Below are 56506 nucleotides of genomic sequence, written 5' to 3'. Positions count from 1 at the left end.
CCGGACGATCGGCAACAGCGAGGACGCCGCCGACGCGCTGCAGGACGCGCTGCTCTCGGCGTACCGCTCGGCGGGGACCTACCGCGGTGACGCGGCGGTCACGACGTGGCTCCACCGCATCGTCGTCAATTCCTGCCTCGATCGAATACGACGACGGCAGTCCCGGCCGACGGTGCCGCTGCCGGAGGACGACGGCCGGGCACCGGCCGCGCCGAACGATCCGATCGCGGCCCGGGAGACCGCGCTGGACGTCCAGGCGGCGCTGGCCGAGCTCCCGGTGGAGCAGCGGGTCGCGTTGATCCTGGTGGACGTCCAGGGGCATCCGGTGGCCGACGTGGCGGAGATGCTCGACGTGGCCGTCGGCACGGTGAAGAGCCGCTGTGCGCGTGGACGGGCCCGGTTGGCCGTGATGCTCGGCCATCTCCGGAACCCCGATGCCCGGAATGACGTCGAATCGACGGAAGGAGGTGCCCGGTGACACCGTCTGAACTGGATCTGCTGGCGGACTACGCCGAAGGCCTCCTCGAGGGCACCCCCGACGGCGAGCTCGTCGCGGCCCGGATCGCCACCGATCAGGAGTGGTCCGACGCCTACCGTCAGCTCACCATGGTGGCGCCCGGAATCACCGCCGAGCTGGCCGCGCTCCCCGAGATCCCGATGCCCACGGCCGTCGCCGCTTCGCTCGACCAGGCGCTGGCGTCGGCGCCGGCTCCCACGGACGAGGAACGGCCGGCTCCGGCCACCGATCTGACCCGGCGGCGGGAAGAGAAGGAACGCGCGTCGCGGCGCTGGCGGGTCGCCGGGGGATGGGTGGCGGCCGCGGCGGTGGTCGGAGTGCTCGGCCTCGGTGTCGGCCAGCTGACCACCTCGTCCGGTGACGACTCGGCGGAGACCTCGGCGGCGTCGAAGAACGACTCCGCGCCCGACGTGCTGAGCGCACCGGCCGCCCCGCCGCCCACCCGGGTCTCCGGCATCTCCTACTCCACCCGCGAGCTCGCGCAGCAGGCGCGATCCCTGGTGCTGCAGCCGGAGGCCGCCGCACCCCGGCCGAGCGCCTCGGCCGGTCCGAGCCGGGCGCCGGCGGCGAGCGCGGCGATTCCAGCCGCATTGCAGCGCCTCACGAGCCCCACCGAGCTCCGTAACTGCCTCGCCGCCCTCGGCATCACCATCGAGCCGCTCCTCGTCGACTACGCGACGCTGGACGGCGCCCCGGTGGTCGTCGTACTCACCGAGGACGCCGACCCGAGCCGGGTCGCGGTGGTGGCCGCCGGCCCGGAATGCGGGGTCGACGGAAACGCCGACGAGCGCGCCCGGAGCTCCTACCCCCGCTGAAGGTGACGTCGGGCACGCTGACCCGAGCGGGAATGACGGCACCTACCATGGCGTTTGCGTGACTGTCAGCGGAGATAGCCCTGGAGGAAGACGTGGGTAGCGAAGAGATCCGGAACGTGATCATCATCGGGTCCGGTCCGGCGGGCTACACCGCAGCCGTCTACACGGCCCGGGCTTCGCTCAAGCCGCTCGTGTTCGAGGGCGTCCAGTCCGGTGGCGCGCTGATGACCACCACCGAGGTGGAGAACTTCCCCGGGTTCCCCGGCGGCATCGACGGCCCGGACCTGATGGACAACATGCGCAAGCAGGCCGAGGCCTTCGGCGCGGAGCTGGTCACCGACGACGTCACCGAGGTCGACCTCTCCGGTCCGGTGAAGATCGTCAAGGTCGGCGACCGCGAGTACAAGGCGCACGCGGTGATCCTCGCGACCGGTTCGGCCTGGCGTCGGCTCGGTGTTCCGGGCGAGAACGACCTGCTCGGCCACGGCGTCTCGTCCTGTGCGACGTGTGACGGCTTCTTCTTCCGCAACAAGAAGATCGCGGTTATCGGCGGTGGCGACTCCGCGATGGAGGAGGCCACCTTCCTGACCCGCTTCGGCGACACCGTGACGATCGTGCACCGGCGCGACGAGTTCCGCGCCAGCCAGATCATGGTGGACCGGGCGAAGGCCAACGAGAAGATCGACTTCCGGCTCAACAACGTCCCCACCGAGATCCTCGGCCAGGACGGCAAGGTCGTCGGCGTCCGCCTGAAGGACACGGTCACCGGCGAGGAGTCGGTGCTCGACGCCGAAGGTGTCTTCATCGCGATCGGCCACGACCCGCGCAGCGCGCTGTTCACGGGCCAGGTCGAGATGGACGCCGAGGGCTACGTGAAGGTGGAGGCTCCCAGCAGCCGCACCAACGTGCCCGGCGTGTTCGCCTGTGGCGACCTCGTCGACCACACCTACCGCCAGGCCATCACCGCGGCCGGCACGGGCTGTGTGGCGGCTCTCGACGCCGAGCACTACGTCGCCGCTCTCACCGACTGATCAGTTCCGCCCCGAGTAAGGAGACATCATGGGCGCCAACACCAAGGCCGTCACCGACGCCAGCTGGACCAGCGACGTCCTGCAGAGCGACAAGCCGGTCGTCGTCGACTTCTGGGCGGAGTGGTGCGGGCCGTGCCGCAAGGTCGCGCCGGTGCTCGACGAGATCGCCGGTGAGCTCGGCGACAAGATCCAGATCGTCAAGCTGAACATCGACGAGAACCCGAACACGGCGCGCGACTACGGCGTGATGTCGATCCCGACGATCACCGTTTTCAAGGGCGGCGAGCCGGTCAACTCGATCCTCGGTGCTCAGCCGAAGGGTCAGATCCTCAAGATGATCGAAAGCGCTCTGTAAGTAAATGCGCTGGGTGGAGCCCCGGGCCATTGGCTCGGGGCTCCATTGATGTTTAGCGAATTCGCGCACCGGGCCTTGTCTATGAGACCGTTCGCTTCTCGTCGGGCCGAGCTTCGATCAAGGGGCACAAACCCGACACGCGACGCGCCCGAGCACGCTACGGTGCGCTGTCGTGGCCGCGACGCGTTACGGTCGATGATCGCGGCCCCAATGCCGGTCCGGAGGTCCTCCGGCCGGTTCCCCTTCGGTTCCCCCGACCGAGGGCTGCGGATGGAAGGAGCGAGCTGACCCCATGCAGTTCATCAAGCGTGGCACTGTCGGACCTGCAGCTGCCGAGGTCAAGTCGACGCTGGTGACCCTGGGGTTGATCGCTGATACCGCCGCTTCCGAGCCCGCCGAGGACGTCCTCTTCGACGCCGTCTGCGAGCTCGCGCTCCGTGAGTTCCAGCAGTCGCGCGGCCTCGTGGTCGACGGCATCGTCGGCCCGGAGACCTGGCGCTCGCTCGTCGCGGCGCGCTGGCGTCTCGGTGACCGCGTGTTGAACCGCTCGGTCAGCGAGCCGATGCTCGGCGACGACGTCCGCGAGCTGCAGGAGCGGCTGCTCGAGATGGGGTACGACAACGGCCGCGCGGACGGCGTCTTCGGGCAGCGCACCGAGACCGCGCTCCGGGCGTTCCAGCGCGAGGTCGGGCTGGCCGCCGACGGCACGGTCGGCCCGCTCACCATGCGTGCACTGCGTCAGCTCGGCCGCAAGGTCGTCGGCGGGCGCCCGCAGCTGCTGCGTGAGTCCGCGATGCTCTACCACGCCGGGCCGGCGCTCTCCGGCAAGCGCGTGGTCATCGACCCGGGCCACGGCGGTGCCGACGTCGGCGTCGTCGCCCGGGACGGCATGCTCACCTGGACCGAGTCGCACCTCGTGTACGACCTCGCCAGCCGCCTGGAGGGCCGGTTCTCCGCGATCGGCGTGCGCGCCGACCTCACCCGCGGCCGCGACCACGAGCGCACCCCGTCCGAGCGCGCCGCGCTGGCCAACACGGTCGACGCCGATCTGCTGATCAGCCTGCACATCGACAGCAACCCGAACCCGCTGGCCAACGGCGTGGCCACCTACCACTTCGGTACCGGTTCCGGCGTCAGCTCGACGGTGGGGGAGCGGCTGGCCGGGCTGGTGCAGCGCGAGATCGTCGCCCGCACCGGGATGCTGGACTGCCACACCCACGCGAAGACGTGGGAGATGCTGCGCTTGACGCGGATGCCCGCCGTGCAGGTCGAGCTGGGTTACCTGAGCTCGCCGATGGACCGTCCGCGACTGATCGACCCCTCGTTCCGTGACACGGTCGCGGACGCGATCCTGATCGCCGTGCAGCGCGTCTTCCTGCCCACCGAGGCCGACGTGAAGACCGGGTCGCTCGACCTTTCGGCGCTGCACGCCATGCAGTTCAGCTAGCACGGATTGGCTGTTTCAGCTAGAACGGTGGGCCGGCCCCAAGGCCAGCGACGGGCTCATCGAGCCCAGTAGCTTCTCCAGCGCGTACTCGACGTCGGACTTCCAGGAGAGGGCCGTCCGCAGATCCAGGCGCAGCCGCGGCCAGCGGGGGTGCGGGCGGACGGTCTTGAAGCCCACGGCGAGCAGGTAGTCGGCGGGCACCATGCACTGCGGCTGGTCCCACCGGGCGTCGGCGAAGGCCTCGATCGCCTTCACACCGCGTTTGGTGAGGTCTTTGGCCACGCCCTGCACGAGCATGCGTCCCAGGCCGCCTCCGACGAACTCAGGCATGATGTAGGCGGTCATGAGCAGCGCGGCGTCGGGGCTCACCGGGCTGGTGGGGAACGCGACCGACCGCGGCACGTACGCGGGCGGTGCGAACAGCACGTAACCGGCGGCCACCCCGTCGACGTAGACGAGCTTGCCGCACGAGCCCCACTCGAGCAGCGTCGACGAGATCCACGCTTCCTTCTCGAGGCCAGGGTCGCCGCATTCGATCGCGCGGTCCTGGCTGACCGGGTCGAGCTCCCAGAACACGCAGGACCGGCAGCGGGTCGGGAGGTCCTCCAGCGTGTCGAGCGTGAGGCTGACCAGCCGACGAGACATCAGCGGATCGACCTCCACGGATCACGGGTTGCGTACCGACGCAAAGCGGTGCTGGTGATTTCCACCCGAATGACCATGGTAAGGGCGCATCTCGCGTCGCGAAAGGGTCCGACGCGCCGGTCGGTATCGTGGTTGGTGCCATTGGGGCATTAATTGGCTTGGTGATTGAGCCCGTTTCCGCCGGACAATGCAGTGCGACGGCCCATCGCGGAAGGCGAGTACATGAGCGGCACGACACTCGACGACTACACCGATCGCTACGCGCAGCGGATGCGCGGCATGACCGTCTCCGAGGTCCGGGCACTGTTCGCAATGGCGAGCCGGCCGGAGATCGTGTCGCTGGCGGGTGGGTCACCGTTCGTGTCCGCGCTCCCGCTCGACGAGATCGCCGAGATGACCGCGGCGCTCATCCGCGACCGCGGCGCCGAGGCCCTCCAGTACGGCACCGGGCAGGGCGATCTGCGCCTGCGTGAGCTGGTGTGCGAGGTCATGGCCGTGGAGGGCGTGATCGGTTCGGCCGAGGACGTCGTCATCACGGTCGGTTCCCAGCAGGGCCTCGACCTGCTCGCGCACCTGTTCCTCGACCCGGGCGACGTCGTCCTCGCGGAGGGTCCGTCCTACGTCGGTGCGCTCGGCACGTTCGCCGCGGCCGAGGCCGAGGTCATCCACGTCCCGATGGACCACGAGGGCCTGATCCCGTCCGAGCTGGACGCCACGCTGCAGCGGCTGGCGGCTTCCGGCCGCCGGGTGAAGTTCCTCTACACGGTGCCGAACTTCCAGAACCCCACCGGTGTGACGCTCACCGAGCCGCGCCGGGACGCGATCGTCGAGCTCGCCGAGCGCTACGACCTGCTGATCCTCGAAGACAACCCGTACGGCCTGCTGGGCTTCGAGGACGGGCCGGGCCAGGCGCTGCGGGCCCGCTCGTCCGACCGGGTGATCTACCTGGGCTCGTGCTCGAAGATGTTCGGCGCCGGCCTGCGTACCGGCTGGGTGCTGGCGCCGCCGGCGGTCCGTGAGAAGCTCGTCCTGGTCAACGAGTCGCAGGTGCTCAGCCCGGCGATGCTCACCCAGATGATCGCGTCCGAGTACCTCGGCAAGTACCCCTGGCGTGAGCAGCTGAAGGTGTTCCGCGAGATCTACCGCGAGCGGCGCGACGTGATGCTCGACGCGCTCACCACCCACATGCCGGCCGGCGTGACGTGGACGCATCCCCGCGGTGGGTTCTTCGTCTGGGCCACCGTCGGCGACGAGCTCGACACCAAGGCCATGCAGCCCCGCGCGCTCACCCACAAGGTCGCCTACGTGCCGGGCATCGGCTTCTACGCCGACGGCGCTGGGCGTCAGAACATGCGTCTCTGCTTCTCCTCCGCCGCGCCTGACCGGATCCGGGAAGGGATCCGACGTCTGGCCACGGTGATCGAGGAGGAGACCGAGCTGCGCCAGGTCTTCAATACCCCCACCGCTCGGCGACGCGGCCCGCACGGTGGCCCGCTGTCCCGTACCTCGTTCGCACCCGGACCGGAGCTGGCATGAGTAGGCACGTCCTCGTCCTGGCCGGTGGCCTCTCGTACGAGCGCGAAGTGTCGTTGCGCTCGGGCCGCCGAGTGGCGGACGCACTGCGCCGCAGCGGCGTCGACGCCACCATCCGTGACGTCGACGCCGGTCTGCTGACCGCGCTGGAGACCGAGCGGCCGGACGCGGTGTTCATCGCGCTGCACGGGGCCAGCGGGGAGGACGGTTCCCTGCGTGGCGTGCTGGACCTGCTCGGCATCCCGTACGTGGGCGCCGGGGCCGACGCGTCGCGGGTGGCGTGGGACAAGGCCGCCGCCAAGGCTCAGCTGCGTGCGGTCGGGCTGCCCACCCCCGACTGGATCGCGCTACCGCACGAGACGTTCCGCGAGCTGGGCGCGCAGGCGCTGCTCGACCGGATCGTCGCGCGGCTGGAGATGCCGCTGATGGTCAAGCCGGCCGAAGGCGGGTCCGGTCTCGGGGCGCAGGCCGTGCGCACGGTCGAGGAGCTGCCCAGCGCGATGGTGGGCTGCTTCGGGTACTGCGACACCGCGCTCATCGAACGGTTCGCCAGCGGGGCCGACATCGCGGTGAGCGTCATCGAGACGCCGGACGGGCCGACCGCGCTGCCGGCCGTGGAGATCGTCCCGGCCGACGGCGTGTACGACTACACCGCGCGGTACACCGCCGGCACGACGACGTGGCACGCCCCGGCCCGGCTCGACCCGGAGATCGCGGAGCGGGTCGCCGAAACCGCGGTCGCGGCGCACGACGCGCTGGAACTGCGTGACCTCTCGCGGGTTGATTTGCTCGTCGACGAGGCGGGTGGCATCCAGGTGCTGGAGGTCAACGTGTCACCCGGTCTGACCGAGACCAGCCTGCTCCCGATCGCCGTCCAGGCTGCGGGGCTCGACTTCGGTGCGGTGTTGCTCGACTTGGTGGAGCAGTCCATCAAGCGAGGGATCTGACCTTCGAAAGGCGCTCCCACCAAGTCAGTGGGAGCGCCTTTTCGCCGCGGTCTCAAGGTCCCAGGAAGGGTTCCCTCGACGATTGTGGACCCGCGTATATTCATCGTCGGCAACTGACGCGGCAGCCAAGCCGCGCACACCGCCCGGATTCGCACGCCGAGCCCTGTCCACGGATCCGCGGTGTCCCGACGAGTAGCCAATCAAATGGACAGGAGCGGGGGACCCACACGCACGTGGGGTCGCCGGAGAACAGATCCGGCGCGATCCCTTGGGGTGAAGACGCGCTAAGCGCGACCGGGCACTACACCTTCCCGCCCGAACCCGACAGCTAACTCCGCAGGCGTGCACGGAAGGACTCTCCTTGCATACGGTGCATTCCCTGCGCTTCTGCCTACCCAAAAACAGCCGATTTCTTCGGCTGGGGCACGGTGTGAATCGTAATGGCCGCATCTGCATCGCCGCGCCAATCTAATGGCACCGGGCGACGCGACCCTCAGCCCCCGATGGGACATCGCGTTTTCCTACGCGGCCGCTCAACGGCCCTTCGTCGAAGCCGCAGCCGATCATTTAGATCGACTGCGAATCCGCTACTTCCTCGACACCCACCAACAGACCGCTCTCTGGGGACGACCTCTCCCAGAGGAGCTGAACGCAATCTACGGTGAGCGCACCGCGACCGTGGTCGCGCTGTTCTCCGCCGACTACGCCAAGAGCGTCTGGGCCCGCACGGAGATGCGGGCTGCACTTGATCGCGCGATTCACGTCAAGCGGGAGTTCTTCCTTCCCGCCCGGTTCGACGACACCCCAATCGAAGGTCTGCCCTCCGGTCTCGTGACGCTCGATCTCCGGGGTAAGACGCCGCTCCTGTTCGCCGAGGAGATAGCCAATAAGCTCGTACTCCTCGGAGTCATTCCACCTGCGCCACGCGCGCGGCCCGGTGTGACAGGTTCAGCAGGATTCGTTCCGACGTCCGTGCCCGATCTTCGTCGGCTCGGCGAGGGGGTTGCTCGCAAGTTGATCGGCTGGGTCGGGCAGTGGGAGCGACCACAGCAAATCGGCGATCTACCGCGCTCCGACGAGTAGTCGGGTGCCAGCACCTCGAACCGAGTTCGTGGAATCGCGAACTCGGTTCGAGGAGGCGATCAGAGATCTAGCCAAAAGTGGACTTCGTCGCGGTTGTCGTTGGGGCCCACTCGGATGGCGCCGGGGATGCGGCCGACCTCGCGGTAGCCGCACCGTTTGTAGAACCGCTCGGCGCCGGTGCCGCTGCGCGTCATCAGGGTGAGCGCCTCCAGCCCGAGTTCGTCCCGGGCGTGGTCGGCGGCCGACGCCATCAACTTGGTGCCGAGTCCGTCGCCCTGGAAGGCCGGATCGACCTGCACCCGGTACACCGTCCGCCAGTGCCGGCGCAGGAGGCTCTCACTTTCGGCGAGCAGCAACCACGCCACGACCCGCTCGCCGGTTAGCGCCCCTGAGAGGCCCACAGACGCCCGATTGTCGGAATCGGTGCCCGGGGTATCGACCAAGTCGATTTCGGCGGTGTACGGCGCTTTTGCGGGGTCATTTTTTCGGAGTGATCCGCCGATTTTTTCATGATCGGTCGGCACCACCAGACAGACCAGAACGTCGGTGCCTTGACGCACCCGATCGAAGGAACGGTCGGCGGTGGGCCGGATGGTGGCGGCGGACACCGGGGGAACGAACCCCACCGAGCCGCCTTCGTTGGTGACCCGCACCCACATGTCGACGAGGTGCTCACGAAGGTCGTCGGTCAGCGGCGGGTTCACCACGACACGAGGTTCTTGCACGATCTCTCCAGGCTTGAATCGAACTCGGCGCTTCGGCTCAACGACCGACGCGTCGTCGGTCGCCGCGCACCGAGCGCACAGCGGATCGACTGAAGCCTGCGAGATGCGAACTCATGCTTCCATCCTGCCGGAGCGGCTGCGGGGACGCCTACCCGGTTTTGTGTGGCGTACGTCCTTCGACGGGCAGCGGCCCCACGGGATCCGTGGGGCCGCTGTCGATCGGGAAGGTCAGTGCGTCACTCGGGTTCGCCCGGCGACTTCACACCCATCGCGTCGGCGATGCGCTCCAGATCGTCGATCGTCGCGAACTCGATCGTGATCCGACCCTTGCGCTTACCCAGATCCACCTTCACCCGGGTGTCGAACCGGTCGGACAGCCGGCCCGCGAGGTCCTCGAGCCCGGGCGACCGCATCCGCGTGCGCCGCCCCGGAGCGTCCCGCTGCGGCGGCTCCGGGTCGCCCCCGAGCGCGACGATCTCCTCGGTCGCCCGCACCGAGAGCCCCTCGGCGACGATCCGGGTGGCGAGCCGCTCCTGGGAGTCGTGATTGTCGAGGGACAGCAACGCCCGCGCGTGCCCCGCGCTGAGCACCCCGGCGGCCACCCGCCGCTGTACCGCCGCCGGGAGGTTCAGGAGCCGGATGGTGTTGGAGATCTGCGGCCGGCTGCGCCCGATGCGCTTGCTGAGCTCCTCCTGCGTCACCCCGAACTCGGCCAGCAACTGCTGATACGCCGCTGCCTCTTCGAGGGGGTTGAGGTCGGAGCGGTGGATGTTCTCCAGCAGCGCGTCACGCAGGAGGTGCTCGTCGCTGGTGTACCGGATGATCGCCGGGATGGTCTCCCGACCGATCGCCTTCGACGCCCGCCAGCGACGCTCACCCATGATGAGCTCGTAGCTGCCGGGCCCCTTCTCCCTGACCACCACGGGCTGGAGAACGCCGACCTCGGTGATGGAGGTCTTCAGCTCATCCATCGCCTCTTCGTCGAACTCGCCCTTACGCGGCTGCTTCGGGTTGGGTGCGATCGCGTCGACCGGCACCTCACGGAACTGGGCCCCGGGCACCGGAGCGAGGCCGGACTGATCGGCCGGCTCGGCGCTCACCGCGGTGGCCCCGGTGGCGAACGGCATCCGCTGAGTCGTGACGGGCGCGCCGTCCTCCTCCTCGCCCGGCAGCGGCCCGGCCGGGATCAGCGCACCGAGGCCACGCCCCAGTCCGCGTCGGTTCTTCACAGGTTTCCTCCCCTAGCGCCGCGCTCCGCGATCTCCCGAGCAGCCTGAAGATAACTCGTCGAACCGCGCGAACCAGGATCGTAGGTGATCACCGATTGCCCGAACCCAGGCGCCTCCGAGACGCGGACGCTCCGGGGGATGACCGCCTCCAGCACCGTCTCGCCGAAGTGCCCCCGAACCTCGGACGCGACCTGGTCGGCCAGCTTCGTGCGGCCGTCGTACATCGTCAGCAGGATCGTGGTGATTTGGACGTCGCTGTTCAGGTGCGCCTTGACCAGTTCGACGTTCCGGAGCAGCTGCCCGAGCCCCTCCAGCGCGTAGTACTCGCACTGGATCGGGATCAGCACCTCGCGGGCGGCGACGAGCGCGTTGACCGTCAGCAGGCCGAGCGACGGGGGGCAGTCGATGAAGATGTAGTCGATGTCGGCCGGGAAGGCGTCGATGGCGCGGCGGAGCCGGTTCTCGCGGGCGACCACCGAGACGAGCTCGATCTCGGCGCCGGCGAGGTCGATCGTGGCGGGGACGCAGTAGAGGTTCGGCACACCCTCGACCGCGACGGTTGCCTCCGCGAGCGGGATCCCGTCCACGAGGACGTCGTAGGTGCTCGGCACCCCGGCGCGGTGGTCGACGTTCAGACCCGTGGACGCGTTGCCCTGCGGGTCGAGGTCGATCACCATGACGCGGTTGCCGTGGAGGGCGAGCGCCACGGCCAGGTTCACCGTCGTGGTCGTCTTGCCCACGCCGCCCTTCTGGTTCGCGACGCACATGACGCGGCGAGCCCGGGGGCGGGGGAGCGTGTTGTGACCGGGGTTGAGGACCTGGACCGCGCGCCGCGCTTCGACCGCGATCGGCAGATCGTCGTCCTCTGTTTCACGTGAAACATCGCCCGGGAGGACTCGAGCGTCCATCGCAAGGGGATCTGTTTCACGTGAAACGTCGTAGGGATCGGGCGTTGTTTCACGTGGAACGGCGGTGGCGTCGTCCAGCACAGCGCGGATTCGCCGCTGGCTCTCATCCGCTCCACTGGTGAGGCTATGAGGGGCGGACTGAGCGGGGTCGCTCACGTCGATCTCCTGGACCTGTTCAGAACCGGACTCGGGGGAAGCTGGCGCCGAGGGCCCAGCGGTGTCCGGCGACGCTGCACTCGCCGCGCCACGCTCGAAGGAAGAGGCTTCGGTGAGGCTTGCGCCGGCACCCTCCGACGGTACCGCCCCGGCGTGATCAACCTCGGCCCGACCGACAACTCTTTGGATCAGATCGCGCAAAGAGCGGCCCGATCCAGAGTTTGGTTCGGCGCTCCGACGCTCAGCAGGGCTCACCCCAAGCAAATCGTCGATGGAGGGGGCGGCCACGATCTCGAGATGTCCGTCCTCGACGGTGAGCCCTTCGACCAAGCGCTCTCGTTTGCGGGCCGTACCCGAGGGCGCTTCTGAGTGGTGTCCGGGACTGTCGCTCGGGTGGCCGACGGGGGGGCTGGCAAGCGTAGCGCTCTCACCCGTGGCGCTCTCGCCCGTGGCGCTCTCACCCGCAGCGCTCTCACCCGCGGAGTGGTCGCCCGTGGAGATGGAGTCAGCGGCGCGGCCATCTGCGGCACCGTCGTTCGCGAGGTGGCCCTCCCCGGGCCCAGCGTCCGTGAAGTGGCCGTCCGCAGAGCTGATGCCCGGGAAGGGACCGTCGACAGAGCTGCCCGTCCTGGATGCGCCGTCCGTGAGGTCAACCACCACCGAGCTGCTATTAGCAGGGCCACCCTCCGGGAAGCGTTCGTGGGCAGGGCCACCATTCGCAGCGCGGTTGTCCGCAGCGTCACGGGGGGCAGCGCCGCCGGCCGCAGCGGGGTTATCTGGGAAGCCGCCGCCCCTTGAGCCGACCTCCGCGGGACCGCCTGTCGCGGGGCCGCCTGTCGCGGGGCCGCCTTCCGCGAAGCGGCCGTCTGTAGGTTCGCCATCCGCGGAGCCGCCTTCCACGGAGGCGTTCGCGGAGCCGCCGTCCGCGGAGCTGTGGTCTACAGAGCCGCTACCCGTGGAATCGCCACTCTGCGCGGAGCCGCCGTTTGAAGAGCCGTGTTCGGCGAAGGGGTTGCCCACAGAGCCGTCATCGTTGCCGACCCTAGCGACGTCGCTGCCACCACCAGCGACACCGTCATTGCCGCCATCGACGGGGGAGATACCGGCGCCGTGGCCATGGCCCGCAGAACCCAACTCGCCAGACATCGCATCATCGCTGCCCTCGCCGCCCTCGCGAGCCTGCGTGCCACCCTCCACCAAAGGCGTCCGGCTCAAGCCGCCACCGAGCGATTCGCCCGAGCCGCCGACCTGAGAAGCACCGGCATCATCGGACGCACCACGACCGGACCCATCGCCCAGGAACCCACCAGGCTCGGAAGTGGGAGCCGGAACATCCGACGCCCCAGCTTCCGATACCTCGGAATTCGCCGCCCCGGAGTTCACCGCCTCGAAGGCTGACACCCCGGAAGCTGGCGCCCCGACAGGTGGAGGCGTGAAAGCAGCAGCCCCAGAAGCGGGCACCCCGGAACCCGACGCCCCAGAAGCGAGCACGCTGGAACCGGGCACCCCAGAAGCGGGCACGCTGGATCCCGGCGCCCCAGAAGCCGACACGTTCGATCCGGGCGCCCCAGAAGCGGGCAGACTGGAACCGGGCGCACTGGAACTGAGCGCACCGAGTGCAGGCGCATCTAGGTCAGGCTCGCTGCGGTCCGGCGCACCAGCAGTCGCGCCGACATCTCGCCAGTTGCTGGCCCGACCAAGGTCTCGACGAGCGTCGGAATCACTGACGGCGTCGGCGACTCCTGCAATGCGGGGATCCTGGGCCTCGCTGGGGGCACCGACGTTCCCGGGTGCGCCCTCAACATCAGCGCCACTCTCGGCGCCGGGTGCACCCACCCGACCGGCAAGTACGGGTGCCTTAGAGGAACCAGCACCACTCCTCGCGAACGCACCGTCTCTCGCGGAAGCATCACCTCCCGCAGCGCCCCCACCTCCCATAGGCGCGCTAGCTTCAGCACCTCCGGCGGAGACTTCTCCTCCCGCTAGAGCACCACTTCCCGCTGCGCCACCATCGTGCGCGGAGACACCACCATCCGCGGAGACACCACCATCCGCGGCGGCACCACCATGCGCGGCGGCACCACCATGCGCGGCCTCGGGAGGAACACCAGCAGCCCTGTCGACACCCGAGGACCCGAGCGCGCCCGGCGCATCGGCTAGCCCAGCAGCTCCCGCCGCACTGGCACTTCCGAGAACACCGACACCCTCTGGCGACCCAGCCCTCTTCGTCCCGCCGGCCGCGTCCACCGCACCAGCGACCCGACCAGGCCCGGCAGAATCGGCGGCCCCAGCAGACCCGGCCAATCCAAGAGAAGGGATGGCCTCACCCGGCCGAGCGGCGCCCGCGCCAACTACGTCAAGCCCGCCCACCTCAGGCTCAACGATCGCGCCACCCGAAGATGCCTCGCCATCGTCCGCAACAACCCCACCCACACCCGGGCCGAAAACCCCCGAAGCCGGCTCACCCCCCGACCCCTCACGGACCACCTGCAAAAGTGGCCCGCCGGCTCTACCGCCGCGTCTCCCGGCCCCCCACGCCTCATCACCCTCCAGCGCCGACAACCCGGGCCCCACCCCTGGCCCCAGTTCCGGCCACCCCAGATCACCGCGTCTCGGAAACCTGATCACCGCGGATTCGTCGGCCGGTTTGGGTTCCGGCCACCCCACTGCGGTGGGCTTCCGAGATGCGCTGTCGGTCATGGGCCGTGTCGTCCTCTCCGTCCACGGCGGCTCGCCGCGGCCGAATCCGGCCGCCGCCGACGGGACGGATCACTGCCGTTCCCGGCACCTCGGGTACCGGAACGCCGGGGGCCGGTGGCCACTGAGCCACCACGGAGAATCTCGACCACGGTCGTCGGGGGGTCGACGACGCCGCCTCCGCACTCGACGATACGAGGGGAGACGCCTCCGACCCCCGCTACCGCTGCGGCGTGTTCAGTGATCTCCTCCGCCGCGGACGAACCTTTCAGCGCGAGCATGCGCCCGTCGGGCTCGCAGAGCGGCAGGCACCATCCGGCCAGCCGGTCCAGCGGGGCCACCGCCCGGGCGGTCACGATCGACGCGGACACTTGGCCGACGACCTCTTCGGCGCGGCCCCGGCGCACGGTCACCGACGACAGCCCGAGCGACGACACCGTTTCCTCGAGGAACGCGACCCGGCGGGCGAGCGGCTCGAGAAGCGTGATCCGCAGGTCCGGCCGGACGATGCCGAGCACGACGCCGGGCAGCCCCGCGCCGCTCCCGACGTCGACCACCGAAGCGTCAGCCGGGAACAGGTCGGCGACCACCGCGCAGTTGAGCAGGTGCCGCTCCCAGAGGCGCGGCGCCTCACGCGGGCCGATCAGACCACGCTCGACACCCGCGGTCGAGAGCAGCTCGGCGTAACGAACAGCGAGCGGCAGACGGTCGCCGAACACCGTGGCCGCAACAGCAGCGAGCCCCGCCGGCGGACCGGCGGGGCTCGCAGTGGTGGAGTCGCTCATGCGCTCTGCAGATGGACGACCACGCGACGCTCCGGCTCTTCGCCCTCGGACTCGCTCCGCACGTCGTCGATCGCGCTGATCGCGTCGTGCACGACCTTGCGCTCGAACGGGTTCATCGGGTTGAGCTTCACCGGCTCGCCCAGCGACCGCGCCTGCTCCACGGCGTTCTTCGCGATCGCGACCAGCTCCTGACGGCGCTTGGCGCGGTAGCCGCCCACGTCGAGCATCAGCCGGCTGCGCACGCCGGTCTGCTGGACGACGGCCAGCCGGGTCAGCTCCTGGAGCGCGTCCAGGGTGGTGCCACGCGGGCCGATGAGCGCGTCGAGCTCCTCGCCGATCACCGCGACGATCGCGCGGTCGCCCTCGACGTCCATGTCGATGTCGCCGTCGAAGTCGAGAATGTCGAGCAGGCGCTCGATGTAGTCGCCGGCGATGTCGCCCTCACGAACCAGCAGATCGGTGTCTTCGTCCACAGTGTCCGTGGCCGCCGGCGCCGTGGTGGGACCGGTCTCCGTCATCGTTACTCCCTGGCTTGCCGCGCCGCCGCGACGCGGCGCGAATGATCCGTAGGCACCGGCTTAGCGCCGGCCGCCCTTACGCTTCCGGTTCCGGTTGTCCTGCGGACGTCGGCCGCTACCGCGCGGTGGCGTGGGCCGGCGCGCCGGTGGTGGTTTCTCCGAACCGTCGGAACCGTCGCTGTTGGTGTCGGGCACTTCCGCCTTGGCCTTGTCCGCGGCCGCGCGGTCGGCCCTGGCCTTGGCGGTGTCGAACTTCACCGAGCTGCCGGTGGACGACTGCCGGGTGGCGGTGGAGCGGCCGCCCTTCTTCGGGTTGACCGGCTTGATCCCCGGCTTGGGCGCCATCGCGGCCGCCTTCTCCGGGTCGACCTTCGGGTCACCGGGCTTGGGGATCGGCATCTTGCTGAGCACCCAGAACTGCTGGCCCATCGAGAAGAAGTTCTGCGTGACCCAGTAGATGACCACACCGATCGGGAAGATCGCGCCGGAGACGAGCAGCGAAGCGGGGATGCCGTAGAGCATCAGCTTCTGCACCATCGCCTGCGTGGGGTCGGCGGCGACACCGTTGCGCGCGATCATCTGGCGCTGGGTGATGTAGGTCGTCGCGACCATCGTGATGATGAGGATGCCGGCGACCAGCGTGACCGCGAGGCGGCTGGCGTCGAGCTGCTGGAGCTGCTCGGTGGTCGAGCGCAGCGCGGCGGCGATCGGCGCGCCGAAGATGCTCGCGTCGGACGCGCTGTTGAACTGCTCGGGCGTCCAGCCGTACTCGGTCGTCATCGCCTTGAAGGCCGACTCGGAGTTCGGGTTGATCAGCCGCAGCACGTGGAACAGACCGATGAAGACCGGGATCTGCAGGAAGATCGGGAGGCAGCCCATCAGCGGGTTGGCCTTCTCCCGCCGGTAGAGCTCCATCATTTCCTGCTGGAGCTTCTGCTGGTCGTTCTTGTACTTCTCGCGCAGTTCCTTCATCTGCGGCTGCAGCGTCTGCATGGCCCGCTGCGACTTGATCTGCTTGACGAACACCGGGAACAGCACGACCCGGACGGTCAGCACGAGGAAGACGATCGACAGCACCCATGCGGGGCCGGACGGCATGTTGAGCAGGCCGCCCCACAGGTCGTGCCAGCGCAGCAGGATCCACGAGATACCCGTGTAGATCCAGTTCAAGTTCACCGAGAAGCTCCAGACGGACGGCGGTTGCGAGCACGACGGAGGCGGACGGCCCACCGAGGCCGCGCCGTGGGGACGGGGTCGTACCCACCGGGGTGGAACGGGTGGCAGCGCATGATGCGCCAGCCGGCCAACAGGATCCCCGCTACCGGACCGTGAGTCCGCAGCGCCTCCAGCGCGTAGGCGCTGCAGCTGGGGTGGAAACGACAGCGAGGCGGCAGCGCCGGACTGATCCACCGGCGGTAGGCCTCGATCGGCGCGATCAGCACCGCGAGCAGCAACCGGGAGATACGACCCGCCGGGGCGCTCGACACACCGGCATCCGGGGCCGTCTCGGCGGAGACGTCCCGGTGGGGGTGTGGAGCAACACTCATCGTCGAGCCTTCAGAATGCGTCGGAGCGCGCTGTCGAGGTCGCGGCCCAGCGTCTCGGACGACTGGTCGGCCGCGGCCGGGAGTGCCCGGACCACCACTGAGCTGCCCGCGGGTAGCTCAGTGAGTCGGTCGCGGACGAGGTGGCGCAGCTGTCGTGCGACCCGATGGCGCACGACCGCGTTGCCTACTGCCTTGGAGACAACGAAACCGGCCCGGACGGAGTTCTCCGCCGAGCCGGTGTCGTCAGAAATCAAACCGGCGTCGCCAGGGCCCAGTGTCGCGTGGACCACGAGCGTGCTGCGTCCCGCGCGACTGCCCGAGCGCAGCACTTTGGTGAAGTCCTCGCGCCGCCGCAGCCGCGCGTGCGCCGGCAGCACGCCGCGCCCCCGCCGGATCAGGCGGAGAGGCGCGCGCGCCCCTTGAGGCGCCGTGCGGCGATGATGGCCCGCCCCGCACGCGTGCGCATGCGCAGCCGGAAGCCGTGGGTCTTCGCGCGGCGGCGGTTGTTCGGCTGGTAGGTGCGCTTGCTCACGTCGCGGTCTCCGTTACGTACTAACAGTGGTCCGTCCCAGCGGGACAGACTTAGCCATAGATGCTTCCAGCGTACGTGAGCCATCACAGGGCCAGCAAATGCGGGAGCCCCCGCATCCAAACCGTCACGCTCGGTAGCGGACACGCGCCGAGGGTCGAACACCGATATCAACCTGGCACACCAAGCATGCCTGCAGGCCACGGCCCCGGAGGGCCCGAACGGCCCCCTCAGCCTGTGGACAACGCCTTGTTGGGCGCTCAAGGACGCTGTTAGCCTGCCCGTTTGCCGGTCCTGGTTGATCTCGTCGGATTTCTCGTCAGACCAGTCGGGGGCGTTCGGCCGGGTACGTCCGTTCGGCGGGCGCCCGCCCGACACGCCGTCCGCGCCGGGGCACGAAATGTCCGGTTCAGATCAAGGCCCGAGCACTATACACAGGGTGTGGAAACCGGTGTGGACAGTGCATCGGCTGCCCGAGAGCGACGCTATCTACCAGGGGGAATGGTGACCGACGAGAGCGTTGATCTCGAAGGCATCTGGTCTGCGGCCACGGAAAGCCTGGCTGACCAGGACCTCAGTCCCTCACAGCGGGCCTGGCTGCGGCTCACGCGGCCGTTGGCGCTGGTGGAGGACACCGCTTTGCTGGCCGCACCGAACCAGTTCGCGAAGGAAGCCTTCGAGAGTCGGCTACGCGGTGTGATCACCGACGCCATCTCGAGGCAGCTCGGACGAACCGTGAACGTGGCCGTGACGGTGCGGGTCCCGGTCGATGAGCAGACCAGGGAACTCCACGTTCTCGACCTCCCACCGGTCGACAACTACCGTCCCGACGGCTACCAGCCCGGCCGGTACGAGCCCGACCGCGGCGGGGAGTACGGCGGCGGCCGCGGGGAACTCGAGTTCCCGACGCAGCCCGGCGGTGGCTACCGCTCGGAGTCCTTCCGTCAGTACGACGAGAGCCCTCCGCCCTCGGTTCCGGTCTCGCCGGCGCCGACCACCTACGGCAGCGCGACCGAGCGCTACCGGCCGCGTCCCGACGAGCACGACCGCGTCGACGCCCGCTGGCCCGACCCGTACCTGCCCGACCAGTACGCCCGCGGTGACGAGCACGGCCGGGTCGAGGAGGTCGCGCCGCCTGAGGCGCCGCCCGCCGGCCCGATCGACTCCACCGAACCGCTGGCGGCTCCCGAGCGGGGCCGCGGGCGGCACGCCGCCGGCTCGTCGGAGGCCGAGGTCCCGCACCCGGCGCCACCGCCGGTCGGCACCGGAACCACCGGGAGCGCGAGCGTGGTGGGCACCGCGGGCATCCCCGGCTACGCGCCGCCGGCGTTCCCGGAGCAGCCCTCGTACCGCGCGCCGGGTCCGTACGGCGGTGCGCGCCCCGGCGGCTTCGAGCCCTACGACGGTGGCAACTACTCGCAGAACTTCGACAACCGTGGGCGGCACCACACACCGCCGTTCGGCACGGAGGCGCCGAGCGGCGGCGAGTCGTCGACGAATCGCGGGATCCGGCGTGGCGAGGCTCCCCGGCCCACCGAACCGGCCCGGTTGAACCCGAAGTACACGTTCGACACGTTCGTCATCGGCTCGTCGAACCGCTTCGCGCACGCCGCGGCGGTCGCGGTCGCCGAGGCGCCGGCCAAGGCGTACAACCCGCTGTTCGTCTACGGCGGCTCGGGGCTGGGCAAGACCCACCTGCTGCACGCGATCGGGCACTACGCCCAGTCGCTCGGCAACGCCCGCGCGGTGCGGTACGTCTCCACCGAGGAATTCACCAACGACTTCATCAACTCGCTGCGCGACGACAAGACCCAGGCGTTCCAGCGCCGCTACCGCGACGTCGACATCCTGCTCGTCGACGACATCCAGTTCTTGGAGAGCCGGGAGCGGACGCAGGAGGAGTTCTTCCACACGTTCAACACCCTCCACAACGCCAACAAGCAGATCGTCATCAGTTCCGACCGCTCACCCAAGGAGCTGTCGACGCTCGAGGAACGGCTGCGTACCCGGTTCACCTGGGGTCTGCTCACCGACATCCAGCCGCCCGACCTCGAGACCCGGATCGCGATCCTCCGGAAGAAGGCGGCGATGGAGCGCCTCGCCGCTCCGCCCGAGGTGCTGGAGTTCATCGCCAGCAAGATCCAGTCGAACATCCGTGAGCTCGAGGGCGCGCTGATCCGCGTCACCGCGTTCGCGAGCCTCAACCGGCAGCCGGTCGACCTCGGGCTCGCCGAGATCGTCCTGAAGGATCTGATCCCCGAGGGCGGCGGTCCGGAGATCACGGCGGCCACGATCATGGCGGCCACCGCGGAGTACTTCAGCGTCTCCATGGACGACCTGTGCGGCTCGTCGCGGTCCCGGGTGCTGGTGAACGCCCGCCAGGTCGCGATGTACCTCTGTCGGGAGCTCACCGACCTCTCGCTGCCCCGCATCGGCCAGGCCTTCGGCGGGCGCGACCACACCACGGTGATGCACGCCGACCGCAAGATCCGCCAGATGATGGCCGAGCGCCGCTCGCTCTACAACCAGATCGCGGAGCTCACCAACCGCATCAAGCAGCGCGCCCAGCAGCAGTAGATCCCGACCCGAAAAAGCCCGCTCCGGCCGACGCCGGGGCGGGCTTCGTCATTTTGTTGTCCACACGTTCTATGCACCCCTTGGTCCACATGGTGTGGACACAGTCATCAACAGGTGGGTACGAGTGAACCCGCTGGCTGAGACGCTCATCCCACCGCCCATCCACCGCACTACCCCCAGGACTGTCCACCGTTTCACCAGCACTCATACACAGCCTGGGGATAACTCTGTGGAAAGGGCTTTGGATTGTGGGAAACCTGTGCGGATAGGTGTGGGTCAGCTGTGGGTAACGGGGGACAACTTTTCCTCCTCCACAACTGCCTTCGCTTCATCCCCAAAGTTCCCACCGGTCTTCCACACGTTCTTTAACGTGGCACGCTGGGCAAACGTCGGTTTTCCACGGTCTCCACAACCCCTACTACTACGACTAGACAGTTATCTAGAGAGATCTCAAGTGCTCTTCGGTGCTGGGGACTGTGGGGAAAACGGTTCTGAGCCGAGTTGGCGGAGCGCCGAACGAACGCGCCGAAGAAGAGGCGGTTCACAACGCCCGGCGCACCGTTTCGTCGCACCCACGGGGTACGGTCGGCTCCCCAGCACGGCGACGGACGGCATCACATCCACGGTGCTGCCACCATCGACGTCGGAGGCACAAAGGCCCGCAGTGATGGAGGCAAGGAATGAAGTTCCGGGTCGAGCGCGAGGCGCTTGCCGACGCTGTCGCGTGGACGGCGAAGAGCCTGCCGGCACGCCCGCCGGTGCCGGTGCTGGCAGGAGTCCTGCTGGACACCGACAACGACCGTCTCACTGTCTCTGGCTTCGACTACGAGGTCTCCAGCCAGATGGGCGTCGACGTGCAGACCGACACCCCCGGCCGGGTCCTGGTCTCCGGGCGCCTGCTGGCCGAGATCACCCGGGCACTGCCCAACCACCCGGTCGAGCTGGACGCGGACGAGGCGCGCGCTGAGATCGTCTGCGGCACTGCCCGCTTCACCCTCCCGACGATGCCGGTCGAGGACTACCCGACGCTTCCCGAGATGCCGACCGTCGCCGGCGCCGTCGAAGCGAACGAGTTCGCCAGCGCGGTGGCGCAGGTCGTCGTCGCCGCAGGGAAGGACGACACGCTCCCGGTGCTCACCGGTGTGCGTCTCGAGCTCGAAGGCGACCGCCTGACCCTGCTCGCCACCGACCGCTACCGCCTGGCCGTGCGCGAGCTCACCTGGCGCCCCGGCGCGCCCGACGTGAGCCAGCACGCGCTCGTACCGGCCCGCACGCTGTCCGACACGGCACGCGCGATGTCGTCGGGCACCGAGGTGACGCTGGCGCTGAGCCAGGGCGCCACCGGTGAGGGCCTGATCGGTTTCTCCGGCGCCGGGCGGCGCACCACCACGCGTCTGCTCGACGGCCAGTTCCCGCCGGTCCGCTCGCTCTTCCCCGACAGCCACGCCATCCAGGCCAAGGTGCCCACCGCGACGATGATCGAGGTCGTCAAGCGTGTCTCGCTGGTCGCCGAGCGCAACACCCCGGTGCGCCTGGCGTTCACGAGCGGCACGCTGACGGTCGAAGCCGGCGGCACCGAGGACGCCCGCGCCTCGGAGTCCACCGACGCGGTCTTCGACGGCGACGACATCGAGATCGCGTTCAACCCGCAGTTCCTGCTCGACGGCCTGAACGCGCTCGGCACCGAGGTCGCCGTGCTGTCCTGCACGACGCCGCTCAAGCCGGCCGTGCTCACCGGTGAGGAGGCCGACGCCGAGTCCAAGCCCGTCAACGAGAGTGCGTACCGGTACCTGCTGATGCCGGTCCGCGTTTCGCAGTAGCCGAGCTTTCGCGGGCGGTTCCCCGGCTCGTCGCCAGATAGCCGGGGACCGGTTGACATCCCCGTGCCGGGCTCGGGGAAGAATCGATCATGAAGCGTCTGGTGTGTGGAGACGGTCGTGCCGGGGCACGACCGTCAGGCTGGACGCCATGCGGCACTCAAATCGGCCGCGCCGGGTCGTTTCGTGGGGAAGACCGGGCCGGTATCGCCACGCGAGGAGCAGGGGAGCAGCAGGATGGAGATCGGCCTCATCGGGCTCGGCAAGATGGGCGGCAACATGCGTGAGCGTCTGCGCCGCGCCGGCCACACCGTCATCGGGTACGACCGCAACCACGAGATCGCCGACGTCGGCAGCCTCACCGAGCTCGTGGACGCGTTCACGACCTCGCCGCGCGTCGTCTGGGTGATGGTCCCCGCGGGTGACCCGACCCGCGCCACGGTCAAGGAGCTCGGCGAGCTGCTCTCCGAAGGCGACGTGGTCGTCGACGGCGGCAACTCACGGTTCACCGACGACAGGGTGAACGCCGATCTGCTCGCCGAGAAGGGCGTCGGATACGTCGACGCCGGAGTCTCCGGTGGTGTCTGGGGTCTCCAGAACGGCTATGCGCTGATGGTGGGCGGCACCGCCGAACACGTGGCGGTCGTGCAGCCGATCTTCGACGCGCTCAAGCCGGAGGGTGAGTCGGGCTTCGTGCACGCAGGCCCGATCGGCGCCGGGCACTTCTCGAAGATGGTTCACAACGGCATCGAGTACGGGATGATGCAGGCCTACGCGGAGGGCTACGAACTGCTCGCCGCCACTGACGTCGTCGAGGACGTTCCGGGTGTGCTCAGGAGCTGGACGCAGGGCACCGTGGTTCGCTCCTGGCTGCTCGACCTCCTGGTGAAGGCGCTCGAGGAGGACCCCAACCTGGACGACATCAAGGGCTACGTCAACGACTCGGGGGAGGGACGGTGGACGGTCGAGGAGGCCATCAACCACTCGGTCCCGATGCCGGTCATCACAGCGTCGCTGTTCGCACGATTCAGTTCCCGCCAGGACGATTCGCCGGCGATGAAGGCCGTCGCGGCGTTGCGCAACCAGTTCGGCGGCCACGCCGTCACGAAGGCGTCCCAGGCCGCTGCCGAGTCCGGCGCCGGTGGGCCCGGCGGCACCGTCGATTCCTGAGGTGAGATGAGCACGGATCGGGCCGGGACCCCCAACCGGCAGGGTGGCACGCACGTCCGCCACCTGTCGCTGGTCGACTACCGCAGCTATGCCGCGGTCTCCGTCGACCTGGTTCCCGGCCCGAACGTGTTCGTCGGCCCCAACGGGCAGGGCAAGACCAACCTCGTCGAGGCGATCGGCTACGTCGCCACCCTGGGAAGTCACCGGGTGGCCACCGACGCGCCGCTGGTGCGCGCCGGTGCCACCCGCGCGGTGATCCGGGCCGCGGTCGTCCGGGACGGGCGCGAGCTGATCGTCGAGCTGGAGATCGTGCCGGGCAAGGCCAACCGGGCGCGGCTCAACCGGTCGCCGGTGGGGCGCCCACGCGACGTCCTCGGTGCCCTGCGCACGGTGCTGTTCGCCCCGGAAGACCTGGCGCTGGTGCGCGGCGACCCGTCCGAGCGGCGCCGGTTCGTCGACGACCTCCTCGTCGCCCGCTCGCCGCGTTTCGCCGCGGTGCGCGCCGACTACGACCGGGTGCTCAAGCAGCGCAACGCACTCCTGCGCACGGCCGCGTCGGCCCGGCGTGCTTCACGTGGAACATCCGGGGGAGACCTCCGCACGCTCGAGGTGTGGGACGGCCACCTGGCCACGCACGGCGCCGAGCTGCTGGCCGGCCGGTTGGAGGTGCTCGGCGCGCTGGAGCCGTACGTCGCCAAGGCCTACGACGCGGTGAGCGCGGGCAAGGGCCGCACGCGGCTGGCCTATCGCTCCTCCACGCACGGCGACACGGTTTCCGACACCCCGGAGCCGGTGGCCGACCGCCCCGAGTTCAACGTCGACGTACCGACGCTGACGCGGCACATCCTCTCGGCCCTCGCCGAGGCGCGGAGCCAGGAGATCGAACGGGGCATCACGCTCGTCGGCCCGCACCGCGACGACGTCGTGCTCTGGCTGGGTGACCTGCCGGCGAAGGGGTACGCCAGCCACGGCGAGGGCTGGTCGTACGCGCTCGCCCTGCGGCTCGGCAGCTACGAGCTGCTCAGCGCCGATGGCGGTGAGCCGGTGCTGATCCTCGACGACGTCTTCGCCGAGCTGGATTCCCAGCGTCGCGAGCGCCTGGCCGGGCTGGTGCGGGATGCTTCACAGGTGCTGGTCACCGCGGCCGTCGCCGAAGACGTTCCGCCGACGCTGCAGGGCGCACGTTTTGATGTCGCGGCCGGGGAGGTCACTCGTGTCTGAGGAACCACCGCAGAACCCTGAGCCGCCGCCCTACGCCGGCACCCGGCCGACCGGGCCGCAGCTGGCCAGGGCCGCACTCGACGCCGCACGGGCCGCCGGCCGCACGTACACCACTCGCCCCGGGGCGCCCAAGCGGCAACCCGGCGACGGACAGAGCCCGAAGCGCCGGCGGTGGAGCGGCGCCGGGCCCGATCCGCGTGATCCGCAGCCGTTGGGCCGGCTGGTCCGCCGGATGGTGGCCGAGCGCGGCTGGGATCGCCCCACCGCCGAAGCCCGGGTCATCGGGGACTGGGAGAGCCTCGTCGGTCCCGAGATCGCCGCGAAGTCGAAGCCGGTCGGCCTGCGCGACGGCGAACTGACGCTGCAGGCGGAGTCGACGGCCTGGGCCACCCAGCTCCGGCTGCTCTCCGGGAAGCTGCTGGGAATGCTGGCGGCCGAGGTGGGGCCGAACGTGGTCCGCAAGATCCGGGTGCACGGCCCGGCCGCACCGAGCTGGAAGCGCGGCCCACTCTCGATCCGCGGCCGCGGCCCCCGCGACACCTACGGCTGACGCCCGCGCGACGCCTACGGCTGACGCCCGCGGCGGGTCGGTGGGTCGACGTGGAAGCGGTCGACCTCTTCGCCGTACTCCTCCAGCGTGTGCGCCACCCAGCCGGCGCACCGCGCCACCGCCAGGATCGCCAGCCCGGCGTCGGCGGGCATGCCCGCGGTGAACGTCAGCGCGGCCACCCCGAAATCGATCGTGGGGGCCAGCGGGCGGCCGCGCCCACCGGTGGCCAGGAACTGCTCGACCGCCTCCCAGCGACCACGGTGGGGCGGTTCGGTGGCCAGTACGTCGATGAGCGTGCGGCCACGGGGATCACCGTCGGGGTAGAGCGGGTGACCGAAGCCGGGCAGTTGGTTGTTCTGGTCCAGCAGGCGCGTGACGACCGCCACGCTGCCGTCCCGCTCGGCCTCGGCCAGCGTGCGGTGCACGAGCGCGGCCGAGCCGCTCTCCACCGGCCCGTCCAGCGTGTACAGCGCGGCGCCGACGGCGGCGTACGGGTGGGCTCTGGCCGAGGCCGCGACCCGGGCCGCCAAGGTGGACGCGGTGACCGCGTGATCGGCGAGCAGACCGAGCGCGGTGTTCAGCGGTGCGACCGCGGCCGGCTCCGGGGGCAGTGAGCTCAGCGCGCCCCAGAGACGCTGCGCCACCGAGCCGTCCGCGCGCGCCCCGCCGTCCTGCCGGGGCAGCCCGTCGACGAGCGCACCGATCAACGTGGCCGCGGTGATCATCACGGCTTCCGGCCGGAGGTCGGCCCGCAGCGGGTCGACCGCCCCGATCGCCGCCACGATGGCCCGGATCCGGTCGAGGAGCCGCACGGTGGGCGGCAGGCCGTGCGACACGGAGCGGGCGGCGTCGACGAACTCCGCCGGGCTCGTGAAGGACAGCGGCTGGCTCCGACGCTCCGACCAGAGCCACCCCGCTACCGCCTCGAACGACTCGGTGCGGGCCATCTCGCACGCGTCCCGCCCCCGGTACCAGAGCCGCTGCTCGCGGACCTCGCTCACCGCCGACCGGACAACCGGCCCCCCGCCGTTGCCGGCCGCGGGGGTGCGTGGCTGGTGGGCCATCTGATCGAGTTCGGCCGGGTCGAAATAGCTGGTGCGACCGTCGGCGCCGCGTACCCGGGACAGCAGTCCGCGGCTCACGTATGCGTACAGCGTGGCCGGCTTGACGCCCAGCCGCCGCGCGGCCTCGACGGTGGACAGCAGGGCGACCTCTTCGGTCATCCTCCACCTCCCCGCTCAGCCGGCCAGTGCACATTGATCAATGTATCGATGTGCTGTCCTCGCGGGCTGGCGGTATCCACAGGTGTCTTGTGGATATGTGGATCAATATCGATCTACCCCAGCGTGCGGGCTATCTCCAGACCTAGTCGGTGCCCCGAGGTCCACGCCGTTTCGACCCGCGGCGAGCCCCAGGCGTCGCCGCAGAGCCCGATCCGCGCCTCGCCGAAGTGGTACGGCGTCGCCTGCGGTTCGAGCGGCCGCGCCTGCGGCCAGGGCTGTACGAACGTCCAGCGCGGCTCGTCGTCGATGTCGAGGATCGAGCGCACGGTGTCCACGACCGGGCCGATGGCGGAGTCCGGGTCGTCGGCGTATTCGGACGCGAACTCGGCCGTGGTGTGGGCGACCAGTACCGGAGCCGTGTCGGCGCGCCGCCGGCCGTCGTCCGCGATCCACTCGACCGCCGGGTCGTCGTGGACGAAGACGCCGTCGACGTCCCAGCTCCGCTCGGCCCAGCCCGCAGCCACCGCGAGCCCCGGTGACCAGGGGGATTCCGTGAGCGGGCCGAGCTCGTCCAGGCACTCCGGGGCGAGCAGCCGCCGGGCCTGCGGGTCCGGCATCGCGAGCACGACGGCGTCGGCGGGCCAGCCGTTGACCCGAGGCCCCGGTCCGACGCTGGTGACCCGGTCCTCGAGCGAGACGAGCAGCCCGGTCGCCAGGTCCTCGACCAGGGAACGGAGGCCACCCGCGGCGCCGTAGCGGACCGGTCCGTCGTCGGTGCGCTCGGAGCCCAGCCGCGTGTGCACGGCGAACGCGTTGGTCCAGGGATGAGCCAGGCCCCGGCGCACCCAGTCGTCGACGACCGTGCGGAACTCCTCGTCCCGGGCGGTCAGGTACGACGCCCCCAGGTCGACCGGCCGACCGTCGAGCACGCGGGTGGCCATCCGCCCGCCGACGGCGGCCGCGGCCTCGCGGACGACTACCCGATGTCCGGCTCCCGCGATCGCTCGCGCGCAGGCCAGCCCTGCGACACCGGCCCCAATGATCTGCACGTCAGACGCCATGTCCCCATCGTCACAGTTCGGTGGCCGAGCGCATCTCGGTGGGCTCCCCATCAATCCACATCAACGGCGTTCAATGTTGATCAACATAAAAGTTATCCACAGCCTCCCTGTGGATATGTGGATCAACTACGATCGATGTTGATCGACACGGATCGTCACAACATTCGGACCTCTTTCGGCACTCCGTTATCGGGTGCTTCACCGACCAACTGAGCTCCGCGCGGGGCCGCTACAGTGATCCGCCATGGCGACTGCGGCAGCCGAGAAACGGCGGCTTCTCGCTCGGCTGGGTGAGGTCGACCGCCAAGCAGCGAGCCTCGACAACCTGAGACAGCAGATCCGCGATGCCGTCGCCGAGGTCAGTGCCGAGATCGCCGGCTCGGCGACCGGGAACGACCGGCGCATCCTGGATCTGCTGCAGATGAACCTCGAGGAGCTCGACCGGTCGATCCTGCTGATGCGCAACGCGGTCGAAGCCGGTCGCGAGTTCGTCGCGCAGGTACCTGAGTGAGTACGACGCTCCCGTCGATTCACGTGTATCCGGTGCGAGAATGACCACGGAGAGCGCTCGAACCGGTACCGATGGTTCTTGGAGGCGGCCCGATGGCATCTGAGTTGGAACGGATAGCCGGTCGGCTCCGTTTCCTCTCCGACCAGGCCCAGCAGCACCGGCAACCGGTGCTGGAGGCGTCGCGGAAACTGCGCGAGGCGGCCAGCACGGTGCACACCGCCCGGTTCGACCAGCCGGAGGACGGCCCGGCGATCACCGCCCCACCCCATCTCGCGGCCCGGCTCAGCCAGGCCGCCGATCGAGCGGGCCGCACGGTCGCGCCGCTCAACCAGACCGCCGACCTCCTCCGGGTCTTCGCGGCGAGGCTGGCGTCCGGTGGAGCATCGGCGGCCGGTGCCGTCCAGCCCGGCCCCGCACTCGACGCCCCGGCCGGTGAACCGCCTCCCACCTCGGCGGACGTGCCTGGGTCGCCCGAGCGCGGCGACCGTGAAACGGCTGCGGCGACACCGGAGGGAGCGGAATCCGTCGCACCCCCGCGATACGGTCGCTACCCCACCACCACTGCGGTGAGGCGCTCGCCGGGAAATCGGTCGTACGAAGTCCGCAGGCAGCCCCAGTAGGTACCCACGTGGATGGGGGCTCGGAAGCGTCAGCTCGCCCACAGGACGCGCCGCTGCGACTTCCTGTCGGACGGGGCGGCTAGACTGGAGCGGTACCCGCGCGTGTCAGGCTCCGCCGCGCCGCGCTCGCCCGACGCCGCCGGACCGCCGGTGGAGAGAGCAGCCGAGGCCAGTCCGTGTCAGAAAAGAAGAAGTCCGGCTACGACGCCAGCTCCATCACTGTTCTCGAAGGTCTCGAAGCGGTCCGCAAGCGCCCCGGTATGTACATCGGTTCCACCGGTGAGCGCGGCCTCCACCACATGGTGTGGGAGGTCGTGGACAACGCGGTCGACGAGGCGCTCGCCGGTTACTGCGACACGGTCGAGGTCACTCTGCTCGACGACGGCGGCGTGCGGGTCGTCGACAACGGCCGTGGCATCCCGGTGGGCATGCACCCGGTCGAGAAGCGCCCGGCCGTCGAGGTCGTCCTCACCGTTCTGCACGCGGGCGGCAAGTTCGACGGCAAGTCCTACGCGGTCTCCGGCGGTCTGCACGGCGTCGGCGTCTCGGTCGTCAACGCGCTGTCGCACAAGCTCGAGGTCGAGATCAAGACCGAGGGCTTCGTCTGGTACCAGCCGTACGTGAACACGCAGCCGGCCGCCAAGCTCGAGAAGCGCGGCTCGACCAGCGAGCACGGCACCTCGATCACGTTCTGGGCCGACCCGACGATCTTCGAGACCACGGTCTACAACCTCGAGACGATCCGCCGCCGCATGCAGGAGATGGCGTTCCTCAACCGGGGGCTGACGCTGATCCTGCGCGACGAGCGCGACCCCGACGGCGACCGTGGCGACAAGCCCCGCGACTACACGTACCAGTACAAGGGCGGCATCGCGGACTACGTCCGGTTCCTGAACGAGAAGAACACCCCGATCCACAAGAGCGTCATCGAGTTCGCCGGGGAGAGCCAGGGCCTCGCCGTCGAGGTCGCGATGCAGTGGAACGAGAGTTACCGCGAGTCGATCCACTCGTTCGCGAACACGATCAACACCCACGAGGGCGGCACCCACGACGAGGGTTTCCGCACGTCGCTGACGAGCATCGTCAACCGTTACGCCAAGGAGAAGAAGCTCCTGCGCGGCAACGACGACAACCTCACCGGTGACGACATCCGCGAGGGCCTGGCCGCGATCATCAGCGTCAAGATCGCCGACCCGCAGTTCGAGGGCCAGACGAAGACCAAGCTCGGCAACACCGAGGTGAAGTCGTTCGTCCAGAAGATCTGCAACGAGTGGCTGAACGACTGGTTCGAGCGCAACCCCAGCGAGGCGCGCTCGATCATCCAGAAGGCCTCCGCCGCCTCACGCGCGCGCATCGCCGCGCAGCAGGCCCGCAAGCTGGCCCGCCGCAAGAGCGCGCTCGACTCTAACGCGATGCCGGGCAAGCTGTCGGACTGCCAGTCGTCCGATCCGCGTGAGTGCGAGCTCTACATCGTCGAGGGTGACTCGGCCGGCGGCTCGGCCAAGCAGGGCCGCGATCCCAAGTTCCAGGCGATCCTGCCCATCCGCGGCAAGATCCTGAACGTGGAGAAGGCCCGCATCGACCGGGTGCTGAAGAACAACGAGGTCCAGTCGCTGATCACCGCGCTGGGTACCGGCATCCACGACGAGTTCGACATCGAGAAGCTCCGCTACCACAAGATCGTGCTGATGGCCGACGCCGACGTCGACGGCCAGCACATCCGCACGCTGCTGCTCACGCTGCTGTTCCGCTTCATGAAGCCGCTGGTGGAGCTCGGCCACGTCTACCTGGCCCAGCCGCCGCTCTACAAGGTGAAGTGGAACAAGAAGGGCGACGACGCCCAGTACGCGTTCTCCGACCGCGAGCGCGACGGGCTCATCAAGCTGCGCCAGGAGAAGAACCCGAAGGCGAAGCCGGACGACATCCAGCGGTTCAAGGGTCTGGGCGAGATGAACTACCCGGAGCTGTGGGAGACCACGATGAACCCGGCCACCCGCACGCTGCTCCAGGTGACTCTCGACGACGCGGCAACGGCTGACAACCTGTTCAGCGTCCTGATGGGTGAGGACGTCGAGGCCCGCCGCTCGTTCATCCAGCAGAACGCCAAGGATGTCCGTTTCCTGGACATCTAGTCCACACAGTGCACAGCCTTATCCACACCTTAAACCGGCATATCGTACAAATCCCTGCTGAGCCGGGAACGATATCCACACCGGAAGGCAGTTCGTGACCGAGACGACGACCCCGCCACCGCCCGGCGACCGCGTCGAGCCAGTCGGGCTCGAAGTGGAGATGCAGCGCAGCTACCTCGACTACGCGATGAGCGTCATCGTCGGGCGCGCGCTGCCGGACGTGCGTGACGGCCTCAAGCCCGTGCACCGCAAGGTCCTCTACGGCATGTACGACGGTGGTTACCGTCCGGAACGCGGCTACGTGAAGTGCTCCCGTGTCGTCGGTGACGTCATGGGTCAGTTCCACCCGCACGGTGACACCTCGATCTACGACACCCTGGTCCGGATGGCGCAGCCCTGGTCGCTGCGCCACCCGCTGATCGACGGCAACGGCAACTTCGGCTCGCCGGGCAACGACCCGGCCGCAGCCATGCGGTACACCGAGTGCCGCCTCGACCCGCTGGCCATGGAGATGGTCCGGGACATCGACGAAGACACCGTCGACATGGTCCCGAACTACGACGGTCGGGCCACCGAGCCGGCGATCCTGCCCGCTCGGTTCCCGAACCTGCTGGTCAACGGCTCCGCCGGTATCGCGGTCGGGATGGCGACGAACATCCCGCCGCACAACCTGCGCGAGGTCGCGGCCGGCGTCCAGTGGTGCCTGGACAACCCGGACGCGCCCGAGGAAGAGACCATCGTGGCGATGGCGGCGCGGATCAAGGGGCCGGACTTCCCGACCGGCGCCCTGATCGTCGGCGCCGAGGGCATCGCCGACGCGTACCGCACCGGCCGCGGGCTGGTCCGGATGCGCTCGGTCGTCGAGGTCGAGGAGGACCGCCGCGGCCGCCAGATGCTCGTCGTCACCGAGCTGCCGTACCAGGTCAACCCCGACAACCTGGCCGAGCGCATCGCCGAGCTGGTGAAGGAGGGCAAGCTCGCCGGCATCGCCGACATCCGCGACGAGTCCTCCGGCCGTACCGGTCAGCGCCTGGTGCTCGTGCTCAAGCGCGACGCGGTCGCCAAGGTCGTGCTGAACAACCTGTACAAGCACACCCAGCTGCAGGATTCGTTCGGCGTCAACATGCTGGCGATCGTCGACGGCGTGCCGCGCACGCTCAACATCGCCCAGATGGTGCGGTACTACGTCGCCCACCAGGTCGAGGTCATCGTCCGGCGCACCCGCTACCGCCTCCGCAAGAAGGAGGAGCGGGCCCACATCTTGCGCGGTTACCTCAAGGCGCTGGACGCGCTCGACGAGGTCATCGCCCTGATCCGGGCCTCGGAGACGGTCGAGCTCGCCCGCACCGGCCTGATGCAGCTGCTCGAGATCGACGAGCTGCAGGCCACCGCGATCCTCGACATGCAGCTGCGTCGGCTCGCCGCCCTGGAGCGGCAGAAGATCACCGACGAGTACAACCAGATCATGGCCGACATCGCCGAGCTCGAGGCGATCCTGGCCAGCGACGAGCGTCAGCGCCAGATCATCGGCGAGGAGCTGGCCGCGATCGTCGAGAAGTACGGCGACGACCGGCGCACCACGATCCTGCCGTACGACGGTGACGTCTCGATGGAAGACCTCATCGCCGAGGAGCCGGTGGTCGTCACGATCACCCGCACCGGGTACGCCAAGCGCACCAAGGTCGACCTCTACCGCTCCCAGCGGCGGGGTGGCAAGGGCGTGCAGGGTGCCGCGCTCAAGCAGGACGACATCGTCGCGCACTTCTTCGTCTGCTCGACGCACGACTGGATCCTGTTCTTCACGAACAAGGGCCGCGTCTACCGGGTCAAGGCGTACGAGTTGCCGGAGGCGAGCCGCACCGCACGCGGTCAGCACGTCGCGAACCTGCTCGCGTTCCAGCCCGACGAGCACATCGCCGAGGTCATCGAGATCCGCACCTACGAGGACGCGCCGTACCTCGTGCTCGCGACCCGCAACGGCCTGGTCAAGAAGACGAAGCTCACCGAGTTCGACTCGAACCGGCAGGGCGGCGTCATCGCGATCAACCTGCGTGAGGAAGACGAGCTGGTCGGGGCCGAACTGATCACCGAGAACGACGATCTGCTGCTGGTGAGCAAGCAGGCCCAGGCGATCCGGTTCCGCGCCGACGACGACACGTTGCGTCCGATGGGCCGCGCCACCTCGGGTGTCATCGGGATGCGCTTCACCGGTGAGGACGAGTTGCTCTCGATGCACGTCGCCCGGGAGGGCATGGACGTCCTCGTCGCGACCGAGGGCGGATTCGCCAAGCGGACGCCGATCGAGGAGTATCCCGTCCAAGGTCGTGGTGGTAAGGGGGTCGTCACTGCCAGGATCGTGTCCAAGCGGGGACGGCTCATCGCGGCGCTTGCAGTGACCACCGATGATGAGCTCTTCGCCATCACGTCCAACGGTGGCGTGATCCGGACGCCGGTGCGCCAAGTGCGGCGCACTCGTGACCGGAACACGATGGGAGTGAAGCTCATGGAGCTCCCGGCCGGGGTAACACTGGTGGCGATCGCGCGCAACGAGGATGAACCTGACGGACAGGACGGCTGATGACTGACTCCGAGAACACGGACGGTCCGGGCGCTCAGAACTCGAGCGCCTCGGCCCGGGCGTCGGCCGCGGTGGGTAAGGCCACCGTGGGCAGAGCCACCGTGGGGGGCTCCGGCACGCCGTCGCGTGAGAACACGACGCGGAGCGCGGGCACCGGGGCGTCGGCCGCCAAGCCCGCGTCGGCTGCGCCGAAGCAGCCGGCGAAGCCGGGCACCCCGGATTCGTCGACGACAAAACCGGCCACCGGGGCGGGCGCCAAGCCCGCCTCGGGCGGCGGGGCGGCCGCTCCGACGGCCAAGTCGGCCGCGCCCACCAAGCCGGCGGCCGCGAAGGCCACGCCGGCCGCCGCGGCGCCGGCCGCCGGCACCACCAGCAGCTCGTCGTCGACCGCGTCGAGCGCGGCACCGACGTCGGGTGCGTCGAACGGGGCGGGCCGACCGGCGGCGAAGAGCCAGGGCACCACCTACGGCAAGCCGGTCACGCCGGCGCCGTCGGGCGGTGGCAGCACTCCGCCGACGTCCGGCGCCGGCAACGGTGCCGCGGCCACACGCATCACGCCGGCGGCCAAGCCGGCCGCGAGCAACCAGCCCGCAGCCGCGGCCACGGCGGCCATGCCCTCGTTCGACTCCGGTCCGGCCCAGACGAGCCGTCCGGGAACGGCGTCGGTGATCCCGCCCGCGGCCCAGGCGGTGCCGGGCTCGGTGGCGGCCGCCGCGCCGGTCTCGGGTGGCGCCGCGGTGCAGCAGCCGGGTTCCGCGGCGCCGCCGCGTGTCCAGGTCGGCGAAGCGGTCCGGTCAGCGCGTCAAACCGTCTCGGCGGCCGCCAGCCGGGGCCCACGCCGGGCTCGGCTGCAGCTGAAGAAGGTCGACCCGTGGTCGGTGATGAAGTTCTCGTTCGCGGTGTCGCTGGTGCTGTTCATCGCGTCGATCGTCGCGACGTCGATCCTGTACATGGTGCTCGGCGCGCTCGGCGTGTGGGACAGCCTCAACGAGACGATCAGCACGGTCACCGCGGGCCAGGACGGTAGCCAGGGTGTCGACCTGGCGATCACCGCGAAGATGGTGATCGGTGGATCGGCGCTGCTCGGAGCGGTCAACATGGTGCTTTTCACCGCGCTGGCGACGCTCGGGGCGTTCATCTACAACGTGTGTGCCGACCTGGTCGGTGGCGTCGAGCTGACGCTGGCCGAGCGGAACCAGTAACTCGGTTTGGGGCGGGGCGGACGGGTAGGGTAACGTTTCGTCTCGCGTCGGGGGCTATAGCTCAGTCGGTTAGAGCGCATCGCTGATAACGATGAGGTCGCTGGTTCGATTCCAGCTAGCCCCACCAGCGCCCGCACAGGTGGGGGCGGAGAAGGGAGCATTCTCCATGTGGAAGAAGGCGCTCGTACTCGCGGCCGTCGCGGGTATCGCCGTTCTGGCCGCCAGGAAGTTCAAGGAAGCCAGCGACGAGCGTGAGCTCTGGCACGAGGCCACCACCGCGCCCGACCACCGCTGATTCTTCTCCGCCGCTGCGGCGTCCTGGTAGCGCCCACGGCGTGACGGGGACGTAGCTCAATTGGCAGAGCACCGCCTTTGCAAGGCGGGGGTTAGGGGTTCGATTCCCCTCGTCTCCACTTCGAACCGGACACCACCGGGGTTGCGCTAACCAGCGCAGCCCCGGTTTTTGTCGTTCTCCGTCCGTATCATGGTTCGCTCGTTCCTTATCCCGGTAATAACGGAAAATGCCCATTTCCTGCACCGGAGATTGCGTTATGGGTCGGCTGGTTCATTACCGACCTGCACCAATGTCGGAAGTCAATTACATTCAGTAGGACTCCGCTCCGGAGAGTGATCGGATACTCATCCCTTTGGTTGGAACAATCCACAGTCTCCTGATCACTGGGTGGTTTCATCAGTTGCTTGGCTATGCTCCCTGTCGACTGGTCGCGATATACCTGCCGGCTGACGAAAACCACTGGTAGAGGGCCGCGAATCAGGCGTTGGACCGGAAGTCGCCGGATATCACCGGAGCCGCCCGCTGAGGTGCGGCAGGAAGCCTGGTGCTCGGCGCGCCGACCGTTCTGCGGTCAGCGTGGCGGGGTGCTCGGTGCCCCTACACTTCTGGCTGTTTCTCGCGCTATCCCCGGGCGGTGGCGCGACTGACGCTAGGGAGCGTGATGGCAGTAGGCCTAGAGGAGGCCCGGTCGGCCACGCCGTCCGAACCACCCGGTCCGGCCTCCGCCCGCTTCACCTCGCTCCCGCCGAGGAAGCCGAAGGCGCCCTCCTGGGCCAAGGCCTGCATCGCGGTGGGTGCCGTGCTGATGGTGCTGGCCGGCGGCACGCTCACCGCCGCCTACGGCGTCACGTACCGCTACGAGAGCAAGCTCAAGCGCACCGACATCCTCGGTGACCTCACGGAGAAGCAGTCCACGTACACCGAGGGCCCGCTGAACTTCCTGATCCTGGGCTCCGACGACCGGGCGAGCGACCCCAGCTTCGCCGCCACCGAGGGCCTCCGGTCGGACACGATCATGCTCGCCCACGTCGACAAGACGCTGACGAAGACGTACATCGTGTCGATCCCGCGGGACAGTTACGTCGAGATCCCGGCGTCCGACGACGGCAAGTGGCAGGGCGGCAAGGACAAGATCAACGCGGCCTACAACTTCGGCGGACCGGCGCTCACCGCGAAGACGGTGCAGAACCTCACCGGCGTCACGCTGAACGGCGCGTTCATCCTCGACTTCAGCAGCGTCCGGAAACTGGTCGCCATCGTCGGCGGCGTCACGGTCTGCATTCCGTTCTCGATGAGTTCGATCCACACCGACCGGAAGTGGAAGAAGGGGTGCAACTTCCTCACCCCCGACGCCTCGCAGGACTTCATGCGGCAACGCAAGACCGTGCCCGGTGGAGACTTCGGCCGGATGCAGAACCAGCAGCGCGTCATCCTGGCGGTCGCGAAGAAGATGACGTCCAAGGGCGTCATCACCGACCCGAAGAAGCTCGACAAGCTGCTCACCACGGTCGCCGAGTCGGTCACCGTCGACCAGAACCTGAACCTGCCCGACCTGGCGCTGGGTCTGAAGAACGTGCGGCCCGACAACTTGCGGTGCACCACGCTGCCGTTCCTCACCGACAACCTGCAGACGCCCGCCGGCAGTTCGGTCGAGCTCGATCCGGTCAAGGGTGAGCAGCTCTATGCCGCGATGCGTGACGACACGATGGACGCCTACCTGGCCGCCAACCCGCCGTCCAACGCCGGCCAGACCGGAGCCTGCTCGTAAGTTCAAGTTGTACGGTTCACAGGTTTAACCCCGGGGTACAAGCCCTCCGCTGGGCCGCGCCGCCGCCCTAAACCAGGCCCCCTCGGCCCGACCCCAGCGGAAAGGGGTTGGGTCGTATGACGACCGATCTCGCAGCGACGCTAGACGTCAATGCGATCGATTACACGATCCTCGGCATCTATTTCGCGATCGTCATCGCTATCGGACTACTCGCCCGGCGGGCGGTGGCCACCAGTGAGGACTTCTTCCTCTCCGGGCGTGCACTGCCGGCCTGGGTGACAGGGCTGGCATTCGTCGCCGCGAACCTCGGAGCGCTCGAGATCCTCGGTATGGCGGCGAACGGTGCCGAGTACGGCATCGCCACCGTGCACTTCTACTGGATCGGCGCCGTACCGGCGATGGTCTTCCTCGGCCTGGTACTCATGCCGTTCTACTACAGCACGCGGGTGCACAGCGTGCCCGAGTACCTGCGTCGCCGGTTCAACGCGCCGACGCACGCGTTCAACGCGCTCTCGTTCGCGGTCGCCTCCGTGCTCACCGCCGGCGTCAACCTGTACGCGCTCGGCCTGATCATCCAGAGCCTGCTCGGCTGGCCGCTCTGGCTGGCGATCTTCGTCTCCGCGGGCTTCGTGCTGATCTACATCACGCTCGGCGGTCTCTCCGGTGCGATCTACACCGAGGTGCTCCAGTTCTTCGTGATCCTCGCCGGGCTGATCCCGCTCGTCATCGTCGGTCTCTCGGCCGTCGGTGGGTGGGACGGTCTGAAGGACAAGGTGACCGAGAACACCGACCTTGGTGCGTCGGCGTTCAGCCAATGGGGCGGTACGGGAGTCGGGGACGCCACGAACCCGCTCGGCGACTGGATCGGCATCGTCTTCGGCCTCGGCTTCGTGCTGAGCTTCGGCTACTGGACGACGAACTTCGCCGAGGTGCAGCGGGCGCTGAGCGCCAAGGACCTGTCGGCGGCGCAGCGCACACCGCTCATCGGCGCGTTCCCCAAGATCTTCATCCCCGCGCTGACGATCATCCCGGGCCTGGTCGCGCTCGTGCTGATCCCGCAGCTCGGCAAGGAGGGCGGCCCCACCTACAACGACGCCATCCCGGAGCTGATGGCGAAGTTCCTGCCCAACGGCGTGCTGGGCATCGCGCTCACCGGTCTGCTGGCCGCGTTCATGGCCGGTATGGCGGCGAACGTCAGCTCGTTCAACACGGTGTTCACCTACGACCTGTGGCGGCCGTACGTCGTCAAGAACCGGCCCGACCGGTACTACCTGCAGGTGGGCCGCATCATCACGGTGATCGGCATCGTGATCGGCATCGGCACCGCGTTCATCGCCGCCGGCTACGAGAACATCATGAACTACGTCCAGGCGTTGTTCTCGTTCTTCAACGCCCCGTTGTTCGCGACGTTCATCGTCGGTGTGTTCTGGAAGCGCATGACGGCCTGGGCCGGTTTCTGGGGTCTCGTCTCCGGTACCGCGGCGGCGATCCTGGCTTACCTGAGCTTGAACGACAAGCTCGGCATCCCGGAGATCGTGTTCATCGAGTCGACCCAGAGCCGGAACTTCTGGGGCGCGATCGCCGCGTTCGTCGTCGACGTCGTGGTTACGGTGATCGTGACGCTGCTCACCAAGCCCAAGCCGATCGACGAGGTCAAGGGCCTGGTGTGGGGCGTGCCCGACCCGGACAACCCGGATGCGGCCGACGCGCAGAACGTGCGCCGCTGGTGGGAGTCGCCGAAGGTGCTCGGGTTCACCGCGCTCGGCATCACCGTCGTCCTGTCGATCGTCTTCCTCTGAGTCAGGAGAGGCTATGTCCGAGACCGAGGAAAAGTCTGCTTCCCGGAACCTCTTCGACCTGCGCTGGCTGATCGCGGGCCTGTTCCTGCTCTACGGCGTCGTACTGATCCTGCTCGGGATCTTCGACTCCGACGCGGAGATCCAGAAGGCCGACGGGATCCGTATCAACCTGTGGACCGGCATCGGGATGTTCGTGCTCGGGGCCCTGTTCGGGCTCTGGTCCTGGCTGCGGCCGCTCCGCGCGGACGCGGCACCGCCGCTGGACACCGACGCGTGAAACAGCACCGGGGTGGCCGTTTCGGCCACCCCGGTGCACACGTACTACGTCTTACCGCGACGTCGTTCCAGCGTTGAACGCTTCGAGGGTCCACGCGTCGAACCGGCGCGCGACCGCCGCGAAGCCGTTGCGGATCATGCCGATCGTGAGTCGGCTCGGGGCCAACAGGACGGGCATCAAGCTCTCCCATGCGGGGTCGTCAGTGTCTTGCCTTACGTCTTCCAGGCTACTGGATCGATACAGTTCGGCAAGCGGCACCTGCGGTGTACCGAGTCACATCGGCCTATCCTTGGGCGTCGGCAACGGGCGGTGAACCCGCGAGCGGGAGGTGACGGCATGGTCAACAGTGAAATCCGGCCCACCGAGGTGCACTCCTCTGATCGGCAGCGATCGCGGCCGATGGCACGGGCGCTGGCCGCGCCGGTCCGAACGCTCGGCAAGGTGCTGCCCCGCCCGCTCCACGGCCCGACCACCGCCGCCGACCCGCACCCGTCACGCACACCGGGTTCCGCGATCGTGGATTGCGGCCTGTACATCGACGGGGTGCGCAAGCCCGGCCGGATGGACTACGTGGCGGCGCTGGAGATGGCCAAGCGCAACGACAACGCGTTCGTCTGGCTCGGCCTGCACGACGTCACCGCGGACGAGTTCGCCGACGTCGCCAAGACGTTCGGGCTCCACGAACTGGCGGTCGAGGACACGATCGTCGCGTTCGCCCGACCCAAGGTCGAGCGCTACGCCGACGTCACGTTCGTCGTCATCAAGACCGCGCGGTACATCCGCAGCGGCGAGCTCACGGCCACCAGCGAAGTGGTCGAGACCGGTGACGTCATGCTGTTCCTCGGCGAGCGGTTCGCGATCACCGTCCGGCACGGTGACGCCTGCCGGCTGCGTGGCGTGCGCAAGAACCTCGAGCAGCGGCCCGACCTCATTCGTCAGGGCCCGTGGGCGGTCTTCCACGCCGTGGTCGACCAGATCGTCGACCGCTACGTCGAGGTCGTCGACGCGATCGAGGACGACATCGACGAGATGGAAGCCAGCGTGTTCGACAGCTCGAACGTCGACATCCCGCGGATCTACCGGCTCAAGCGCGAGGTCGTGGAGCTCAAGCGGGCCGTGCTTCCGCTGGCCCGGCCGTTGGAGAGCCTGGTGAGCGGCGCGGTGCTGAGCGTCCCGCAAGAGATCCGCCGCTACATCCGGGACGTCGCCGACCACCACAGCCGCGTGGTGGACCAGATCGCGAGCTTCGACGACCTGCTGAACTCCATCCTGCAGGCCAGCCTGGCGCAGGCCGGCATCCAGCAGAACAACGACATGCGCAAGATCTCGGCGTACGCGGCGATCGGCATCGTGCCGACGGCCGTCGCCGGGATCTACGGCATGAACTTCGATTACATGCCCGAGCTGACCTGGCGGTTCGGCTATCCGTTGGTGCTGTTCATCATTTTTGTGATCTGTTTCGGGCTCTATCGATTGTTCAAGAAATCCGAGTGGCTCTGACGGCGAGGGGCCCGCGACCGGTTCGGTCGCAGGCCCCTCGCCACTCGGCGAGCACTCAACTACGAGTGCTGTCGGCGGCGGACTTGGTGTCCGTTGCCGTGTCCACCGGGTCGGTCGTGGCCGTGACGGTGGTACGCGTGTCCGGCTCGACCAGGTCGTACTCTTCCCACTCCGGCTGGCGGTTGCGCCGCGCGGCCAGGGCCACGCCGGCTCCGACCGCGGTGCCGGCGGCGAGCGCACCGAGCATCCACGGCCACCGGCGACGACGCTGACCACGCAGCGCCAGAGCGGTCTCACGAGCCCGCTTCGCGGCCTCCTTGCGCTGGCCGCGAGTCTGCTTCTCGAACTTCTTCGCCGACTTCTTGACCTGCTTCTTGGAGGTGGTCTGGGCCTCGACCGCGGCCGCGACCAGCGGTGCGAGCGCGACCAGGACCTGGTCGACCTTGGGCTTCACCGCGGTGACGGCCGTGTCACGAGCCGACTCCACCCGCGGGCCCACGGTCTCCCGGGCGGTCCCGAGTGCGGACTCCAGCTTCGGCGCCACGGCGACCCGCGCGGCTTCCACCTTCGGGGCGACGGCCACTCGCGCGGCGTCGACCTTTGGCCCCAGCGCGTCCCGAGCGCTGCCGACCGCCGGCTTGACCGCGTCCCGTGCCGCTCCGGCGGTCGCCACAGCGGCGTTGCGGAGGTGCTCTACCCCCGCCCCGACCTCTGCACCGATCTCCTTGGCCTTGGCCGACGCTTGGTCCAGCGTCGAGGCCTTCTTGCGACGGAACACCATCTTGCCCCCTCTGTGTGGGTCTCGATGTCCCTATCCTGCACGTCGGTCCAAGCTCGTACCAGCGTGGCAGGATGGGGCCTACACGATAGAGAGGAACTACCCCGTGGCCGACGATCTTTACGCCACTCTGCACACGAATTTCGGGCCGATCACAATTAAGTTGTTCCCGAACCACGCGCCGGAGACCGTGCGCAACTTCGTGGGCCTGGCTGAAGGCAGCAAGAACTGGACGCATCCGCGCACCGGTGAGAGTGGCCAGCGGAAGCTCTACGACGGCACGATCTTCCACCGTGTCATCGATGGATTCATGATCCAGGGCGGTGACCCGCTCGGCACCGGAACCGGTGGGCCGGGTTACCAGTTCAAGGACGAGTTCCACCCCGACCTCGTGTTCAACAAGCCCTACCTGCTCGCGATGGCGAACGCCGGGCCGGGCACGAACGGGTCGCAGTTCTTCATCACGGTCGCGCAGACCCCGCACCTCAACCGGAAGCACACGATCTTCGGTGAGGTCGTCGACGCCGAGAGCCAGAAGGTCGTCGACGCGATCGCGCAGGCGCCGACCGGCCGGGGCGACCGTCCGGTGCAGGACGCCGTGATCGAGAGCGTCACGATCGAGCAGCGCTGATCTGACACCGGGGCGCGTCCGGGAACTTGTTTCCCGGGCGCGCCGTTCGGCCTGTCAAGAGCAAGCAGAGGATGGGCAGTGACCGAGGAAAGCGCTCAGACCACCGCTACCCCGGTGTGTTACCGCCACCCCGACCGCAGCACGTACGTGACCTGCGTCCGGTGTGACCGCCCGATCTGCCCCGACTGCATGCAACCGGCGTCGGTCGGGTTCCAGTGCCCGGAGTGCGTCCGCGAGGGGCGCAAGACGACGATCCCGGCGCGCACCGTCTTCGGCGGCAGCCTCTCCGGTGAGCAGGGCACCGTCACCCGCTCGCTCATCGTCATCAACGTGGTGGCCTGGGTGCTCACGGTCGCGGCCGCGGTGCTCACCAGCGAGGTGTCGATCGCCCAGCTCGGGCGTTTCGTCATTTTCGGGGGCGTCACCGGGGTCACCGAGTGGGGCGCGGCGGTACCCGCGTACGGCGGGGGCTTCCTCGAGGTCCAGGGCGGTATCGCCGCCGGCGAGTTCTGGCGGTTGCTGACCGCGGACTTCCTGCACTACGGGCTGATCCACCTGGCGTTCAACATGTACGCCCTGTGGATACTCGGGCGCGAGTGTGAACGCCTGCTCGGCCGGGCGCGGTTCCTGGCGCTCTACCTGTTCGCCGGGGTGGGCGGCTCGGTCGCCGTGTACCTGTTCTCCCCGCTCAACCAGGCCTCGGCCGGCGCGTCCGCGTCGATCTTCGGTCTGCTGGGAGCGATGTTCTTCTTCCTGCGCCGGCTCCGGGCCGATCCCCGTGGCCTGGTGTTCCTGATCATCCTGAACTTCAGCCTGGGGTTCGTGGTCGCCAACATCAGCATCTGGGGCCACATCGGCGGGTTTGTCGTCGGCGCCGCGGTCGGCGCTCTGATGGCGTACCTGCCCGCCGGCCCGAACCGGGCCCGACTCCAGTGGATCGCGCTGGGGGGCGTCGCGGTGGCGCTGGTGGTTCTCATCGCCCTGCGCACCGCGTCGTTCGGAGTGCTGTTCTAGGCCGTGTCCTGTGGATCTCGCTCGCAGCGAGGCACCGCTCAGGCGTCGTCAGGCAAGGCGGAGGGCCTTCCGGATACCGCTGTTGTATCCGGGAGGCCCGACAACGCGGCCTGGCGGCGGCTGAGCGGAGCCGCAGCCGAGCACGGATCCACAGGACACGGCCTTAGCGACCGGTGCGCAGCGTTAGGAGCTCCTCGGCCACCTCAGCCGGGTGCACGCCCAACTCGTAGCGGCTCATGAAGTACAGATCGTCGTCGACGTCGATCTCGAGCATCGTCGAGCGGCCGAGCAGCCGACGCCGCTCGTCCACCCGAATGCGCTCGACGACGGCCCACGGGTAGCGGCGACGACCGGTGAGGCCGGCGAGCACGGCCACGCCCTCGGCGTCGGCCTCCAGGCGCACGGGCACCAGCAGGTCGCGCAGCCCGGACACCCCGAGCCCGCCCGCGACCAACAGACCGAGTACCGCGCCGACGAGGTCACGGGTGATCGTGACCGTCGCGACGACGAGCACGCCAGCGGCCACGAGCTTGACGGACGGGACGGCAACGGGAACGCGCCACTGCCGAAGAGTTTCGGAGTTATCCACAGGCCAGCGCGCCCGTCGCCCACAATCCGCCGAAGTTATCCACAATATCCACAGGCTGAGAGCCCATTCTGGGGGTGTCCTGTGGATGACCGGGGTTTCAGCGCCACTGCGTGAAGACGCCCAGGCTCGCGACGAGCATGCCGAAACCGATGGCCAGGTTCCAGGCGGACAGCTCGGCGACCGGGTACTCGCCCTGGGTCATGTAATAGGTCACCAGCCACGCGATACCGGCGACGATGAGCGCGATCGCCACCCCCGGCACCCACCGCGGGCTCGGTTTCGCCCGCTTCGCGGTGGTGGTGGCGCTCGGCCGGACATCGCTCGGCGCGGTGTAGACCTTCTTCTTACGTACGCGTGACTTCGGCACGGGTTTCTCCTGATACGGGGTTCCCGGGTTAGCGTAGTCGTCGAAGGCTCTCGACGAGGAGGCGATGTGGCGGCGATCCGGCGCGCGCGTTCTCCGCGTCACCGGGCCGGCCGGTCTCCCGCGGGCCCGACGCGCCACGCGCTGGGCTGGCGGATCGCCCTCCCCGGCGTGTTACTGCTGGCCGGAGTGCTGTTCGCGACCAGCGCCGAGACTTCCCAGGGCTCAGATCTACGGGGCGGACGCCGCGATCAGCTCGCGGAGTTGATCCGACGCGGTAACACTGAGGTCGCAACATCTGAACGCCGAGCCGCTGAGTTGCGTCGTTCAGTTGATGAGGCAACTCGATCACGCACGCGCACCGACGCCCGCTTGAAAGGCCCGCAGCGGGAAGTCGACTCACTCACCGGGCCCGCAGGACTGGGAAAGGTTCGCGGACCGTCGCTCACGGTCAAGCTCGACGACGCACCGCGTCGGCCCGGCGGGGTTCTGCCGGCCGGCGCCAACGCGGATGACGTGGTCGTGCACCAACAGGATGTGCAGGCGGTGGTGAACGCACTATGGGCGGGTGGCGCGGAAGCTATGACGATCATGGGGATCCGCGTGATCTCCACCAGCGCCGTGCGGTGCGTGGGCAACACCCTTCTGCTTCACGGGAGAACGTTCTCTCCGGCGTTCGTGATAACCGCGATTGGCAACGTCTCGTCGATGCGGGACGCCCTAGACACGTCGCGCGGGGTGTTGCTGTTCCGCCAAGCGGCGTCCGCGTGGAACCTGGGATACACAGTTGGAGACCCGCAGGTCGTGACGCTCCCGGCGTACGACGGGCCAACGGGGTTGACGCACGCCACGAGTCCGAGTCGCTGATCCGCAGCTCGATCCGCACGTTCGGCGAGGTCCTGATCACACTGGGCCTCGTCGTCCTGATGTTCGCCGCGTACGAGGTCTACGGCAAGGCCTACCAGGTCAACGCCGATCAGGACCGGCTGAACGCCCAGCTCGACCAGCAGTGGGCGGCCGGCCCGACGCCGGACGGCAAGTCGGCCGCGCCGGCCGAACCGCTGCCGGGCCAGGCCGTCGCCCGGCTCTACATCCCCAAGCTCGACAAGAAGTGGGTGGTCGTCGAGGGTGTCGACCCCGACGACATCAAGCTGGCCCCCGGGCACTACCCCGACAGCCAGATGCCCGACGAGGTCGGCAACTTCGCGATCGCCGGCCACCGGATGCCGTCGATCTTCTGGGACCTGGACAAGCTGAAGAACGGCGACACGATCGTCCTCGAGACCCAGACCGACTGGTACGTGTACTCGGTCAAGAAGAACTTCATCACGCTGCCGACCCAGGTCTCGGTCGTCAGCTCCAACCCGGAGAACCCCGGGCAGAAGGCCACCGCCAAGATGCTGACGCTCACCACGTGCAACCCCAAGTGGGACAACTACGAGCGGCTGATCGTCTGGGCCGAACAGACCAAAGCGCAGCCCCACAGCGCCGGAAAGCCCCCCGAGGTCCAGTAGACGTGTACGGATGGATTTGGGACCACCTGCCCGGCAACGCCGCGCTCAAGTCGCTCTGCGCGCTGATCCTGATCGGCGTCGTCGGGTGGGCGCTCTGGTTCAAGGTGTTCCCGTGGGCCGAGCCGCTGCTGCCCTTCGGTGACGTCACCGTCGACGGCACCGGCCAGACCGTCGACGAGAACAACCCGACCGCCCCGGCGGAAACAGGAGCGCCCACCACCGCGGGTGGATGACACAATCGTGGGGTGAGCCCACGCATCCTGGTCGTCGACAACTACGACTCGTTCGTCTACAACCTGGTGCAGTACCTGGGCCAGCTCGGCGCCGCGTGCGTCGTGCGTCGTAACGACGCGGTTCAGCCCGCCGAGGTGCTCGACGGCGACGTCGACGGGGCGCCGGTCGACGGAGTGCTGCTCTCACCGGGGCCGGGCGCACCGGAGGACGCCGGCGTCTGCATCGCGATGGTCGAGCAGCTCGCCGGCCGGGTTCCGTTGTTCGGCGTCTGCCTGGGGCACCAGGCGATCGGCGTGGCCTACGGGGCCACCGTCAACCGCGCGCCCGAGCTGCTGCACGGGAAGACCAGCGAGGTGCACCACGCCGACGCCGGGGTGCTGGCCGGGCTACCCGACCCGTTCACCGCGACGCGGTACCACTCGCTCGCGGTCGTCGAGGACACGCTGCCGTCCGAGATCGAGGTCACCGGTCGGACGCCGTCGGGGGTCGTGATGGCGATGCGCCACCGCGAGCTGGCCGTCGAGGGTGTGCAGTTCCACCCCGAGTCGGTGCTCACCCAGGGCGGGCACCGGATGCTCGCCAACTGGTTGGGCGCCTGCGGCGACGCGGGGGCGGTCGATCGCTCCACCGCGCTCGTCGACCAGGTCGAACAGCGTCGCTTGGCCGCGTACGCCTGAGGGGCTGAGAAGGCCGGAGAGACCAGAAAGGGCCCGACTGCCACCGCAGTCGGGCCCTTCGGGGTTCGTCAGCGCGTCAGCAGGTTCGCGCCGTTGTTCCGGGGACTCGGGCCGCTCGAAGCGCTGGCGCCGGTGCTCTCGGTCGGTTCCGGCGAATCGCTCGGCTCGGGATCGTCGCTGGGTGACTCGTCCGGGTCGGGCGAGTTGGACGCCGTCGGGCCGGTCGACACGGTGAGCGTCACCGTGGTGCCGCGGCTCTGCTTGGTGTTCTGGTCCGGCGACTGGGAGATCACGGTGCCGGCCGCCGCCTTGTCCGAGGCCACCTCCGCCTTGCGCACCTTGAGGCCGGCGCTCTCCAGGCGGCTCTTCGCGTCGTCGAAGGTCAGCCCCTTGACGTCGGGCACCAGCACGCGGTTGGCCTTCGAGATCTTGACCGTGACCGTGCCGTTCACCGGCAGCTTCTGGCCCGCGGCGGGGTCCTGCCCGGTGACCTCGCCCTCAGGCTGGTCACTGTCTTCGTCGTCCTCGATCTTGTACTGGAGCTTGGCCTGTTCCAGCCGCGCTTTGGCGCCGTCTTCGGTGAGGCCCTTCAGGTCCGGTACCGAAACTTCACCGGGCCCGCCGCCGATCGAGATCTCGACCTTGTCGCCCTGCTTGGCGGTGGCGCCGGCGGCCGGGTTCTGCTCGGTCACCTTGCCTTTTTGCTCCGTGGTGCTCGGCACGGTTCGCACGGTGACGTTCAGTCCCTGCGCTTGGAGCTCCCTCGTCGCGGACACCTGGTTCGCCCCGACGACGTCGGCGACCGTGATCTCCTTGCCGTCACCGCCACCGATCTTGCTGGCCGCGAACGCCACCACGGCCACCAGCGCGATGACCGCGAGGATCCCGACGGCGATCGTCGCGCCGCGGCGCTTCTGCGCGCCGTTGCCGACCGCGGTACCGACCGACGTCGAATAGCCGCCGCCGGGAGTCGGGACGACGCGGGTGGCCGCGCCGCCGCCGAGCACCGCCGTGCGCTCGCCGCCGGAGGGAACGGGCCCGGCCGCGACCGGACGCCCGGCGGCGGCACGCAGCAGGTCCGCGCGCATTTCGCCGGCGCTCTGGTAACGCTGCGCGGGGTTCTTCGCCATCGACTTGAGCACGATCGCGTCGATCGTCGCGCTGATCTCCGGGTTCCGCTGGCTGGGCGGAATCGGGTCCTCACGGACGTGCTGGTAGGCCACCGAAACCGGGTTGTCACCGGTGAACGGGGGTTCCCCGACCATGAGCTCGTACAGCAGGCAACCGGTCGAGTAGACGTCCGACCGGGCGTCCACGGTCTCACCGCGGGCCTGCTCCGGGGAGAGGTACTGGGCGGTGCCGATCACCGCCGACGTCGCGGTCATCTGCGACGACGCGCTGGTGATGGCCCTGGCGATGCCGAAGTCCATCACCTTGACCGCACCCTGCGGGGTCAGCATCACGTTTCCGGGCTTGATGTCCCGGTGGATGATGCCGTGCCGGTGGCTGAAGTCCAGCGCGGCGCACACGTCCGCGACGATCTCCAGCGCGCGCTGGGGCGCCAGCCGCCCCTCGGCGGTCAGCACCTCCTTGAGCGTGTGCCCCTCGACGTACTCCATGACGATGTACGGCACCGCGACGCCGTCCCGGCTGGAGTGGTCCTCGCCGGTGTCGTAGACCGACACGATCGCCGGGTGGTTCAGCGCGGCCGCGTTCTGCGCCTCGCGCCGGAACCGAGCCTGGAAACCCGGGTCACGGGCAAGGTCGGACCGCAGGACCTTGATCGCCACGTCCCGGCCGAGCCGGTGGTCGCGCCCCATGTGAACTTCGGCCATTCCGCCGTAGCCCAGCACGGGTCCGATCTCGTACCTGCCGCCAAACAGGCGGGCCTCGGTCATCGCCTCGTCCTCGGAATCGCGGACCCACGTGGGCCCTCGCTGCGGATCATCGGTTCGCTCGCTGCTCGATGATCGACTTCATGATCGTCCCGGCAATCGCCGCGGATGAGCTGCTGGACGTGCCGGCGTTCTCCAGAACCACCGCGACCGCGGCGACGGGCTGCCCGTCGACGATCGCATAGCCGATGAACCAGGCGTGGTCCTGACGCTCGTCGCCGTCCTCGGCCGTACCAGTCTTGCCACCGACGTCGGCCCCGTCGATCTGGGCGCGCTTACCGGTGCCGTTCTCGACGACCGCACGCATCATCTTCTGCACTTCGGCGGCATTCGAGTCGCTCAGCGGCGACGAGTACTCCTTCTGCCGGGTCGTCGAGAGCGTCGTGTAGTCGGCGGCCTCGACTTTCTTGACCAGGTAGGGCGTCATCAGCTTGCCGTTGTTGGCGACGGCCGCGGCGATCATCGCGCCCTGCAGGGGCGTCATCCGGACGTCGCGCTGGCCGATGCTGGACTGGGCGACCGCGGGTGGGTCGGCTATCTCGCCGGTCTGGCTGGCCGCGACGTCGAGGGGAACCTCCAGGTTCGTGTCCCCGAAGCCGAACTCCTTGGCCTTCTCCTTGATGCCCTCGGCCTTGACCACCTCGACACCGAGCTTGGAGAACACCGTGTTGCACGACTCCTGGAGCGCGAACTCGAGGCTGACCTGGACACCGTTGCCGCACGTCTCGCCGTGGAAGTTTTCGATGAACTTCTCGGTCTGCGGAGCGGTGTACTGATTCGGCGCGTCGACCTGCGAGTCGGCTTTGTAGCCCCGGTCGACCAGGGCCGCCGACATGATCACCTTGAACGTCGAGCCCGGCGGGTAGACCTGACGCAGCGCCCGGTCGAGCAGCGGCTTGTTGACGCTGTCGCCGTTGAGCTTCTTCCAGGCGTCCTTCTGCGGCTGGTCGGTGTGCGCCGCGAAGGGGTTCGGGTCGTAGGCCGGGTTCGACACCAGCGACAGGATCTCGCCGGTCTTCGGGTCCAGCGCGATCGCCGCGCCCTTCTCGCCCTCCAGCGCGTCGGCGGTGGCCGCCTGGACCTCCTTGTCGAGGGTCAGGATGACGTTCGCGCCCTTGCTCTTCTTGCCGGTGATCATGTCGGTGATCCGGCGCACGAACAGCTTGTCGGACTCCCCGGAGAGGTCCTCGTTCTCCTTGGCCTCGAGCTCGCTGTTGCCGTAGATCATCGACTGGTAGCCGGTGACGTGCGCGTAAAGCTCACCCTGGGGGTATTTGCGCTGGTACTTGTACCGTCCGTCGGTCTCGACGGACTCGGCGATCGCCTGGTCCTCCACCATGATCAGCCCACGCGGGCGCTCGTAGCTGGAGATCCGGACCCGCTCGTTCAGGTCGCTCGTGCGGTAGTCGTCGCCCTTGACCACCTGGACGTAGTTCAAGTTCACGAAGAGCAGTGCGAACAGCACGAAGACCGCGACCGCTACACGTCGGAGCGGAGCGTTCACAGCTTGACCACCTCAGTCGGCGCGTCCCGCAACTGGAGCGGCGGAGCTTTCACCTTGGCCGGACGGCGTCCGGCGTCCGAAATACGGATCAGCAGGGCGATGATCAGCCAGTTGGCGACCAGCGACGACCCGCCGTAGGCCAGGAACGGGGTCGTCAGACCGGTCAGCGGGATCAACTTCGTCACCCCGCCCACGATGACGAACGTCTGCAAGGTGATCGAGAACGCCAGCCCGCCGGCGAGCAACTTGCCGTACGAGTCCCGGACGTCCAGACCGGCCCGGATGCCCCGCGACGCGATCAGCGCGTAGAGCATCAGCAGCGCGGTGAGGCCGAACAGGCCGATCTCCTCGCCGATCGCCGCGAACACGAAGTCCGTGCTGGCGTACAGGCTGAGCAGGTTCGGCGACCCGGCGCCGGGGCCGGAGCCGAACAGCCCGCCGCTGCCGAGCGCGAGCAGCGACTGGACGATCTGGTACCCGGTGTCGAACGGGTCGTCGAACGGGTGGAGCCACACGTTCACACGCAGCTGCACCCGGCTGACGACCAGGAACGCGGAGTAGGCGCCGACCATGAACAGCAGCAGGCCGATCACCAGCCAGCGCCAGCTGTTGGTGGCGATGTAGAGCATCACCAGGAACAGGCCGAAGTACAGCAGCGACGACCCGAGGTCCTTCTCGAAGACCAGGATGCTGAGGCTGACCAGCCAGGCACCGATGATCGGCGCGTAGGCGCGGAACAGGAAGCCCGGGGTGGCCTTGAGCGTCTGGTACTTGCCGACGATCTGCAGGAAGTCACGGTTGTCGACCAGGCTGCGCGCGAAGTACAGCAGCAGCGCGATCTTCGCGAACTCACCGGGCTGGATCTGGCCGAGGCCCGGAATGATGATCCAAAGCTTCGCGCCGTTGATCTCGCTCAGCGACGAGGGCAGCACCGCGGGGAGCATCACCAGCACCAGACCGGTGAACAGCGCGATGTAGCCGAACCGGGCGAGCGACCGGTGGTCACGGACGAGCCAGAGCAGCGCGACGAACCCCAGGATCGCCACCGTCGCCCAGATGTACTGCTTGAGCGCCTCGCTGCCCTCGCCGCTCAGCACACCGGCGGCCAGCCGCTCGTCCGGGGTGAGCCGGCCCAGGTCCAGGCGCCGGATGAAGACGACGCTGATCCCGTTGATCGTGGCCACGGCGGGCAGGATCAACGGGTCGGCGTACGGAGCCAGGAACCGGATGGCCAGGTGCGCACCGAAGAACAGGAGCGCGAGCAGGCCGGGCAGCGCGAGCGCGTTGCCGCTGATTTCACCCAGCACCGACGCCTGTACCGCGACCGACATGCCGGTCACCACGACCAGCGAAACGATCAGCAGGAAAAGCTCGGTGTTGCGTTGGTTGTTGGCCAGCGGTCGGTCCGGCCGCCCGATCACACTGGTGAGCGCGGGGTCGGATCCGCCGGCGGGGCGGGGAGCGGCCGAAGCCGTCACCGGGCCACCCGACAATTCTCGCCGGGCTTGTCACTTTCACCGGCGGGAAGGATCTCCCCGGCCGGCCGGGACGCAGTGGCAGCCGGAGTACTCGGGGACGCGGAGGCTGGGCTCGACGTCGTCGCGCTCGAGTTGGGGCTGGAGCTCTCGCTCGGGTTGGGCGAGGCCGAAGAAGGAGTCGACGGGGGCGCCGACGGGGACGGTGTCGGCGTGGCGTCGCCGTGGCACCAGGGGAGGACCTGTCCCTGTCGGAGGTTGTCCACGATCGTGTAAGCGTCCTCACGGTTCTCGGCCGGAATCGTCTGCTCCACCGACTCGCGGGCGACCTGCTGGAGGTCGTCGACGCGGAGATCGGTGTCGGACTGCAGAGTGGAGAACTCCAGGCCGGCGAGCGAGCCGGACACGCCGCGGTAGATCGCAACGTGTCCGGCGTCGGTCGTTCCTACGTAGTACTGCTGCTGGGTGTAGTGCCAGGCCGCGTACCCGCCGGCGGCGAGTGCGGCCAGGGCGAGCACGGTCAGCAGCGCGGTGGTGCGGCGGCGGTGGCGGCCGCCGCTCTCGACCGGTTCGTCCTCTTCCTCGACGCCGTAGTTGTTGTCGTCGAGGGTGGGGCGGGGCGGGGTGGCCAGCGCCGCCCGGCCCGCCGCGGTGTCGGCGGTGGCCGACGTCGTGCGGTCGCGTGCCGCGGCACCGCCGACGACCGGGGCGTTGTCGGCCAGCCGGTCGTCGAGGATGTCGGCCACGATCACGGTGATGTTGTCCGGACCGCCGCCGCGCAGCGCCAGCTGGATCAGCCGGTTGGCGACCTGGGCCGGGTCATCGATCCGCATGGCGTCCTCGATCGTCTCCATCGAGACGACGCTGGACAGCCCGTCACTGCACAGCAGGTACCGGTCGCCGGGCCGGGCTTCCCGTACCGAGAACTCCGGTTCCACCTCGCGCCCGTCGAGGGCACGGGTGAGCAGGGAGCGTTGCGGATGGGTGTTCGCCTCGTCCGCGGTGATCCGGCCCTCGTCGACGAGCATCTGGACGTACGTGTCGTCGCGGGTGATCTGGTGCAGCTCGTTGTTGCGCAGCACGTAGGCCCGGGAGTCACCGACGTGCGCGAGCGCCAGCCGCGACCCGCTGAACAGCAGCGCCGTCAGCGTGGTGCCCATGCCCTCCAGGGCCGGGTTGGCGTCCACCGCGTCGCGGAGCTGCTGGTTGGCGTGGCCGATCGCCCCGCGGAGCGCGTCGACCAGATCGTGCGCCGACACGTCCTCGTCGAGGGGTTCCAACGCTCGGACGACGATGTTCGACGCCACCTCACCGGCGGCCATGCCGCCCATGCCGTCGGCCACCGCGAGCAGCCGCGGGCCGGCGTAAACCGAGTCTTCATTCCCTTCCCGGATGAGACCACGGTCGGACTTTGCCGCGTAGCGCAGCGTGAGGCTCATTCGCGATCCTCGCCGAGGAGGTGCCAAAGGTGCATGCTTCGCTCGCTTCGCTGGCTCATGAGCGCAACTCGATCGACGTGCGGCCGATTCGGATCGGCGCGCCCAGGGGGACGGGGGTCGGGGCCGAAATCTTGGTTGGGCCAAGATACGTGCCGTTGGTCGACCCCAGGTCTTCGATCAGCCACTCGCCCGCACGCGGCACCAGACGTGCATGCTGCGCTGACGCATAGTCGTCATTGAGCACCAACGTCGAGTCGTCCGCACGACCGAGAGTGATCGGTGAATCACCGAGAGTGATTCGCGTCCCGGTCAGCGCTCCTTCGGTGACGACGAGCGTGCGGGGGACACCCGCGCCGCCACCGCCTCCGCCACCACCGCCGAAAATCCCGCGCTTCGGTTTGCCCGGCGCCGCCGCCGGACGCCCGGCGGGTGCCAACGGCACACCGCGGGGCGTCGCGACCAGCCGGGGCTGGCGAGCCCCGGTCAGGTCACGCCGGATCACTCCGACGACGGCGAACACGAACACCCAGAGCAGTGCGAGAAAGCCGAACCGGGCGACCGCGAGTACGACTTCCGGCATCAGCCATCCAGCCGGAACGTGAGCGACGTGGTGCCCAGCTGCACGACATCGCCGTGCTGGAGGGCCGCCGCGTTGATCCGGTTCCCGTTGACCGTGGTGCCGTTGGTGGAGCTCAGGTCGGTGAGCACCACCCGGGAGCCGTCGAAGTCGACCCGGGCGTGCTGCCGGGAGATGCCGACGTCGGCCAGGCGCACCTGCGCGCCCTCACCACGGCCGATCACGGTGGAACCGATCACGATCGTGAACTGCCGCCCGTCCGACGTGATCAACCGGGCCTGCCTGGCCCCGTAACCACCCTGCGGCCCGGGCGGACCGCTGACCGGGTTGCCGTACCCGGGCCCACTGACGGGGTTGCCGTACCCGGGCGGGCCGCTGACCGGCGGCAGCCCTCCACCCTGCGGGGGCATGTTGTACCCCTGCGGCGGCGGATTCTGGTACGGGTTCGGGTTGTGCGCCGGCTCGACGCCACCGGTGTACACCTCGGCGGCGATCCGGAACATCCCTGTGTCGAGCCCATCTCCACGCTCGATCTCGACGATGACGTCTCCGTACACCGTCCAGCCCTGCTCGCCGATGTACTCGGCCTGGGCCTGCGCGAGCTCCTGCGCCAGCGGGGCCGCGTACTGGGCCAGCCGGTCGTGGTCGCTCGGACTCAGATCGATGATGTAGCGGTTGGGAACCAGTGTGCGCCCACCGCCCAAGATGGACTTGTGCGCATCCGCCTCGCGCTGCATCGCGCTAGCGATCTCCACGGGATGCACAACTCCCTTGAAGACCTTGGCGAACGCCCCCTCGACGAGGTTCTCCAACCTCTTCTCGAAGCGCTGCAGAACGCCCACCGGTTCCTCCTGTCCTCGGTTCGGCATGATCGTATCGGCCGCCGCGAACCCCCGAGAGGGGAGCATCCGGCACGTGTTAGAGTTCCCAGGTCTTCGCCGGGCAAGTGGCGGAATGGCAGACGCGCACGGTTCAGGTCCGTGTGTCCGAAAGGACGTGGGGGTTCAACTCCCCCCTTGCCCACCAGAACTACCTCCGGCCTCGCCGGCCTGTACGGGCCAGGCGGGGCCGAATGCGTTTCGGTGGACGCCTGTTCCATGAGCGTCGGCGATCCGACACCGCTGGTCACCGGCCGGACGCGCCCACCGGTGACCGAAGCCACCGCGGTCGTGCCGCCGGTTCTCATAGCATCCCCTCATCGGTTGACCTCGGAGCGCGGAACGCTACTACCAGCGCCGTTCGGTGTCGAAATCGTTGCCTGCGAATCGCCCCGGCGCATCCCCTTCCGGCCCGGAAAGCCGGTTGGGGATCTTCATGATCTGCGCCACAGTCACCCGCGGAAGCTGTCCCGCAGTGCGGGCAGGAGCTCCTTCTCCGACCAGTCCAGGAAGCCTTCCTGGTGGTCGCCGCCGATCTGGACGAACGCCAGGTGGGTGAAGCCGGCCTCGATGTAGGGGCGCGCCGCCTCCACCACCGCGGCCGGATCCGCTCCGCACGGAATCGATTCAGCAACGTCTTCCTCGCGGACGAACTGCGTCGCACCCTCGAAACCGGCCGGGCCGGGCAGTTCGGCGTTGACCTTCCAGCCGTTGCCGAACCAGCGGAACTGTTCGTGCGCCCGGGTGACCGCGGCGTCCCGATCGGGGTCGAAGCAGATCGGGAGCTGCCCGACCTTCGGGGCGCCGGTCTTGCCGCTCTCCCGGTCGAACTGGTCGATCAGATCGCCGACCGGCTCCACCGCGATGAGGAAGTCCGCGTTCTCGGCGGCCAGTTCCGCCGACTGCTTGCCCGAGACCGCGATCCCGATCGGCGGCGGCGAGTCCGGCACGTCCCAGAGCTTGGCCGAGTCGACCCGGAAGTGCTCGCCGACGTAGTTGACGTACTCCCCGGTGAACAGCGCCGCGATGATGTCCACCGCCTCGCTGAGCATCTCGTGCCGGATGTTCGCCGGCGGCCAGCCCCGGCCGACGACGTGCTCGTTGAGGTTCTCGCCGGCGCCGAGGCCGAGCCAGAAGCGTCCGTCGGAGAGCAGGCCCGTCGTCGCGGCGTTCTGCGCGATCACCGCCGGGTGGTACCGCACGGTGGGGCACGTGACGTACGTCATCAGCGGCACCCGCTCGGTGACCTGGCTGACCGCACCGAGCACCGACCAGGCGTTTGGCGCGTGACCCTGCGCGTTCAGCCAGGGGTTGTAGTGGTCGCTGATGACCTCGAAGTCGAAGCCGGTCTCCTCGGCGCGACGCGCGTGACGCACCAACGCGGTCGGGCCGGCCTGTTCGCACATGAGCGTGTAACCGAAATTCACCATGGCGCGGCGTTACCCGCGCTCTGCCCCACTACGCGGGCATGCGTCGGTAGGGTCAGCGCCGATGTTGTTCACCGATGCCGAGCCGGTCTCGGACGACGCCCTGCTGGGCCTCGTCTACGAGGTGTGTCCCCGGTTCGTTCCCGGCACCGTGCTGCACCGCAGTGCGACGTCGTTCGTCGTCGCCGGCTCGGTCGACCTCCGCCCCGTGGTGGCGAAAGTGCTGGCCGGCGGCGCCCCGTTCTGGCGCGAGCACTTCCTGCGCGAGGTCGAGGCCTACCGGCTGTTCGAGAGCGTGCCGCCGCCGGTCCGCACGCCGGAGCTGATCGCCGCCGACGCCGAGCGCGGCGTGCTGGTCCTCGAGCGTGTGTTCGGGCGGCCGCTGGCACGCGAGCGCCACCCCACGGCCTCGATCCCGCCGACCGAGCTCGCCGGAGCGCTCACCGAGTTACGTCAGCTGGCCAAGTGGCAGCCACCGGTCGGGCAGTCCTGGATCGTCAACTACACGCCGCGGATCGACCGCGCGCGGCGTCAGGGTGCGTTCGACGACGTCGACCGCGCCGCGGTGGCCGAGCTGGCGCGTCGCTCGGCCGGCCGGTGGGAGCTGGCCCACGGCGACCCGGTGCTCGACAACGTCCTGCTCACCCGGGACGGGTTCGTCCTGCTCGACTGGGCGACGGCCGGCCTCTACCTGGCCGGTTTCGACCTCGCCCAGCTCTGGGTGCTGCTCGGTGAGCTGCACGGCCCCCGGCGGGCCATCGAGGACCTGGTCGACGACGGAGGGCCGGCGTCGGTGGAGCCGTTCCTGGTCAACGTCGCGCTCCTGCTCGGCCGGGAGCGCCGTACCTACCAGCACCGCACGGACGACGTCGGCGTCGCCCGGCGGGCCCGGCTGGCCGACACCTGGAACGAGGTGCGGGCCCGGGTGCACCGTGCCGTGAAGTGACCGGTTGGTGACTCCCCGCTTGACCCCGGGTGCCCGTCCCGGATAGTTCTGCGTCACCCCCTCGAACGGATGCCCCCATGATTCGTCGTGCTGTAGTGCGCTGTGCCGTCGCCGCGATGCTCGTCGGCGCGAGCCTGGGCGTGCTGCTCCCGTCGACCGCGCAGGCGGCCGGGTGCATACCGCGGACCGGTCCCGCGCAGCGTCAGGTGGAGTCCTACCTGGGGCTCCCCGTCGACGGGACGGCGAATTACGCCGACTGCGTCGCCGTCCAGAAGTTCCAGCGACGGATGGACATCCGGCCGACCGCCGGATACGCCGGTCCGCTCACCTCGAGCGTCGTCAGCCGTCTGAGTAATGCCTCGCTGGGCTCCTGCGGCTACTCGGCCGGCCTCCGGGTCTGCGTCGACCTCACCCACCAGGTGATGTGGGTCACACGATCGGGCAAGCGGATCCACGGTCCGGTGCCGATCCGAACCGGTCGCACCGGCCTGATCACGCCCACCGGCACGTACCGCATCCAGGACAAGAAGATCAGCACGATCTCGTCGTACTTCAAGGTGAAGCTGCCCTACTGGCAGCGCTTCTACCGCGACATGGGCTTCCACCAGACGACGACCTGGCTCTACGACCCCGGATCGCCGGGTTCGCACGGCTGCATCAACCTGCTCCCGGCCGACGCCAGGGCGCTGTTCTCGTACACCAAGCGCGGCACCCCGGTGCGGATCTTCGGCCGCAAGCCCGGAACCTAGGGCCTGTCCTCAAAGTGGGTGCGCTGGGTGTGGTGCGTAGCTGGTTG

The 56506-nt window shown here is 69.0% G+C and carries 56 protein-coding genes, 3 tRNA genes, 2 pseudogenes and 1 riboswitch (1 of these 62 cut by a window edge); of the genes and pseudogenes, 34 read left to right on the top strand and 27 right to left on the bottom strand.

Features of this window, described 5'->3' with window-relative positions:
- The 5 genes from sigM to ABD437_RS34760 all read left to right on the top strand — a co-directional run.
- Window positions 1-478, top strand: the 3' portion of a protein-coding gene (gene sigM, locus ABD437_RS34780) for an RNA polymerase sigma factor SigM (RefSeq protein ID WP_344653218.1). Its footprint begins 110 nt before the window's first position; 478 of the gene's 588 nt are visible here — the last part of the coding sequence; the start codon falls outside the window, past its left edge; the stop codon is at window positions 476-478.
- Entirely contained in the window at window positions 475-1332 is an 858-nt protein-coding gene (locus tag ABD437_RS34775; RefSeq protein ID WP_344653217.1) for a hypothetical protein, read from the top strand. The genes sigM and ABD437_RS34775 overlap by 4 nt, the downstream gene beginning before the upstream one ends.
- 92 nt (window positions 1333-1424) lie before the next feature.
- Window positions 1425-2363 carry a thioredoxin-disulfide reductase gene (gene trxB, locus ABD437_RS34770; protein WP_344653216.1) on the top strand — a complete coding sequence of 313 codons (939 nt, stop codon included), beginning with the start codon at window positions 1425-1427 and terminating at the stop codon, window positions 2361-2363.
- Window positions 2364-2391: 28 nt separating this feature from the next.
- Window positions 2392-2718, top strand: a complete 327-nt coding sequence (gene trxA, locus ABD437_RS34765; protein WP_344653215.1) for a thioredoxin — start codon at window positions 2392-2394, stop codon at window positions 2716-2718.
- 292 nt (window positions 2719-3010) lie between these two features.
- Window positions 3011-4165: an N-acetylmuramoyl-L-alanine amidase gene (locus ABD437_RS34760; protein ID WP_344653214.1), complete on the top strand. Its 1155-nt coding sequence runs from the start codon at window positions 3011-3013 to the stop codon at window positions 4163-4165.
- A 15-nt stretch (window positions 4166-4180) separates the two neighbouring features.
- Here the strand turns inward: ABD437_RS34760 and ABD437_RS34755 are convergent, their stop codons facing one another.
- Window positions 4181-4810, bottom strand: coding sequence for a GNAT family N-acetyltransferase (locus ABD437_RS34755; protein WP_344653351.1), 630 nt, complete (start codon window positions 4808-4810; stop codon window positions 4181-4183).
- Between the two features lie 222 nt (window positions 4811-5032).
- On the opposite strand from ABD437_RS34755, the gene ABD437_RS34750 reads away from it, so the two are divergent.
- From ABD437_RS34750 to ABD437_RS34740, 3 genes are all read left to right on the top strand, one after another.
- Window positions 5033-6346 (top strand): aminotransferase-like domain-containing protein, encoded by a 1314-nt coding sequence (locus ABD437_RS34750; RefSeq protein ID WP_344653213.1) that lies wholly within the window; start codon window positions 5033-5035, stop codon window positions 6344-6346.
- Window positions 6343-7290 carry a D-alanine--D-alanine ligase family protein gene (locus ABD437_RS34745; RefSeq protein ID WP_344653212.1) on the top strand — a complete coding sequence of 316 codons (948 nt, stop codon included), beginning with the start codon at window positions 6343-6345 and terminating at the stop codon, window positions 7288-7290. The genes ABD437_RS34750 and ABD437_RS34745 overlap by 4 nt, the downstream gene beginning before the upstream one ends.
- Window positions 7291-7474: 184 nt before the next feature.
- A riboswitch (cyclic di-AMP (ydaO/yuaA leader) is annotated at window positions 7475-7648 on the top strand.
- A gap of 113 nt (window positions 7649-7761) precedes the next feature.
- Complete coding sequence (locus tag ABD437_RS34740; protein ID WP_344653211.1) at window positions 7762-8373, top strand: TIR domain-containing protein; 612 nt, start codon at window positions 7762-7764, stop codon at window positions 8371-8373.
- Between the two features lie 59 nt (window positions 8374-8432).
- Here the strand turns inward: ABD437_RS34740 and ABD437_RS34735 are convergent, their stop codons facing one another.
- From ABD437_RS34735 to rpmH, 11 genes and pseudogenes are all read right to left on the bottom strand, one after another.
- Window positions 8433-9080 carry a GNAT family N-acetyltransferase gene (locus ABD437_RS34735; protein WP_344653210.1) on the bottom strand — a complete coding sequence of 216 codons (648 nt, stop codon included), beginning with the start codon at window positions 9078-9080 and terminating at the stop codon, window positions 8433-8435.
- Window positions 9081-9334: 254 nt separating this feature from the next.
- Complete coding sequence (locus ABD437_RS34730; RefSeq protein ID WP_344653209.1) at window positions 9335-10327, bottom strand: ParB/RepB/Spo0J family partition protein; 993 nt, start codon at window positions 10325-10327, stop codon at window positions 9335-9337.
- Complete coding sequence (locus ABD437_RS34725) at window positions 10324-11592, bottom strand: ParA family protein (RefSeq protein ID WP_425558313.1); 1269 nt, start codon at window positions 11590-11592, stop codon at window positions 10324-10326. The genes ABD437_RS34730 and ABD437_RS34725 overlap by 4 nt, the downstream gene beginning before the upstream one ends.
- Before the next feature lie 1063 nt (window positions 11593-12655).
- Window positions 12656-12973, bottom strand: a pseudogene (locus ABD437_RS43155) (pentapeptide repeat-containing protein); the annotation flags it as partial.
- A 400-nt stretch (window positions 12974-13373) separates the two neighbouring features.
- Window positions 13374-13517, bottom strand: a complete 144-nt coding sequence (locus tag ABD437_RS34720; protein ID WP_344653208.1) for a hypothetical protein — start codon at window positions 13515-13517, stop codon at window positions 13374-13376.
- 570 nt (window positions 13518-14087) lie between these two features.
- A complete protein-coding gene (gene rsmG, locus ABD437_RS34715) occupies window positions 14088-14873 on the bottom strand; it encodes a 16S rRNA (guanine(527)-N(7))-methyltransferase RsmG (RefSeq protein WP_344653207.1) in 786 nt (261 codons plus the stop codon).
- On the bottom strand, window positions 14870-15391 hold the full coding sequence (locus ABD437_RS34710; RefSeq protein WP_344653206.1) for a Jag family protein: 522 nt from the start codon (window positions 15389-15391) through the stop codon (window positions 14870-14872). Before ABD437_RS34710 ends, rsmG begins: the two co-directional genes overlap by 4 nt.
- A 201-nt stretch (window positions 15392-15592) precedes the next feature.
- A pseudogene (yidC, locus tag ABD437_RS34705) lies at window positions 15593-16567 on the bottom strand (membrane protein insertase YidC); the annotation flags it as partial.
- Complete coding sequence (yidD, locus tag ABD437_RS34700; RefSeq protein ID WP_344653349.1) at window positions 16564-16833, bottom strand: membrane protein insertion efficiency factor YidD; 270 nt, start codon at window positions 16831-16833, stop codon at window positions 16564-16566. The gene yidD and the pseudogene yidC, both read right to left, overlap by 4 nt.
- A 101-nt stretch (window positions 16834-16934) precedes the next feature.
- Complete coding sequence (gene rnpA / locus ABD437_RS34695) at window positions 16935-17315, bottom strand: ribonuclease P protein component (protein ID WP_344653204.1); 381 nt, start codon at window positions 17313-17315, stop codon at window positions 16935-16937.
- 17 nt (window positions 17316-17332) lie between these two features.
- The gene (gene rpmH, locus ABD437_RS34690) at window positions 17333-17470 is read right to left on the bottom strand and encodes a 50S ribosomal protein L34 (protein WP_035859730.1); all 138 of its coding nucleotides are present in this window, start codon (window positions 17468-17470) and stop codon (window positions 17333-17335) included.
- 498 nt (window positions 17471-17968) lie between these two features.
- Here rpmH and dnaA point away from each other — a divergent pair, with 498 nt between their 5' ends.
- The 5 genes from dnaA to ABD437_RS34665 all read left to right on the top strand — a co-directional run bounded on the left by dnaA (window position 17969) and on the right by ABD437_RS34665 (window position 24802).
- Window positions 17969-20044, top strand: a complete 2076-nt coding sequence (dnaA, locus tag ABD437_RS34685; protein WP_344653203.1) for a chromosomal replication initiator protein DnaA — start codon at window positions 17969-17971, stop codon at window positions 20042-20044.
- A 680-nt stretch (window positions 20045-20724) separates the two neighbouring features.
- Entirely contained in the window at window positions 20725-21864 is a 1140-nt protein-coding gene (dnaN, locus tag ABD437_RS34680) for a DNA polymerase III subunit beta (RefSeq protein ID WP_344653202.1), read from the top strand.
- A 234-nt stretch (window positions 21865-22098) separates the two neighbouring features.
- The gene (gene gnd, locus ABD437_RS34675) at window positions 22099-23031 is read left to right on the top strand and encodes a phosphogluconate dehydrogenase (NAD(+)-dependent, decarboxylating) (RefSeq protein ID WP_344653201.1); all 933 of its coding nucleotides are present in this window, start codon (window positions 22099-22101) and stop codon (window positions 23029-23031) included.
- Window positions 23032-23037: 6 nt separating this feature from the next.
- A complete protein-coding gene (recF, locus tag ABD437_RS34670; protein WP_344653200.1) occupies window positions 23038-24252 on the top strand; it encodes a DNA replication/repair protein RecF in 1215 nt (404 codons plus the stop codon).
- Complete coding sequence (locus tag ABD437_RS34665) at window positions 24221-24802, top strand: DciA family protein (protein ID WP_425558310.1); 582 nt, start codon at window positions 24221-24223, stop codon at window positions 24800-24802. The genes recF and ABD437_RS34665 overlap by 32 nt, the downstream gene beginning before the upstream one ends.
- 14 nt (window positions 24803-24816) lie before the next feature.
- Here the strand turns inward: ABD437_RS34665 and ABD437_RS34660 are convergent, their stop codons facing one another.
- Both ABD437_RS34660 and ABD437_RS34655 read right to left on the bottom strand, forming a co-directional pair.
- Entirely contained in the window at window positions 24817-26025 is a 1209-nt protein-coding gene (locus ABD437_RS34660; RefSeq protein ID WP_344653198.1) for a citrate synthase, read from the bottom strand.
- Between the two features lie 113 nt (window positions 26026-26138).
- Entirely contained in the window at window positions 26139-27086 is a 948-nt protein-coding gene (locus tag ABD437_RS34655; protein WP_344653197.1) for an NAD(P)/FAD-dependent oxidoreductase, read from the bottom strand.
- Between the two features lie 244 nt (window positions 27087-27330).
- On the opposite strand from ABD437_RS34655, the gene ABD437_RS34650 reads away from it, so the two are divergent.
- The 4 genes from ABD437_RS34650 (at window position 27331) to gyrA (ending at window position 32927) form a co-directional block, all read left to right on the top strand.
- Entirely contained in the window at window positions 27331-27597 is a 267-nt protein-coding gene (locus ABD437_RS34650; protein WP_344653196.1) for a hypothetical protein, read from the top strand.
- Between the two features lie 92 nt (window positions 27598-27689).
- Complete coding sequence (locus ABD437_RS34645) at window positions 27690-28217, top strand: hypothetical protein (protein WP_344653195.1); 528 nt, start codon at window positions 27690-27692, stop codon at window positions 28215-28217.
- Window positions 28218-28393: 176 nt separating this feature from the next.
- A complete protein-coding gene (gene gyrB / locus ABD437_RS34640; RefSeq protein WP_344653194.1) occupies window positions 28394-30349 on the top strand; it encodes a DNA topoisomerase (ATP-hydrolyzing) subunit B in 1956 nt (651 codons plus the stop codon).
- A gap of 94 nt (window positions 30350-30443) precedes the next feature.
- Window positions 30444-32927 carry a DNA gyrase subunit A gene (gene gyrA / locus ABD437_RS34635; protein WP_344653193.1) on the top strand — a complete coding sequence of 828 codons (2484 nt, stop codon included), beginning with the start codon at window positions 30444-30446 and terminating at the stop codon, window positions 32925-32927.
- Between the two features lie 34 nt (window positions 32928-32961).
- Here the strand turns inward: gyrA and ABD437_RS34630 are convergent, their stop codons facing one another.
- Together ABD437_RS34630 and ABD437_RS34625 are read right to left on the bottom strand one after the other, a co-directional pair.
- Window positions 32962-33390 (bottom strand): hypothetical protein, encoded by a 429-nt coding sequence (locus ABD437_RS34630; protein ID WP_344653192.1) that lies wholly within the window; start codon window positions 33388-33390, stop codon window positions 32962-32964.
- Entirely contained in the window at window positions 33391-33531 is a 141-nt protein-coding gene (locus tag ABD437_RS34625) for a hypothetical protein (RefSeq protein ID WP_344653191.1), read from the bottom strand.
- 7 nt (window positions 33532-33538) lie between these two features.
- On the opposite strand from ABD437_RS34625, the gene ABD437_RS34620 reads away from it, so the two are divergent.
- From ABD437_RS34620 to ABD437_RS34590, 7 genes are all read left to right on the top strand, one after another.
- Window positions 33539-34129: a DUF3566 domain-containing protein gene (locus tag ABD437_RS34620; protein ID WP_425558309.1), complete on the top strand. Its 591-nt coding sequence runs from the start codon at window positions 33539-33541 to the stop codon at window positions 34127-34129.
- 50 nt (window positions 34130-34179) lie between these two features.
- Window positions 34180-34256 (top strand) — tRNA-Ile (locus ABD437_RS34615).
- Between the two features lie 39 nt (window positions 34257-34295).
- Window positions 34296-34424: a DLW-39 family protein gene (locus tag ABD437_RS34610; RefSeq protein ID WP_344653190.1), complete on the top strand. Its 129-nt coding sequence runs from the start codon at window positions 34296-34298 to the stop codon at window positions 34422-34424.
- Window positions 34425-34469: 45 nt separating this feature from the next.
- Window positions 34470-34542: transfer RNA gene (locus tag ABD437_RS34605), tRNA-Ala, on the top strand.
- A gap of 543 nt (window positions 34543-35085) precedes the next feature.
- Entirely contained in the window at window positions 35086-36192 is a 1107-nt protein-coding gene (locus ABD437_RS34600; protein ID WP_344653189.1) for an LCP family protein, read from the top strand.
- 116 nt (window positions 36193-36308) lie between these two features.
- Complete coding sequence (locus tag ABD437_RS34595) at window positions 36309-37991, top strand: sodium:solute symporter family protein (protein WP_344653188.1); 1683 nt, start codon at window positions 36309-36311, stop codon at window positions 37989-37991.
- A 13-nt stretch (window positions 37992-38004) separates the two neighbouring features.
- A complete protein-coding gene (locus tag ABD437_RS34590; protein ID WP_344653187.1) occupies window positions 38005-38268 on the top strand; it encodes a hypothetical protein in 264 nt (87 codons plus the stop codon).
- A gap of 51 nt (window positions 38269-38319) precedes the next feature.
- On the opposite strand, the gene ABD437_RS34585 is transcribed toward ABD437_RS34590, so the two are convergent.
- Window positions 38320-38445, bottom strand: a complete 126-nt coding sequence (locus ABD437_RS34585; RefSeq protein WP_344653186.1) for a hypothetical protein — start codon at window positions 38443-38445, stop codon at window positions 38320-38322.
- 159 nt (window positions 38446-38604) lie between these two features.
- Here ABD437_RS34585 and ABD437_RS34580 point away from each other — a divergent pair, with 159 nt between their 5' ends.
- Window positions 38605-39768: a magnesium and cobalt transport protein CorA gene (locus ABD437_RS34580; protein ID WP_344653185.1), complete on the top strand. Its 1164-nt coding sequence runs from the start codon at window positions 38605-38607 to the stop codon at window positions 39766-39768.
- A gap of 55 nt (window positions 39769-39823) precedes the next feature.
- Here the strand turns inward: ABD437_RS34580 and ABD437_RS34575 are convergent, their stop codons facing one another.
- A complete protein-coding gene (locus ABD437_RS34575; RefSeq protein ID WP_344653184.1) occupies window positions 39824-40549 on the bottom strand; it encodes a hypothetical protein in 726 nt (241 codons plus the stop codon).
- Window positions 40550-40652: 103 nt separating this feature from the next.
- On the opposite strand from ABD437_RS34575, the gene ABD437_RS34570 reads away from it, so the two are divergent.
- Together ABD437_RS34570 and ABD437_RS34565 are read left to right on the top strand one after the other, a co-directional pair.
- Window positions 40653-41177 carry a peptidylprolyl isomerase gene (locus ABD437_RS34570; protein WP_344653183.1) on the top strand — a complete coding sequence of 175 codons (525 nt, stop codon included), beginning with the start codon at window positions 40653-40655 and terminating at the stop codon, window positions 41175-41177.
- 78 nt (window positions 41178-41255) lie between these two features.
- Window positions 41256-42191: a rhomboid family intramembrane serine protease gene (locus ABD437_RS34565; protein WP_344653182.1), complete on the top strand. Its 936-nt coding sequence runs from the start codon at window positions 41256-41258 to the stop codon at window positions 42189-42191.
- Window positions 42192-42354: 163 nt separating this feature from the next.
- Here the strand turns inward: ABD437_RS34565 and ABD437_RS34560 are convergent, their stop codons facing one another.
- Complete coding sequence (locus tag ABD437_RS34560; RefSeq protein ID WP_344653181.1) at window positions 42355-42717, bottom strand: PH domain-containing protein; 363 nt, start codon at window positions 42715-42717, stop codon at window positions 42355-42357.
- Between the two features lie 160 nt (window positions 42718-42877).
- Complete coding sequence (locus ABD437_RS34555) at window positions 42878-43147, bottom strand: cell division protein CrgA (RefSeq protein WP_344653180.1); 270 nt, start codon at window positions 43145-43147, stop codon at window positions 42878-42880.
- Between the two features lie 66 nt (window positions 43148-43213).
- On the opposite strand from ABD437_RS34555, the gene ABD437_RS34550 reads away from it, so the two are divergent.
- From ABD437_RS34550 to ABD437_RS34535, 4 genes are read left to right on the top strand one after another with little or no spacing between them, the layout of a single operon-like run.
- Window positions 43214-44011 (top strand): DUF881 domain-containing protein, encoded by a 798-nt coding sequence (locus ABD437_RS34550; RefSeq protein WP_344653179.1) that lies wholly within the window; start codon window positions 43214-43216, stop codon window positions 44009-44011.
- A complete protein-coding gene (locus ABD437_RS34545) occupies window positions 43912-44658 on the top strand; it encodes a class E sortase (RefSeq protein ID WP_425558308.1) in 747 nt (248 codons plus the stop codon). The genes ABD437_RS34550 and ABD437_RS34545 overlap by 100 nt, the downstream gene beginning before the upstream one ends.
- Before the next feature lie 2 nt (window positions 44659-44660).
- Window positions 44661-44891: a hypothetical protein gene (locus ABD437_RS34540; RefSeq protein WP_344653177.1), complete on the top strand. Its 231-nt coding sequence runs from the start codon at window positions 44661-44663 to the stop codon at window positions 44889-44891.
- Between the two features lie 12 nt (window positions 44892-44903).
- Complete coding sequence (locus ABD437_RS34535; protein ID WP_344653176.1) at window positions 44904-45569, top strand: aminodeoxychorismate/anthranilate synthase component II; 666 nt, start codon at window positions 44904-44906, stop codon at window positions 45567-45569.
- A gap of 68 nt (window positions 45570-45637) precedes the next feature.
- Here the strand turns inward: ABD437_RS34535 and pknB are convergent, their stop codons facing one another.
- Genes pknB through ABD437_RS34505 form a run of 6 tightly spaced genes read right to left on the bottom strand, consistent with a single transcriptional unit; the run spans window position 45638 to window position 53328 of the window.
- Window positions 45638-47467, bottom strand: coding sequence for a Stk1 family PASTA domain-containing Ser/Thr kinase (pknB, locus tag ABD437_RS34530; RefSeq protein WP_344653175.1), 1830 nt, complete (start codon window positions 47465-47467; stop codon window positions 45638-45640).
- Window positions 47468-47513: 46 nt separating this feature from the next.
- A complete protein-coding gene (locus tag ABD437_RS34525; RefSeq protein ID WP_344653174.1) occupies window positions 47514-48968 on the bottom strand; it encodes a peptidoglycan D,D-transpeptidase FtsI family protein in 1455 nt (484 codons plus the stop codon).
- Window positions 48965-50446 (bottom strand): FtsW/RodA/SpoVE family cell cycle protein, encoded by a 1482-nt coding sequence (locus ABD437_RS34520; RefSeq protein WP_344653173.1) that lies wholly within the window; start codon window positions 50444-50446, stop codon window positions 48965-48967. The genes ABD437_RS34525 and ABD437_RS34520 overlap by 4 nt, the downstream gene beginning before the upstream one ends.
- A complete protein-coding gene (locus tag ABD437_RS34515; protein WP_344653172.1) occupies window positions 50443-51882 on the bottom strand; it encodes a PP2C family protein-serine/threonine phosphatase in 1440 nt (479 codons plus the stop codon). The genes ABD437_RS34520 and ABD437_RS34515 overlap by 4 nt, the downstream gene beginning before the upstream one ends.
- A gap of 55 nt (window positions 51883-51937) precedes the next feature.
- Entirely contained in the window at window positions 51938-52462 is a 525-nt protein-coding gene (locus tag ABD437_RS34510; RefSeq protein WP_344653171.1) for an FHA domain-containing protein FhaB/FipA, read from the bottom strand.
- Window positions 52462-53328 carry an FhaA domain-containing protein gene (locus ABD437_RS34505; protein WP_035847369.1) on the bottom strand — a complete coding sequence of 289 codons (867 nt, stop codon included), beginning with the start codon at window positions 53326-53328 and terminating at the stop codon, window positions 52462-52464. Before ABD437_RS34505 ends, ABD437_RS34510 begins: the two co-directional genes overlap by 1 nt.
- A 71-nt stretch (window positions 53329-53399) precedes the next feature.
- Between ABD437_RS34505 and ABD437_RS34500 the strand changes: the two genes are divergently transcribed.
- Window positions 53400-53485: transfer RNA gene (locus ABD437_RS34500), tRNA-Leu, on the top strand.
- Between the two features lie 304 nt (window positions 53486-53789).
- On the opposite strand, the gene ABD437_RS34495 is transcribed toward ABD437_RS34500, so the two are convergent.
- A complete protein-coding gene (locus ABD437_RS34495; protein ID WP_344653170.1) occupies window positions 53790-54767 on the bottom strand; it encodes an LLM class F420-dependent oxidoreductase in 978 nt (325 codons plus the stop codon).
- 61 nt (window positions 54768-54828) lie between these two features.
- Between ABD437_RS34495 and ABD437_RS34490 the strand changes: the two genes are divergently transcribed.
- Together ABD437_RS34490 and ABD437_RS34485 are read left to right on the top strand one after the other, a co-directional pair.
- Window positions 54829-55710: a phosphotransferase gene (locus ABD437_RS34490; RefSeq protein WP_344653169.1), complete on the top strand. Its 882-nt coding sequence runs from the start codon at window positions 54829-54831 to the stop codon at window positions 55708-55710.
- A gap of 77 nt (window positions 55711-55787) precedes the next feature.
- Window positions 55788-56459, top strand: coding sequence for a L,D-transpeptidase (locus ABD437_RS34485; protein ID WP_344653168.1), 672 nt, complete (start codon window positions 55788-55790; stop codon window positions 56457-56459).
- Window positions 56460-56506 lie beyond the last annotated feature (47 nt).

The sequence above is a fragment of the Cryptosporangium japonicum genome (assembly GCF_039524755.1).
Classification (GTDB): Bacteria; Actinomycetota; Actinomycetes; order Mycobacteriales; family Cryptosporangiaceae; genus Cryptosporangium; species Cryptosporangium japonicum.
Note: the sequence above shows the minus strand (reverse complement) of the source record. Positions and strands in the feature narration are given on the sequence as shown.

Bases quoted from the DNA above. Each gene is read 5' to 3' on its own strand.
- trxA (WP_344653215.1), top strand. From the start codon at position 2,392: ATGGGCGCCAACACCAAGGCCGTCACCGACGCCAGCTGGACCAGCGAC.
- ABD437_RS34760 (WP_344653214.1), top strand. From the start codon at position 3,011: ATGCAGTTCATCAAGCGTGGCACTGTCGGACCTGCAGCTGCCGAGGTC.
- ABD437_RS34755 (WP_344653351.1), bottom strand. From the start codon at position 4,810: ATGTCTCGTCGGCTGGTCAGCCTCACGCTCGACACGCTGGAGGACCTC.
- ABD437_RS34750 (WP_344653213.1), top strand. From the start codon at position 5,033: ATGAGCGGCACGACACTCGACGACTACACCGATCGCTACGCGCAGCGG.
- ABD437_RS34745 (WP_344653212.1), top strand. From the start codon at position 6,343: ATGAGTAGGCACGTCCTCGTCCTGGCCGGTGGCCTCTCGTACGAGCGC.
- ABD437_RS34740 (WP_344653211.1), top strand. From the start codon at position 7,762: ATGGCACCGGGCGACGCGACCCTCAGCCCCCGATGGGACATCGCGTTT.
- rsmG (WP_344653207.1), bottom strand. From the start codon at position 14,873: ATGAGCGACTCCACCACTGCGAGCCCCGCCGGTCCGCCGGCGGGGCTC.
- ABD437_RS34710 (WP_344653206.1), bottom strand. From the start codon at position 15,391: ATGACGGAGACCGGTCCCACCACGGCGCCGGCGGCCACGGACACTGTG.
- dnaA (WP_344653203.1), top strand. From the start codon at position 17,969: ATGGTGACCGACGAGAGCGTTGATCTCGAAGGCATCTGGTCTGCGGCC.
- dnaN (WP_344653202.1), top strand. From the start codon at position 20,725: ATGAAGTTCCGGGTCGAGCGCGAGGCGCTTGCCGACGCTGTCGCGTGG.
- gnd (WP_344653201.1), top strand. From the start codon at position 22,099: ATGGAGATCGGCCTCATCGGGCTCGGCAAGATGGGCGGCAACATGCGT.
- recF (WP_344653200.1), top strand. From the start codon at position 23,038: ATGAGCACGGATCGGGCCGGGACCCCCAACCGGCAGGGTGGCACGCAC.
- ABD437_RS34665 (WP_425558310.1), top strand. From the start codon at position 24,221: ATGTCGCGGCCGGGGAGGTCACTCGTGTCTGAGGAACCACCGCAGAAC.
- ABD437_RS34660 (WP_344653198.1), bottom strand. From the start codon at position 26,025: ATGACCGAAGAGGTCGCCCTGCTGTCCACCGTCGAGGCCGCGCGGCGG.
- ABD437_RS34655 (WP_344653197.1), bottom strand. From the start codon at position 27,086: ATGGCGTCTGACGTGCAGATCATTGGGGCCGGTGTCGCAGGGCTGGCC.
- ABD437_RS34650 (WP_344653196.1), top strand. From the start codon at position 27,331: ATGGCGACTGCGGCAGCCGAGAAACGGCGGCTTCTCGCTCGGCTGGGT.
- ABD437_RS34645 (WP_344653195.1), top strand. From the start codon at position 27,690: ATGGCATCTGAGTTGGAACGGATAGCCGGTCGGCTCCGTTTCCTCTCC.
- ABD437_RS34620 (WP_425558309.1), top strand. From the start codon at position 33,539: ATGCCCTCGTTCGACTCCGGTCCGGCCCAGACGAGCCGTCCGGGAACG.
- ABD437_RS34610 (WP_344653190.1), top strand. From the start codon at position 34,296: ATGTGGAAGAAGGCGCTCGTACTCGCGGCCGTCGCGGGTATCGCCGTT.
- ABD437_RS34600 (WP_344653189.1), top strand. From the start codon at position 35,086: ATGGCAGTAGGCCTAGAGGAGGCCCGGTCGGCCACGCCGTCCGAACCA.
- ABD437_RS34595 (WP_344653188.1), top strand. From the start codon at position 36,309: ATGACGACCGATCTCGCAGCGACGCTAGACGTCAATGCGATCGATTAC.
- ABD437_RS34590 (WP_344653187.1), top strand. From the start codon at position 38,005: ATGTCCGAGACCGAGGAAAAGTCTGCTTCCCGGAACCTCTTCGACCTG.
- ABD437_RS34585 (WP_344653186.1), bottom strand. From the start codon at position 38,445: ATGCCCGTCCTGTTGGCCCCGAGCCGACTCACGATCGGCATGATCCGC.
- ABD437_RS34580 (WP_344653185.1), top strand. From the start codon at position 38,605: ATGGTCAACAGTGAAATCCGGCCCACCGAGGTGCACTCCTCTGATCGG.
- ABD437_RS34575 (WP_344653184.1), bottom strand. From the start codon at position 40,549: ATGGTGTTCCGTCGCAAGAAGGCCTCGACGCTGGACCAAGCGTCGGCC.
- pknB (WP_344653175.1), bottom strand. From the start codon at position 47,467: ATGACCGAGGCCCGCCTGTTTGGCGGCAGGTACGAGATCGGACCCGTG.
- ABD437_RS34515 (WP_344653172.1), bottom strand. From the start codon at position 51,882: ATGAGCCTCACGCTGCGCTACGCGGCAAAGTCCGACCGTGGTCTCATC.
- ABD437_RS34510 (WP_344653171.1), bottom strand. From the start codon at position 52,462: ATGCCGGAAGTCGTACTCGCGGTCGCCCGGTTCGGCTTTCTCGCACTG.
- ABD437_RS34505 (WP_035847369.1), bottom strand. From the start codon at position 53,328: ATGCCGAACCGAGGACAGGAGGAACCGGTGGGCGTTCTGCAGCGCTTC.
- ABD437_RS34495 (WP_344653170.1), bottom strand. From the start codon at position 54,767: ATGGTGAATTTCGGTTACACGCTCATGTGCGAACAGGCCGGCCCGACC.
- ABD437_RS34490 (WP_344653169.1), top strand. From the start codon at position 54,829: ATGTTGTTCACCGATGCCGAGCCGGTCTCGGACGACGCCCTGCTGGGC.
- ABD437_RS34485 (WP_344653168.1), top strand. From the start codon at position 55,788: ATGATTCGTCGTGCTGTAGTGCGCTGTGCCGTCGCCGCGATGCTCGTC.